We start from the raw sequence: 57,671 nt of genomic DNA, 5'->3' as shown, positions 1-57,671 counted from the left end.
CTGAACAATAACCAGCTCTGGACCTATTTTTTGAATCGTAGACCAACTTAAAGACAACTCAGGTGTATTTCGCCTGAAAATGGAATTACCTAGTGGTAATAAAATCTTTTGTATCTCGCCTGTTTGCTGGTCTATAACAAGATCTGATCGATGAAAAGTCCCAAGTTTCTCCCCTGTGTCCATATTGACACACTCTTTTTCCACAAACTGACTCCATCTCATTCCTCTCACCTCTTACTCCTAAGTTATGGGACAATATAGGAGTTCAGAAGTAAGCTCAATCAAAAAAGAACCAATCTTAATCGTTGGTTCTAGTGGATTTATTCCAATTGTTTCCTTCCATTTTTAATGAAAGAAAGTTATGGCTTTTCTTTAAAGTCAAAGGCACATGAATACAAAGCGACAGTAGATATCTTGACACGATTAATCAAGCATTTAAGCTAAGTACCTCTTCTTTAAAAGATAAAATGACTTACATTTGATGAACATAAATGTAAGTCATTTATTCGAATAGGACGATAAACAACTAGTTCAAAGGTAGTTTTTTGTCATGAAGAAACTGTTTCAAATATAATCTTTGAGCATTTGTCAACTTATTTGCCATCATCTCCGTCCAGCGATCTGCTCTCTTCCCACCTGTTCTTTGCAAATAATAATCGGAAATATCGCGGTTATACGAATGAAGTTGTTCACTCATTTTTTCATCTGTTTTATACTCTTCTTCATGATAGATCGCATCCATTGGTAAGCGTTGCTTTTTATCTGTACGATTGTCTACATAACCGACACATAATCCAAAAAGTGGGACTACATGATCAGGAGTTTTCAAAAGAGCTGAAACATCATATAGTGCATTACGCAATCCTCCAATATAACAAATACCTAAACCCATGGACTCAGCAGCGATAGAAGCATTTTGTGCTGCTAAAGCAGCATCGACCACACCAACGGTGTATAATTCCGTAGATGAAAGGCTTTCGAATATTTCACTTTCTTCTATTCCCTCTAACTGAGCAGCTAGTCGTAAACGGTTTAAATCTAAACAAAAAACAAAAAAGTGACCGTTTTTCGCTACATATGCTTGATTTCCTGCCAATCTCGCCAATTCTGTTTTCTTGGCAGGTTCTTTAATCCCAATGATCGAATAAGCTTGCACGAAACTGGATGTAGAAGCCGCTTGTGCACTTTCCACAATCAGTCTGATCTGCTCTTCACTTAATTCTTTTTCCAAAAATGAACGGATAGATCTATGATCTAAGATTGTTTTTATTGTTTCATTCATATTTTTAGCTCCATTTCAGAAATTCAAAATACCACCATTTGGTGGTATTTCTACTTATCTTTTCCAATTGTATCATAATTGAAATTCAATCTTCTTTCGCCTCTAACATATCATCAATTTGAACTTTCATCATTTCCATGCCAAATGTAAACACATACATTGTTAGGTGAAAGTGAAAATCTTCTACTTCTTCATCTTCCCCATATTGCAAAATAGCGGTAATTTCATTGAGATGTGCTTGCGTTAATAGTGTCTGTATTTTTTTTCCGTTTTGTAGACACCATTGAATAAGTTGGACAATTTGCTTTCGATCATTGGGAGGAAACGATGTTAATTTTTCATGGAGATTAATATCTTCACACGAATGGAGCAAATGCCAAGCTAAATATTTTATGGCTTCCAATGCTTTTCCTCTATCATATGAAAAATTATTTCATCTAGAGATGCAACATCGATCGCTCTCCCTACTACAAATACACTCCCATTTGCCATATCGAAGATTTCTGTATTTAGAAGATTTAATTTAATGGTTTCACCATTCATAAGATGCATTTCGACTTCTTTGTTTCTCAGGTTCTTTTTCGAAACCGATTGGAATTTCTCAAATTTACATCCCATAATTCTCACCCTTCTGAAGTTAATTTACAAAACCAACTTCAACTAGCAGAAATAATCTCACCCAAAAAAAGACTAATTTTTTTCAGGAAATCCGTAAAAATGTGAATAAATTGAGATGAATCCAGCTATTTTTTGCCCTTATCTTTAGTATAAGAGCTAGAAAACCCAAATTCAATATATTACAAAAACAAGATAATTCTTTTATTTATTATGGTAATTCGAGAAGAAATAAGTAGAAAAATTATATTCAAATGCAAAATTCCCATACTTTATGATAATTTCTAAATTGACAATTAGTCATAATTTAATGATTATAAAAAGAAAGACCTTGAATATGGGGTGGTTCATTTTGGATATTCCAAAAATTGGTTCTTATATCCGTAAAGTAAGGAAAGAAAGAGGAATGACATTAGATGATTTAGCAGATCAATACATCCCCCGTGCAACTTTATCCTCCATCGAAAGAGGCATTTCTCGAAATCCTACTAAAATAAACTACCTCCTACGAAAACTAGATATTCATCTTTCCGAACTGACACAACAAGAACAAGAAGAGAAAGAGGAAAAATATTTAGATCTCATAACACTAGAGAATAAAATCAATCGCGACCCGGCGGCCGCACTAAAAAAATTAAGTCAACTACCAGATAAATACCAAGGATCATTACTCGACTTTTTAAAGGGACGATGCTACTTTAAATTAAATCAAAATGAAAAATCAACGGCCTATTTTAAAGAATCACTGAAAAACTTAGACAGAGAAATTGACTCTACTAGTACTAATTTAAAACCATATTGCTTAAACCATCTGGCCCTCATTGCATTTCACAACCAAAACTACGCTCAAGCCTTACAATTTACCAATGATGGGTTGTCGGCTTTTGATCGTAATGGAGAACGTAAGTATTTATACACTACACTATTATCCAATCGGTCTATTTACTTATACAACTTAGGCAGAACAGAAGAAGCTTTAAAAACAATCGAACAAATAAAAGCAGATTCGTTTGATTTGGACATGGATACCATTATTGGCATATATGATTTTCAAGCAGAGTTAAACCTAAAAATCCAAATGATAGAAGAAGCATTTGCTTGCGCAAAGAAAGGATTAGAACTAGCACTCATCAATGATAACTATGAGAGACAACTAGAGTTATATATTACCTTGTCCAATATATATAAGGAAAATAACTACCTGAGGCACGCAGAAAAATGCTTGATAACTGCTATTGGTTTAGAAGATATCATCTCGAAACGCCATCAACTTATTTTAGAAGCTTACCTAAAACTTGGAGTGCTCTACCAAGATCAACAAAAATACCACCTTTCTCAAAAAATTTTGAAGAAGGCGATTAGGATTGCGAATAAACAGAATAACATGTTAGAATACACCAAAACAATGCTACATCTTGCAAAAACCTATCAACTAGATACTTCTTACGACCAAGCGATTCATTACTATAAGGAGGTACTGCAACATGCAGTGGATCAATCAACAAAACTTGAGACTCTCTCTGGGCTTGCACAAGTTTACCTCCTACTTGGCGACAATGAGAATTATCTAAAATACTCCAAAGAGTATTTTTTTAGTAGCAAGATATCCTGAAAGGAGGATTCTTGATGCGTTATGGGACTCATCCATCTGGTGATTGAAATCATTCCAACCGTTTCCCTTTCGTTATGAAAAGGAAACGGTTTTTAATTTTTTTATAAAAATAGTTCGATTCAAGAATGTTTTTGGTACAATAAAGCTACACTTGCCCCACAAGGGGCATCTGAGACCGAAGGAAAAAATCTAGGATGAACATCCATCTTCACTTTGTAGGCGGATTCGGAGCCTGCCCTGAAAAGGCAGGATTGGGCTCTCCCTGTGAGAGCCTCGGAGTCGGGTATTCAGCTTCCCGACTGCCCGGGCACCCTGTCAGCCTCGAACGCTCAGATGATGCGCAAGAGCGATTCAAGGCAAAGGTTTTGGCTCAGTGCACTGCAACTGACTGGGTAAACAGGGTTGCAGATGACTTCCGAAACTTGAACCAGCGGGAAGATGTCGACCGAATCATCCTCGCTGGACACTCGATGGGCGCACACCTCATTTCCGCTGCTCTGAAGCAAGTACAAACAGATACAGAGCTTCAGAAGCTGGCAGGAATCACGATGATTAGCACTCCCATCGAGGGTGAGCTCAACAAGGGGTATTCCTACTTCTTGAAGCTCGCTGCGACCTCCGAAATTCGCTTCATTGGAGGTATTCCATACCCCACACTAGGTGGACCGGGCTCCAATAAGTACGTCGTACCTAAGGGGGTAAAGCAGTTCCTTCTGGCTATGCGAATGGGGACGGCTTCTCTCCCTAACGTTTCTGTCCCGGTCCTCTTGTTTAATTTCAGGGAGGACCCGTCCGTACAGGCGGGAAGCGCGTACACCATCTTGGGATATCTCCCTGATGAAATTCGAGAGAAGTCCAAGAAGATCATCCTCGAAGGTCCTCGACGGCATACTCCGAACGAAGAGGATAAAAAAATCATCGTCGAAGAAACCCTACGGTTCCATGTAGCGTAGAACCTCGGTCTCGGATGGTGGCTGCTGGCGCAGCCACCATCCCTGCTTATTTAGAGGTAAATCTATAAACCTTTTCATCAGGCACTTGCAGGCGATGGATTTCTTTTTCATTTACAAATTCACGCTGTTCTGCGACAAAAGCCGATATATCTTCGATTTCCATGATCCAATCCTCCATATATCTTTGCAAGCTTTCCCCTCTTAACCCTAACTGGATCGCTTTTCTTTCCAGTTTTCGACCAAACGGATCATGATCTGGGTCCCATTGAAGCCGGACAGAGGAATTTTTTACTGCTCGTCTCCATTTTTCTTGTGTCCCATAAGAAGATTGATAGCTACTGTGCACTGCTGAGCTGACTATTTGATCAAAACCTTCCCGTTTTAAACGAATGGCTAATGTAACTTCTTGATTTGCTTTCGTCCCCCAGCCTGATCGATACATCATCCACAGGAAATTCGGCTTGATCCAAGTCATTCGGTTCATCGAAAATTCCCCGCCAAATGTTTGATGTTCTACTGCATAAGAGGCAATTTTTTGGTTATAAGCTTGATATACTGTAATCGATGTTTCATCATAGGTTGCAAGTATATGCTGGCCACTTTCTGGCCATATTTGTTTTAATGCGAGGTAATCAGTAGGGGTAATAAATCTCATGCTGTCACTCCTTAGCTGTTCATGAGTACCATTCTACCTCATTTCAAACCCAAATTTAAAAAACATCCTAACTTAACGAAATTAGGATGTTGAATTTGTTACTTTAGAAAAAGAAACAACCTTATTCTCAACCAATCTGCAATTCACCATCTTTAATCATCAGCACACGATCACATAAATCTAACACCCTCTCATCATGTGTGACAATAATGCCTGCTTTTTCTTTTCTCTTGATTTCACTAGCTAACATTTCTACGACTTCTCTTCCTCGCTTGGAATCCAAACTTGCAGTAGGTTCATCTGCTAAGATGATTTGCGGATCATTCATCCATGCTCTTGCAATTGCAACACGTTGCTTTTCTCCACCAGATAGTTGGGATGGAAAATGATGTTTACGATGCGATAAACCTAATTTTTCTAGTAGTCGATCTGCTTTCTGTTTTGTGTCTTTCCGGCTGCGAGATAGCTTGCCAATCAATAGCAATTGATCCATCACAGTGAGATAAGGAATCAGGTTAGAAGCCTGAAAGACGAAACCGATCTTTTGGAGTCTCAGATTCGCTCTATCTTTTTCTTTAAGGTTAGTAATAATTTCGTTTTCAATAAAGACATTACCACTAGTAGGGGACAGCAATAATCCCGCCATCGATAAAAATGTACTTTTTCCAGAACCGGAAGGGCCGATGATAGCGACAAATTCACCTGTATTTACAGAAAAGGAAACATCTTTAAGAGCTGCTGTCTGATTTGTTTTTTCCCCATAAACTTTGCTCACCCGCTCAAAAGTCACCATACTCTTCATCACTCCACCCTCCCAATTGCATCAATTGCTTCCACTTTGGTTATTTGATAGATCGATAACAAAGCACCTAATAGTGATACCATGATCATCAACACCGAAAACCCTGCAAAGGTACTCTTTTCTAGAATAAATGGAACGCTATCTGGCAAAATCAAGGATGTAGCATAAGTAAATCCTATACTTACAAGAACAGAAATACTGGCTATGACGATAATTTGACCTACTACACTTCGAACCAAATATTTCGTTGTCGCACCAATTGCTTTGAGAACACCAAACTGATGAGACTTTTGAAGGGTAATAACATAGAAAAACACGGCCTGTATAAAAGAAGCTATAATAAAGAGAAAAGCAATCATCATCTCTAAAGAGCCTTGTTCTTCCTTGTATCCAGGAGTACTCTGCAAAACTCTTTTTTTCGAAACGAGTTCCAATTCCTTATTTAACTTTATTTTTTGACTTTCCATCCCTCGTAGAACGACAGCATTGTAGCTATCTTGTTTGGTCCAATCTATCCAAGTAGCTTGATTCATATATATGACAGGAGAATGACTATAGGAATTATTTGTAGTATAGCCAACTACTTTCCACTTCTTCTCCGAATTAGAATCTACCATCCAATCCCCTATACGGATGCCTTCTTGCTCGAGTGATTGATCGATTACAATTTCTCCTTTGGCCAAAAATTTAATAGAACTTCCCACTATTACTTTTGGTGCAATGAATCCGTTGATATCAACTGCAAAAGCAGTGATATCCATCTTCTTTGTTGTACCCAATTTCAAAACACTCGTCATTTTCATACCAATAGGCGTTGCATTCTTGTCTTTTGTTTGCTGACTAACTCCTTTCCACTGAATTTTACTTATCTGTGAGCGATTTAATTTACCTTCTGCATCTTTTTGCATGACAAAATAATCTGCATTCATGCGATCAATAGCAGAAGCATTGTCGGCGGAAAGTCCATTTGCTAAGCCAGCTACCATAAATACCAGCCATGTAATCAACACCATAATCAATCCAATTAAAAAATATCGTAACTTGGAATACCATATTTCTCGAATAGCTAAAAACATGTTTTTGCACCTCTCTTTCTTGCTTGATTATAAGAAGTGCAAATGAACAGGAGATGAAGAGAAGATTACAAACGAGGTAGATTCATTTGAAAACGAGTTCCTTCCTTGAGTTTACTTGTTACTTGGATAGTACCTCTATGTAAGTGAACAATTTTTTGGACAATTGCTAACCCCAAACCGCTTCCTTCCTCTTTTTTATTTCTCGATTTATCTACTTTGTAAAAACGGTCAAATATCCGAGTTAGTTCCTCCTTTTTCATACCAATTCCTGTATCTTCCATCTCAACTTGAATGGACTCAGAAGTTGAAATGATTCCCAATCGAATCGTTCCGCCTGCTTCTGTAAATTTCACACTATTAGTAAGTAAGTTCACCCATACTTGAAATAGCAATTTAGCATCTGCTGTTATGCTCGTACTTGGTAATTTCAACTCTATTGTCAGTCCTTTAGACCGCCATTGCCACTCCAACAACTTCACCACTTGCTTCATCTGCTCTGCCAAATCAAATGAACTGTATTGTAACAGATTTTCTTCTTTTTCCAATGAAGCAAGCAATAACAATTGTTTGCTTAATAGCGATAATCTTTCACTTTCTTGCTCGATGATCAATAAATACTGTTTTCTCATTTCATCAGAGAGCTCATTTGATTGGAGGGTCTTGGCAAATCCTCGGATAGAAGTGAGTGGAGACTGAATTTCATGGGATACATTGGAAACAAATTGTTGCCTCATTTCTTCCAATTGCTCAATACTAGCTGTCATTTTAGAGAAATTTTTTGACAATACTCCTAATTCATCCGTGCGTTGTACAGGAAGGGTAACATGGTAATCTCCCTCTGCTATTTTTTGCGTAGCTTTCGTCAAAAGACGAATTGGTCGAACAATATAATACGTACCAATAAAAACAAATAAAATACTCAGTCCAATTGTCAATAAGAGTAAAACAGAAAAGAAAATACGCATCTCTCCAAACTGAGTACCTATATCCGGGCGAAGAAAAAGTGCAGCACGCCTTTGTCTATTTTCTAAAGGAACACCGATTGTATTTGCTAAAGCATCATCAAAAAATCCGGTGATAAATACTCCTTTTGGAAAAGTAACCACCCCATGATACGTTTTTCCAGACAGTACATTCTTTACAATAGAAGGAGAAAGAGCTGTATCATCAAAAGGTTTACCATAAAAAATAGGCTTTTTTCCTTCTTGAAAAAGTGCCAGTTGAAATCCTAAAGCAGCAACATGCCGCAAATAAATGGAAAGGTCTAATCTGGGGTGTTGCTGAAAAAAATTTTTTACGTTTTTTGTTATAGCAGCTATTTTTTGATCATTATAAGGTTTTAGTTTTACTTGGTAATACCAATTACTCAAAAAAAAAGCGATACACCCGCTTACTATCATGATACAAATAGTTGTTAAAGCAAAACGCATATACAAACTTTTCAATCTGCAAGTACCTCCAATTTATAACCTACTCCTCGAACCGTTTTTATTGCAAAATCATGCGTCTTGTTTGAAAAGCGCTCTCTCAGCCGCTTAATATGAACATCTATTGTTCGTTCATCTCCAAGAAATTCTTCTCCCCAGATCAATTGAATGAGTTCAGATCTCGTAAAAACACGATTTGGATGGCTAGCTAGTTGAGACAATACTTCAAATTCTTTGTAGGGCAATAATATCGTTTTCCCTTGGTACCTCACTTCATAACTTTTTCGATCAATGGTAATCTGTCCGATAACAATAGAATCTGCATTTAGTATCTGATATCGACGTAGCAGGGCTTTTACACGAAACAAAATTTCCTTTGGTTCAAATGGCTTGACGACATAATCATCCGTTCCCATTACAAATCCTCTCTCCTTATCTAGTAATTGATCTTTTGCCGTCAACATAATAATAGGAATGTCATAAGTTTTTCGTACTTCTTTGCAAAGCTCATAACCATCCACTTCTGGCATCATAATATCAATGATCGCTAGATTTATTTTTTCTCGTTTTAAAATTGCTAATGCTTCTCTACCATTGGCGGCTTCCCAAACAATATATCCTTCTGTATGTAAATGAAACTTCACCAACTCACGAATATGCGAATCGTCATCAACGATTAAGATTGGTTTCATATTATTATCACCTTGTGCAATCCTTATAAATTTATTTTACCCATATGGAAGAAAGACAAAAATAAAAACAGCACCTAAAGAGGTGCCATATAACGTGCTTTCAAATTTTGATACTGAACGATGAGTAAATCTAGTTCATGACTAATGGGTAAAACGGTAGGATCCAACAATCTACTTGGTTCTCCTCTAACAGATTGATGTAACTTTTTGCGTACTCGCTCCAACTCTTCTTCTAAACGCTTCAATGGACGTGCATCTTCCATGGAAAGATCCCCCTGCCCTAGCATAGAATGGTAAATTGGTAGCTATACACTTCTTCTCTAACCTTTGACCCATATTTATCTTCTCTATACTTATACGCCAGTATGTCCAAATCCACCTGCTCCACGAGCAGAACTAACCAATTCATCTACTTGTTCTAACTGAACTTTTGCTACCTCTTGAAAAACAAGTTGTGCAATACGGTCTCCCCGATTTACGCGAAAGGGGTGGTCACCAAAGTTAACCATGATTACTTTGATTTCTCCACGGTAATCTGCATCGATTGTTCCTGGTGAATTTAACATAGTAATACCATGTTTAAAAGCAAGGCCACTTCTTGGACGAACTTGTGCCTCTAAGTGTTCTGGCATTGCAATAGAAATGCCAGTAGGAACTAATTTCCACTCTCCAGGTTGCAAAACTAATTCTTCTGTCACAGCAGCACATAGATCAAATCCGCTAGCACCAGTAGACATTTTCGCGGGTAGTGCTAAATCCTCATTTCCTCGAACACGACATAACTGAACTGTTAACATATCAAAATTACTCCTTAAAAAAATTTATGAAATAATAGGCAATTTTCCATCAGGCGAAATGATAGCTAATGACTTCTCCGAATGAAAAATTTTATTGGCTAATTTATTTACACTATCTAGAGTCACTTGCTCCACTTGAGCAATGATTTCATCTAAAGTAAGATGCTTTTCCAACAACAACTCATTTCGTCCTAAACGACTCATTCGATTATTGGTACTCTCTAATCCAAGCATCATACTGCCTTTTAACTGTTCTTGTGCTTTTCTTAACTCTTCCTCCAAAACTCCCTGAACAGTTACCTGATGAAGTACATCTGCAATCACATTACAAACCTCTTGTTCCTGCCCATGCTTCGTACCTGCATAAATCGCGAACAATCCATTATGACGGTGAGAAGAGTGATACGAATAGACAGAATATGCAAGCCCTCTAGCTTCTCGTACTTCTTGAAAAAGACGAGAACTCATATTTCCACCAAGGATATTGTTTAATAGAATAAGAGGATATATTTGAGCATCTTTCACTGAAAGCCCTTGGAATCCAATACAAAGATGCGATTGTTCTGTCGTTTTTTGTTTCGCTATTACTTGGGGGGTAAAGGCGGGAAAGGAGCTATCCGATGCTACACTCTCTCCACGGTGATGGGAAAAATACTTCTCCACTTGCAAAATAAAATCATCGGGCAGATTCCCTGCAAGAGCGATGACCACATTATGTGGATTATAATACTGTTCTCGATAAGCAATCAGCTGATCTCGGGTAAAGGAAGATACATTTTCCTTCGTGCCAATAACAGGATTACCCAGAGGATGAGTAGAAAAAGAAATTTCCGATAGCAAGTCATGGATCAAATCATCTGGTGTATCTTCCACCATCGCTATTTCTTCCAGTACAACTTTCTTCTCTTTTTCCATTTCTTGTTCATCAAAGGTCGAATGAAAAAACATATCCGCTAAAAGGTCCAAAGACATTTCAAAATGTTGATCTAACACTTTTGCATAGTAGCATGTCACTTCTTTTGATGTAAACGCATTGACTTGACCGCCAAATTGATCAAAACCTTCTGCGATTTGTTTAGCTGTTCGAGTTGTGGTGCCTTTAAAGAGCATGTGTTCCATAAAGTGAGATATACCATTTATAGAACTTGACTCTCTTTCCGAACCTGCACCAATCCAGATTCCCAAAGCGATGGAACGAACATGAGGAATCTGCTCTGCTACAATGCGTATTCCATTTGTTAACGTTTTGGTAATGATGTAAAAAACCCCCTAGCATGCTACTGGCAATTCCAAATTCAAGCAGTATTTCCACTATATCAGATTCCAAGAAATCGCTCAACGGATATTCAATCGTTTTGTGGAAAGAACTTCTGAAACAGTTGCTAGAGCTAACTTTTTTTGTTTAATAGCACGAATCATTCCAGGCAATGCCTGTACGGTTCGATCTGTTGGATGCATCAAAATTAAATTACCAGGCTCAACTTTAGAACCTATCTTTTGCACCATAGAAGTGGCAGAAGTAGTTTTTCGCCAATCAATCGTATCTAATGTCCATAAAACCGTTCCCAGATGATAATCACTAGCTACTTGCACAACCTTGTTGTTAAAATCACCGCTCGGAGGTGCAAACCATTTACTAGGATGATGAAAAACTTGTTTGATCACTTCTTCCGTACGGCCAATTTCCCTATTCATTCTATCAATGGGTACTTGGCTCATCATTTGGTGAGTGTACCCATGATTGCCAATCTCATGTCCTGCTTTTTCCAGCGCTAAACCTTCTTTACGATGACTGTTTAACCATGTACCGTCCAAAAAAAATGTAACTTTTATCTTCTCTTGTTGAAAAATTTGGAGCATCTTTGGCAAATATTCAGTTCCCCAAGCCACATTGACCATTAATGCTACGGCTTGCTGCTGTTCATTGCCTTTAAAAATTGGTCCTGTCCCTAAGTCTTTCAAATCAACAGCTGGTTTCACAGCTTTGTAAACCCATTGAATATCTTTACTATGCAGTTGCTTTGTCTTTTCATATGTTTTTTCTTTGTCTACTATGAAACCATCCAAACCAGGAACTAATTTCCATACACGGTCATTTCGCGCATTAATGGGAGCTTTTTCGTGTTTGGAGGCTTCCTGATCGATCTTTGCTTCTAACCCCGTATCATCTGATAAAAATGTTGGAATTGCGGTTTGGTTACGGATTGCGGATATATATATAAATACAGGAGAATGATAGCAGATGATCGTAACGACCATCAACGTCAAAACTCCAATAATATAATAGTTCTTTTTCAAGGCTTGGCATCTCCTCTCTTGATTTACCATATGAGAAGAGATACAAATAAATGTTTATATCTAAAATAAAAAGAGACAGATTTACCATTTTGGCATATCTGACTCTATTCATTATTTCGATGCTTCTTTTTTTCTCGCTTCTTCTTCTCTTAGCAATACTTTACGGGAGAGATTCACACGACCTTGGTCATCTATCTCTGTAACTTTTACCATGATTTGGTCCCCTATCGAAACCACATCTTGCACTTTTGCAACACGTTCAAGGGCGAGTTGGGAAATATGTACCAAACCTTCCTTGCCTGGGAAAAGTTCCACAAATGCACCAAACTTCTCTACACGCTTCACCGTACCGAGATACGTTTGCCCTACTTCCACTTCCCGAACAAGATCTTCGATAATTTTCTTTGCTTTTTCGTTTTGTTCGCTATCTGAGGAAGCAATGTATATACGACCATCTTGCTCGATATCGATTTTTACAGCTGTTTCCTCGATGATTTTGTTGATCACACGGCCGCTTGGTCCAATCACATCTCGGATTTTATCTGGATGAATGCGCATAGTCACAATTTTAGGTGCAAATTCCGATAGCTGCTTACTAGGCTCTTTAATGGTAGCTTCCATATTATCTAAAAGGGTAAGCCTTGCTTTACTTGCCTGTTGAAGTGCTTTTTCTAATATTGGGCGATCAATTCCAGCAATCTTAATATCCATCTGAAGTGCAGTTACACCTCTGCGTGTCCCAGCCACTTTAAAATCCATATCGCCTAAATGATCTTCCATTCCTTGAATGTCCGTTAAGACACTGACTAAATCTCCTTCTTTCACTAGACCCATTGCAATACCCGCTACCGGTGCTTTAATAGGTACACCAGCGTGCATGAGTGCGAGAGTTGAAGCACAAATACTCGCCTGAGAAGTAGAACCATTAGACTCCAATACTTCCGAGACCAATCGAATCGTATAAGGGAATTCATCTTCACTTGGAATTACTTGTTCCAACGCACGTTCACCTAAGGCGCCATGTCCAATTTCCCTCCGGCCAGGAGAACGCATTGGTCTTGCTTCTCCAACACTAAAAGGCGGAAAGTTATAATGATGCATAAAACGTTTCGATTCTTCTAAATCCAATCCATCTAATATTTGTACATCACCTAATGCCCCTAATGTACAGACACTCAATACCTGTGTTTGTCCTCTACGAAATAGACCTGATCCATGAGTACGTGGCAAGATATTTATTTCACTAGATAGTGGACGAATTTCATCTGTAGTACGTCCATCTGGTCGTTTGCCTTCTTCTAATATCAAACGGCGTACTTCTTCTTTTACAATTAAATCAAGTGTCTTATGGATATCTTTTTCTTTTTCTGCATACTCTTCTTCTGAATATTGGTTTTGCAATGTCTCGATAACGGATTTCTTCACTTTATCAATTGCTTCTTGACGAGCTTGTTTTTCCACCACTTGAATCGCTGCAACCATTTCCGGCAAAGCTAGGTCTCGTACACGGTTTTGTACATCTTCATCGATAGTTGCGAGCTCAGGAACCATTTTTTCTTCTCCACATTTAGCAACTATCTCTTCTTGAATCGCTACTATCTTTTTAATTTCTTCGTGCCCCAATAAAATGGCTTCTAGGACAATAGATTCAGGAATTTCCTTTGAACCAGCTTCCACCATATTAATTCCATCTTTTGTGCCAGCAACGACTAAGTGCAAATCTGACTTTTCCATTTGGGAAACTGTTGGATTGATAATAAGTTTACCATCGACACGCCCTACAATTACACCAGCAATTGGACCAGCAAAAGGAATGGATGAAATAGAAAGGGCAAGAGACGCACCTATCATCGCAGCGATTTCCGTAGAACAGTCTTGATCCACAGACATAACCGTCGTCACCACTTGAACTTCATGGCGAAATCCGTCAGGAAATAGTGGTCGAATTGGTCTATCAATTAATCGGCTAGCTAAAATAGCTTTCTCGCTTGGACGACCTTCTCTTTTTATAAAACCGCCAGGTATTTTTCCTACTGCGTACAATCGCTCTTCATAATTGACAGTAAGTGGAAAAAAATCCAGTTCTTTAGGCTCTTTTGAAGCAACTACTGTTGCTAGAACTGCAGAATCTCCATATCTCACCATGATTGATGCATTTGCTAAAGCTGCATATTTGCCAATTTCAAATGAAAGTTTTCGTCCTCCAAGCTCTGTTTCAAACAGTTGAGACTCCACTTCATTGCCTCCTTTCAGACGTTTAACAATTTCCTATTCTCGTTTTTATTAGTATTTCCTGCTTTACCAAATTTCAAAAGGTATAAAAAAACGGGGTGTAATACCCCGCTTTATCTACGTAATCCAAGTTTTTGAATTAGCTCACGGTAACGAGTAACATCCTTATCTTTTAAATAAGTAAGCAAGTTACGGCGTTGTCCAACCATCTTGAGCAAACCACGACGTGAGTGGTGGTCTTTTTTGTGATCCCGCAAGTGAGAATTCAACTCGTTGATTCGATGAGTTAAAATCGCTACTTGAACTTCAGGAGATCCAGTATCACTCTCATGCGTTTTATACTCATTAATAATTTCACGTTTTTTCTCAAGAGAAATGGTCATCTTCTTTCACCTCCATAATTTCAGTAAACCCCAATAACCCAGTGTACCGTTGAGGCAAACGGAAAACCGAGTCACGGTTCCTTAGCCATTATAGCGTAAAGAAAGTTCATTGTAAATGTTTGCCGATAAGTCTTCTAGATCAAGATATTTCTCCTATCATCAAGGAAAATATCTTGATCTGATAACCATTGTGTTGCATTGGTGCGGTCTAACTCTATTTGTTCTACAAGAGATTTTACGGAGGAGAACTTCGCTTCTTTTCTTAAATAGTGCAGCAGTTCAACCTGTAATACTTCACCATAAAGATCCAAATGAGGAGATTGGCCGAAAAGATGTACTTCCAATTTGGTTTTTACAGCTGATTTGTCAAAAGTAGGTCGAACACCAACGTTCATAATCCCGTATCCTATCGATTCTTTGAAATATGCTCTCACGACATATACACCATGAACGGGAAGGTAATAGGGTTGATCCGGCTCTACATTTGCCGTAGGAAAACCAATTTGCCGACCCCGTTTATCTCCATGCACAACTTCACCTTGAATACGATATGGTCTACCTAAAAGATCATTAGCTAAAGAAATGTCTCCTGTAGACAAGGCATTTCTCGTTCTAGTACTGCTGACTGCCTCATTCCCCATGATAATAGGATCAACAATCTCTACTTCGAACAAACTTTTTCCTAATTTCATCAAATCATTAGCTGTACCTAATCCCCGATGACCAAAAGTAAAATTAAAACCTGTGGTCACAGCCGATACATTCAAAGGTACTAAAACATTGGAAATAAATTTTTCTTTTTCTAAGTTGGCAAATGCTTGATTAAAGGTGACTACATATACTTGTTCTATACCAAGTTGCTCCAATTGATACAGTTTTTCTTTTAATGGTGTAAGATAACCCATAAAAGTAGTTTTTCCAAGCACCTCTCTCGGATGAGGAGAAAAAGTCATGACCGCAGGAGTTATATTTAGTTTTTTTGCTTTGGAAATCGCCTTATTAATTACAGCCTGATGTCCCAAGTGTAGTCCATCAAAAAAACCAATAGCTAAGCTTGTTGATTCGGCAGGCATTGGTCTGGAATCAAATGGGTACGTAATTTCTATCTTTTTCATTATTCATGCACATCCCGAAATACTTTTACTGGTCTTAATTCTTGATGATGGATCTCGTAAATTGCATAAAATCTACCTGTTTCATCATATATGCGAACCATAGTAGAGCTGGAATTATCTAATGAAGCATCCCAATCAAATACATTTCCATCCAGTACACGTTTTCCATCTTCTTGGCTGACTACTACTGCTGGTAGATGACAGAGTGCTTCATCCATAGCAACTAGAGTATCAGAAAAACTGCCATGATCTTTAGCCGTGTCCAACTCATCAAATGTATAACAGTCAGCGATTTGAAAAGGACCACTCTGTACTCTTATCAACTTGTTCATATGTGCTGGATAACCCATGAATTTACCGATATCCACACACAGCGTGCGTACATAAGTCCCCTTAGAACATGTAACATCGAAAGAAAACATAGGATAGTCTTTTGAACCTATCTGTTTCATATCCAACCGATAGATGGTTACACGTCTGGATGGCCGTTCTATTACTTTTCCTTTTCGAGCAAGTTCATATAACCTCTCCCCTTTTATTTTCACTGCTGAATACATGGGAGGAACTTGCTCAATCTCGCCTTGGAAATGGTCTATAACTTTTTCCAATGGGAACAAATCAGTCGTAACTTCCACTTGTTCCACAATAGTCCCTGTTTGATCTTCTGTATCAGTAGAGACGCCAAGGACCATCGTACCTTTATAACGTTTTGGTAAATCTTGAATATACTCAACGAGTCTAGTAGCTTGTCCCAAACAAATTGGCAATACACCTTCTACTTCTGGATCAAGCGTTCCTGTATGTCCTACTCTTTTTTGTCCTGCCAATCTTCGAATACGCCCTACAACATCATGAGATGTAAGCCCTTTTGGTTTCCATACAGGTATAATACCATGCAATGTCATTCATTCACGCCCTCAAAAGCTTCCTTCATCTTCTCTAATACGTTATGAATTACTTCGTTCATTGTCCCTTTTACCGTGCAACCGGCTGCTCTAGCATGGCCACCGCCACCTAGCGAAAGAGCTACTTGAGATACATCGATAATATTCCGGGAACGCATACTTACTTTTATATGGTGTTCATCCATAGGTCGAAAAAGAATTCCTACATCCACTCCTTCGATATTTCGAGCTAAATTAACCAATCCATCGTTATCTTCTTCTTCTGAAGTGAGATAGGCTACTTTCCCATCAAATACGATCTGCATCGTCCCAAGAGCTTCTTTCAATTGTTCCAAATACCGTACACTAATGGACTCCAACAAACGATCCGCAAGTTCATAGGAAGCTGCACCAGACTCTAGTAAAGTAGCTGCAATTCTTAATACATTCGGTGATGTATTAGAATAACGAAATCCACCTGTATCGGTCAATAAACCAGCATAAAGAACAGTAGCTAATTGCTTGGATATAGGAATATCTAGATATTCAGCCCAATCATACAAAATTTCCACTGTCGCTGCGGCTTCTGCTTTCACAACATTAATTGTACCAAATCCATCATTTGTCGCATGATGATCAATGTTGATAATGATTGGATCATCGGCAAAAAGCTGCTGACATTCCCCAATACGGGAAATATCAGCAGCATCAACTGTCACAATAACAGAAAAACGTTTCTTAACTTGAGACGGTAACTGAATAAGCTCTGTCCCCGGCAAGAATTCGAGTTTTTCAGGAACAGGCGATTCATTTACAAGTGTTACCGAAATACCGAGTGATTTAGCTATTAACCCCATTGCTAAAGTAGAACCAATAGCATCTCCATCTGGATTCACATGTGAAACCACTAGGATTTGACTAGTATTTTTAAGTGTTTGAGTAGCACTTGTCCAATCTAACATATACCGTTCTCCTAATCTTCGTCTCGTACATCATGAAGCAATCGTGTAATTTGATCACTATGGTCAAGTGAATGATCAATAGAAAACTGGATATCAGGTACATGTCTGAGTTGTACCCGACGTCCTACTTCAGAGCGAATAAAACCTTTTGCTTTTTCTAATGCCGCAATCGATTCATCTTTCTCTGATTGGCTTCCTAAGATACTCACATAAACTTTTGCAAGTTGCAGATCACCACTCATTTCTACTGCTGTCACGGTAACAAAACCGATTCGAGGATCTTTTATTTCTTGTTGAATAATTTGGCTAAGCTCTTTTTTGATCTGTTCGCCAACGCGGCTCACACGGATGCGTGCCAAGGGCGACACCTCCTACACAAAAGTGATGTCAATATGAAAGATCATCATTTCATCTGTCGCTTCTAAGAGTTTTAAAGCGAGCTGAAGCTCCTTTTCCACCACATGCTTAGCTGTTGCTACCCCAACAATGGCAAGCTCAAACACTTGGCGATCATCTTGTCTTCCAACTTCTGAAACGGAAAGATTCCATTTGTTCTTGATACGAGTTAGTACAGATTGCAGCACTCTTCTCTTGTCCTTAAGTGAGAGGGAAGTGGGGATTTGCCCTTCACACGTCAGTAATCCAATAAACAATTAAGTACGCGCTACCTCTTCAATGACATAAACCTCGATCAAGTCCCCTTCTTTCATATCATTGTAACCTTCTAATGTAATACCACATTCATAACCTTGTGCAACTTCTTTTGCATCATCTTTAAAGCGTTTTAAGGTATCCAAATTACCTTCATGCACAACAATGCCATCACGAATCAGTCTTGCTTTTCCATCACGTACTACTTTGCCATCGATCACATAACATCCTGCAATCGTACCGACGCGTGAAACTTTAAAGATTTGTCTCACCTCAGCTGTACCAACTACTTTTTCCTCATACTCTGGGTCTAATAAGCCCTTCATTGCAGCTTCAATTTCTTCTATTGCTTTGTAAATAACTCGATGCAAGCGAATTTCAACTTTTTCTTGTTCTGCAGTTGCCCGAGCATTTGGTTCTGGACGTACATTAAAACCAATAATGATCGCATTAGAAGCAGAGGCGAGAATCACATCTGATTCGGTTATAGCTCCGACAGCAGTATGAATGATTTTCACTCGAGCTCCTTCGATATCAATCTTTTCTAAGGAACCTCTCATTGCTTCAGCAGATCCATGTACGTCTGCTTTAATAATAACATTTAATTCCTTCACTTCGCCCTCTTGAATTTGTTTAAACAAATCATCAAGGGTTACACGTGACCGTGCACCGCGCTCTTCTTCTCGTTGTTTTTGGTTTCGTTTATCAGCTATAGCCCGACCTTTTTTCTCATCATCAAACACCATGAATGGATCCCCTGCATTTGGAACATCTGGGAGACCTAAAATTTCAACTGGCATGGAAGGTGGGGCTACTTTGACTCGACGGCCATGATCATTGATCATTGCTCGGATTTTGCCAAAATAATTTCCAGCGACGATTCCGTCTCCCACCTTAAGTGTCCCATTTTGGATGAGTACAGTAGCAACAGCACCTCGTCCTTTGTCCAACTCAGCTTCGATGACTACCCCTCGAGCACGTTTTTCTGGATTTGCTCGTAATTCTTGTACTTCTGATACTAATAGTATCATCTCAAGAAGATCTTCCATACCTTCTCCGTTTATAGCAGAGACAGGGACAAATATGGTATCTCCACCCCAATCTTCTGGTACCAATCCATATTCGGTTAGTTGTTGTTTGATACGATCCGGATTTGCATCTAGTTTATCCATTTTGTTGACAGCTACTATAATGGGAACATTTGCAGCTTTAGCGTGATTAATCGCCTCAACTGTCTGTGGCATGACCCCATCATCCGCAGCAACAACAAGAATGGTGATATCTGTAACTTCCGCACCACGTGCACGCATCGTTGTAAATGCAGCATGTCCAGGAGTGTCTAGAAATGTAATTTTCTTACCATTAATCTCCACTTGGTAAGCACCAATATGCTGAGTAATTCCTCCTGCTTCCCCAGAAGTTACATTAGTACTTCTAATTTTATCCAATAAAGTTGTTTTTCCATGGTCTACATGTCCCATGATCGTAACAACAGGAGGACGCTCTAAAAGATCTTTTTCGGAATCTACTTCTTCAATCTCTTCAATATTAGATTCATCAATTTCCTCTTTGTAGATTACTTTAACTCCAAATTCCTCAGCTACTAGTGACATCGTATCTACATCGATTTCTTGGTTAATCGTTGCCATAATACCAATTGGAATTAATTTGCGGATTACTTCAGATCCTTCTTTTCTCAATAACTTGGCAAATTCTCCAACAGATAAAGGACCAGATACAGTGATTTCCTTTGGCAACACTGGTGCTTGTTTTTCCCTGTTTTGTGATCTTCTATCATTTTTTTTGCGATTTCCTTTTCCTCTGGGACCTTTCCCTCTGGAAAAAGAATTGTTACGAGTTTGTTTATTCTTCTTAATTGGTTCTTGGTTAGCTCGAGAAGAAGGTTGGCCCTTTTCTTGTATTTCTTCTTGAGAATAATTGTTTGTTTGTTCCATAGACTTCGCCGCCCCATGTTGTACAGTTTGTTTCTGACTTTTCGGTTTCTCCTGTTTTGCAGTTGTAGACCCCTGCTTTAACTTCGTTACAAACTCTTCCACTTTTTTTGTTGCAGTTTCGTCCATGATACTCATGTGGTTATTTACAGGAATGCCTACTTTTTCTAATATGTTTAAAACTTCTTTACTACTCATATCCTTCTCTTTGGCATACTCATATACACGGATTTTCGTCATCCGTTCACCCCCATTAGTTACGTAACGAGCCCCCTTAGCATCTGACAGAAACCTACATCTGTAACTGCCATAACGACTCGTTCTCCTTTTCCTACTGCAGCCCCAAGCTCATATCTTGTACCTGCTTGCAGCAAAGGCACTTGATAAGAACTACACTTATCTGTGAACTTTTTTGTTGTGTTTTTACCTGCATCAGTAGCTAAAATAACCAATTTAGCTTGACCATTTCGTACAGATTGAAGAACAAACTCTTCCCCCAGAGTTAACTTGCGGGCTCGCTGTGCTAGACCTAACACTTGAAAGAAATTATTCTTCATGTGAAACTCCCTCTGCATACTCCCTAAGCTGATCATACAAAACAGAATCAATTTTTGTTTGAAAGACGCGTTCTAACGCCTTTTTCTTTTGAGCCAAATCAATATATTCGACTTTTGCGCATAGATAAGCACCTCGCCCAGACTTCTTGCCTGTCGGGTCAATCAATACTTCATTTTCGGGTGTTCTCACTACACGGATAAGGCTTTTTTTAGGAAACATCTCTTGAGAGACAATACATTTTCGCATTGGAACTTTTTTCTTCTTCACTCGACCTCATCCTCTGAAACAACAGGTGTAAATTCTATTCCTGCTTCAGACTCACTTTTGATGTCTATTTTCCAATTGGTAAGTTTAGCAGCTAAACGAGCATTTTGTCCTTCTTTTCCAATAGCCAGGGATAACTGGTGATCAGGGACAACTACTCTTGCCATCTTTTCCTCTTCAAAAATTTCCACAGAAGTTACTTTAGATGGACTCAAACTAGCTGCTATCCACTCGGTCAAATCATCAGAAAAACGAATAATGTCTATCTTTTCTCCACGAAGCTCATTGACGATTGTTTGAACACGAACTCCTTTATGACCTACACATGCTCCAACAGCATCTACATTGGGATCCCTTGAAGTCACTGCAACTTTTGAACGCTGGCCTGCTTCACGTGCAATTGATTTGATTTCAATTACACCATCAAAAATTTCAGGAACCTCCAATTCAAACAGACGTTTCAATAAACCTGGGTGTGTACGAGATACAAAAATTTGTGGACCTTTGGTTGATTTTTCTACTTTCGTGATAAACGTCTTTACACGATCACCATGTTTAAATCGTTCGCCCGGCATAGTTTCTGAATGGGGTAATAAAGCTTCCACTCTACCCAAATCAATAAAATAGTTACGATTATCTGAGCGTTGCACTATTCCAGTTACAATATCTTCTTCTCTATCAATAAAATTAGAGTAGATGATATTTCTTTCTGCCTCTCGAATACGTTGTGTTACTACTTGTTTTGCTGTTTGTGCTGCAATACGTCCAAAATCAGCAGGAGTTACTTCGATTTCCACAACATCATCTAACGCATAGTTAGGATTGATTTCTTTTGCCGCTTCTAAGGAAATTTCTAGACGAGGGTCTAATGCTTCCTCTACGACATTTTTACGTGCGAACACACGAACTCTACCAGATTCTCTGTTTATATCCACTCTTACATTTTGAGCGGAATGAAAATTTCGTTTATACCCAGATATTAATGCTGCTTCAATCGCGTCGATCAAGATATCTTTGCTGATACCCTTTTCTTTCTCTAACTGACCGAGCGCTTCGATGAACTCCGCATTCACCGGCATAATCCTCCCTTCATCATGAAAAAACCACGCTTAGTCTAGCACTTGCTATTTTATTTCGAGGAATTACCTGTGATGCAACTACAACCTCATCAGGTGTAACATTTTCAAGTATCCCTTCGAACTTGCGCTGGCCATCAATAGGTTCATATGTACTAACGTGGACATTTTTTCCAATTGCTTTTTGATAATCGGATTCTTTTTTCAATGGTCTCTCTGCACCTGGTGAAGAAACTTCCAAATAGTAGTTTCCAGGGATTGGATCATTTTCATCTAATGCCAAACTAAGCTGTTCACTAGCTTTAGCACAATCGTCCAAATCGACTGGTTTGCTAATTCCATCGATAAAAACTCTCAAAAACCAATTTGACCCTTCTTTTTTATATTCCACTTCTACCAATTCCAGTTCTAAAGATTGGAGGAGTGGAACGGCAATCTTTTCTACTTGCTCTACAACTTGTCGACTCAAGAATACTACCTCCATAAGTAGCTTTTAAAATGCAAAGAGTGGGTGTTTACCCACTCTTTCATAGGAGCCTATCTAAAATCACCATTCCCTAGAAAAGCACTCCACCTGAAGTGTTTCTATAAGGTGAAGAATTTCACATCTGCAAAAACAAATGTAGTTACTGTGTGTAGTATTGCCAAAAAGATTATAACATAATCAGATTCTTAAAACTACCTAATTTTTAGTGTCTTTTTTTCGCTTTATTTTATTGGTATTCATGTTTGCAAAAAAATTTTATAACAACTATGTTTTATAAAGAAAAAAAAGAGGAGGATTCCTCCTGCCTCTTGGTTGATAAAAAAGGAAAGAACTATGTTGTTTTCACTAATTCCGATTGTATGATATACCGCTGTGGAGCGGGACCAATCCAGTTAAAAGGATAACAAGTAGTAAGGGTTAGGATTTGCTTTCCTTTATGAGAGACAATAACGGTTCGATCATTTTCATCTACTATCCACATTTTTACGATTTTATAAGTAAAGACACCTGCACTGGTTTTGGTCACCAATTGGTCACCAATCTTCAGCTTACCCACATTGCGAAATACCGTATCTCTATGACCACTTAAAACAGAATTATCCTTCTCTCCTGGCAGTACACTTTGCGCAAAGTGACCTACACCTTTTTCCAATTCATCTGGATCTGTACCTTCAATGATAGGCAAACTGGCACTTAGTTTAGGGATGATAAGATCTCCAACCTTTTCACCAGTTTTGGGCCTAATCGGATATAAAATTCGCTTATCCATATTTGGTTGATTTTTAGCTTCAGCCATTACTTTGTCTACATCCGACTTATTGACCGAACTGCCGATAAACATTTGAGGTACATATGTGAACAGGGAATAGCACATCAGGCACACTCCTACTGCCATCAGCAAGAGTGGTATTTTTTTCATGTTCTACATTTTCACTTTTTTACGAAGAACTAGGCCAAGAGAAGCAAGACCTGCACCAATCAATCCAGCGAGAGGTAAAGAAGTAGCTGTTTTTGGCAATTTTCCACCATTAACAGTTGTAGGTTCATCAGTTGTGGTAGTTGTTTCTTTAACTGGTGTATTATTTTGAGCAACCACTACAGGTGTTTCTGTATTGGTACTTGGTACATCTACACCACCATTATCTACAGTTCCACCATTGTTTTCAGGGCTGTCTACGCCACCATTGTCAGTGCTTCCACCATTGTTGGTGTCTCCACCGTTATTGGTCGTTCCACCGTTATTAGTTGTTCCACCGTTGTTGGTGTCTCCACCGTTATTGGTTGTTCCACCGTTATTAGTTGTTCCACCGTTATTGGTGTCTCCACCGTTATTGGTTGTTCCACCGTTATTGGTTGTTCCACCGTTATTGGTGTCTCCACCGTTATTGGTTGTTCCGCCATTGTTGGTGTCTCCACCGTTATTGGTGTCTCCACCGTTATTGGTTGTTCCACCATTGTTGGTGTCTCCACCGTTATTGGTGTCTCCACCATTGTTGGTGTCTCCGCCATTGTTGGTGTCTCCGCCATTGTTGGTGTCTCCGCCATTATTGTGGTCCCCACCATTATTGTGGTCCCCACCATTGTTGTGGTCCCCGCCATTGTTGGTATCTCCACCATTGTTGGTATCTCCACCATTGTTGGTATCTCCACCATTGTTGGTGTCTCCACCATTGTCTCCATTCTCATCACAATCAACGCCTGTGCATGGTGGCTTACCATCACCGTTACCAGGAACTTGAATTTTTACTTTTGCATCTAAATCTACCAAACTTTTATTTGCTGCTAATGCTGCTGGACTTAGAGCAAAAACGGATAGACCTAGAACAAAAAAGCCTGTTGCTACTTTTTTCTTCAAATATAATCAACCTTTCCTTTTGTTCTATTCCCTTTTTCAACCATAAATGTATGGAATACTTTTCTTTATCTGTCTATTCTCATCTTAGTGTTCAGAGAAATCAGTGTCAATTGAAATAATCAATGTTTAATAAATTTGTTATAAGTTACAACTTTTTCAGATAGAAAATGAAAAGGTTTCCTTCAAAATCTTAGGCCTTTTTTTAATTTGGCCAAATCATATCTCCAACAAAATACTGCAATTTTAATAAAGATAATAAAAACATTCCTTGAGTAAAACATATCATTGTATGCGATCTCTTTTCCAAAAGATTTTCTAAAATAACCATAAAAAAATACAATTTGTATAATTAAGTTTAAAAAATCATCTTATCAAAAAAAACAATATATAGTACAAAAAACAACGATCCTTTCTTAAAAAAGAATGGATCGTTGAATCAAAATCCTTGATACCTAAGTTCAAATATCACAAGCCCCTTCTCTAAAAAAGGGGTATAATCAATTATTTTTCATAACTTCTAAGAGCTCTTCCACTCTAAGTTCTTGACTTTCACCAGTACGACGAAACTTTAGTTCCACTATATCATCTTCAGCTTTTGATCCCACTACAATTCTTTTGGGAATACCAATTAAATCTGCATCTTTAAATTTAACCCCAGCTCTCTCTTGGCGATCATCAAATAAAACTTCAATACCTGCCTGCATCAATTGTAGATATAGATTTTCCGCTAGCTCACTCTGCTCTTTATCTTTCATATTTACTGCAATAAGATGTACTGCATATGGAGCAATAGATTCTGGCCAAATGATTCCATTATCATCATGATGTTGTTCTACAACAGCAGAGAGTGTTCGAGATATACCAATTCCATAGCAACCCATAATATACGTTTGTTCTCGACCATTTGCATCAAGAAAAGTACCTCTCATAGCATCACTGTACTTAGTGCCCAGTTTAAAGATATGTCCAACTTCAACACCTTTTTGAAAACGGATTGTTCCTTTGCACCGGGGACATTTGTCTCCTTCTTCTACAGTACGCAAATCTGCATACTTGCTAACTTCGAAATCTCTTCCCTCTACAGCATGTAAAAAATGATAATCTGTCTCATTAGCACCAATATGCCATTCATCAAACCCGCTTAAAGCAAAATCTGCAAGAATAGTTATTTTTTCATCTAAGTGGACTGGTCCTAGTGAACCCGGGGTTGCACCAGTAACTTTAAAAATAGTTGTTTCATCTGCTAAAGAACATGTTGTTGCTTCTAATACATTTTTCACTTTTACTTCATTGACTTCGTGGTCTCCACGAACCAAAACCATCACTGGCTTATCGTCTACGATAAATAATAGAGTTTTTACTAAAGAGCTCGGAGCAACTTGAAGATATGATGCGAGTTGATCGATTGTTTTAATGTCTGGCGTATAGATTTTCTCCATTGCTTGAACATCTTGCTTCTTTATACGAATAGTATCATCTATCATAATCTCAGCCATTTCAATATTCGCAGAGTAATCACAAGAGGTACAAATCGCGATCTTATCTTCACCAGCCTCAGAGAACACCATAAACTCGTGAGTTCCCTTTCCTCCTATAGATCCTGAATCCGCCTCAACTGCTCCAAACTCCAGCCCACATCGGGTAAAAATATTGCTATATGCTTGATACATGTCCTCATAAGTTTCATCTAGTGACTTGCGATCAGCATGAAAAGAATATGCGTCTTTCATAATAAATTCTCTACCCCGTAATAGACCTGAACGAGGACGCTTCTCATCGCGAAATTTAGTTTGAATCTGATAAAGTGTCATTGGTAACTTTTTGTATGAGTTTACTTCTTTACGGAGCAAATCGGTTATTGTTTCTTCATGTGTTGGACCAAGAATAAAATTGCGCTCATGACGATCTTGTAATTTCACTAATTCTGGACCATATGTATCATATCGTCCGGATTCCTGCCATAGTTCAGCTGGATTGAGAGCTGGCATTAGTAATTCTTGTGAACCAATCCGATCCATTTCTTCTCGAACAATCATAGAAATTTTTTGTAATACCCGTTGGGCTAATGGCAAATAATTATATACTCCTGCTGCCACTTGGCGAATGAAACCAGCCCGGAGCAATAGTTGATGGCTGATCATTTCTGCTTCCGCAACACTTCTGAGTGTAGGGATAAGTGCAGTCTTCTGTCTCAAAATCCTTCCTCTTCTCTAGGTAAAAAATATTTTTACTATATCGTTGTAGGTTACAAAAATCATTAGCATCATTAGCATTGCAAACCCTACAAAGTGAACTAAACTCTCTTTATTTGGATTGATAGGCCGTCCTCTTAATCCCTCTATAATAATAAAGAAAAGACGACTTCCATCTAAAGCAGGAATAGGAAGTAGGTTGAATATCCCAAGATTCAAACTGAGAAGAGCAGTCCATTTGATCAGGGCGATAAATCCAGCATCAGCTGCTTTACCAGTCAAATACCCCATCTGCGCTGGTCCACCTAAACTTTTGACTGATATCTGACCTGTTACTAAGCTACGAAAACCATCTAGTATAACTACTGACCAATTATAGGTCTGTTTAAATCCTTCTTGAATGGTTTCACCAATTGTTGCTTTTCGTTTCATTTGTCTTTCATCAAATGTTGTCCCAATTATATATACTTCACCTTGTTTCTTAGGGGCAATATTTAGATGCAATTCTTGATTTCCACGTTTAATTAGGAAAGGTACAGGTTTTCCTTTTGAATTAACCAATTGGACACGAAGCATATCTATTGTACTGACACGCTGACCATTAACAGATTCAATAAGATCTCCAGGCTTTAACCCTGCTTTTTGAGCAGGCGAGTCTTTTGTCACGGTATGAATGGGAAGTTTTGCCTCTATACCAGTAACGGATGTATAAATCCCAAAAAGAATAATCGTCAAAATAATATTAAATACGGGTCCAGCCAAAATGGTTAGTGCTTTTTGTCCAACTGTTTTAGAGCTAAATTGACGATCAAGTGGAGCAATTTGCATCTCATTTGATTTGGTCAGATGGATAAATGCTTCACGATGCAAGGGATAACGTACTTGCTCTCCTGTTTCCAATCGAACAGTAAGAAATAAATCTTTTTCTGTATCCATCTCCACTAAGGAACCAGAAACCATTTTTGCTGCTTGAACTGGTTCGAACAACCAGACATCTTTAACCAAATCATTTTTGAAAGCCAAATAAATTTTTGATTCAGGCTTGATATCAATGATCTCTGGATCTTCACCTGCCATCCGAACAAATCCACCTAAAGGTAATAGGCGTATGGCATATAATGTTTCTCCTTTTCTTCTTGAAAAAACAATGGGACCAAAGCCAATAGCAAACTCACGTACCAATATTCCAGCTCTTTTAGCAAGCAAAAAATGACCAAGTTCGTGCACAAACACCAACACACTCAAAACCAAAACAAATGAAACAACCGTTTGCAATACGTGCACCAACATCACCACCTATAAGGTTAATTGACGAGCAAATTCACGTGCCCACTGGTCTGCATGTTGAATGTCTTCTAGTTGTGGGTTATTGATAGATACATGTTTTTCTAGTGTTCTTTCTATCATAGCCTCTATTCCTAAAAAAGGAATAGATTTATTTAAAAATTTCTCGACAGCAATTTCATTTGCAGCATTTAAAACAGTAGGCATTGTTCCACCAGCCTTACCTGCTTCAAAAGCCATTGCCAAACAAGGAAAACGAGAATAATCGGGTTTTCCAAATGTAAGCTGCCCAATTTCACTCAAAGACAAAGCAGGCATTGCAAGTGGTAATCTTTTAGGATAAGACAGTGCATATTGAATAGGTACTTTCATATCTGGTGTACCTAATTGTGCTATCACGGCCCCATCTTGGAATTCGACCATAGAATGAATTATGCTTTGAGGGTGAACTAACACATCGATCTGTTCATAAGGAAAAGAAAAAAGCCAATGTGCTTCCATTACTTCTAAACCTTTGTTCATCAAAGTAGCCGTATCAATAGTAACCTTAGCTCCCATTGCCCAGTTTGGATGTTTTAAAGCCATCTCAGGAGTAGCATCCGTTAGCTGCTCCCTTGAAAAATCACGGAATGCTCCTCCTGAAGCAGTTAATATTAACTTTTTAACATCTTCTCTTCTCTCTCCATTTAAGCATTGAAATAGGGCAGAGTGTTCACTATCGATCGGTAGAATATCTACTTTATGTTTTTTCGCAAGATCCATCACGAGATGACCAGCTGTAACTAATGATTCTTTATTGGCAAGTCCAATTCTTTTTCCTGCTTCAATTGCAGCTAAGGTAGGTTCTAATCCTCTGCTGCCGACAAGAGAGGAAACAACGTAAGTTGATTCTGGATGCGTTGCGACTTCCAATAAACCTTTATCTCCCCATACGACTTTAATTGAATCAGGAATTTCTCTAGCCACTCTTTCAGCCAAATCTTTTGTAGACATTGATATTAATTTTGGCCGAAAAAGTTGTACCTGGTGGATCATTTTTTCAACGTTACTACCCGCAGCTAGAGCAATCACTTGAAATTGATCTGGATGTTGCTTAACAACATCTAGTGTGCTTGTTCCAATAGATCCAGTTGAACCTAAGATTGATAATTTTTCTAACATCTAAGTTCTCCTTTTACATTCCCATTAAATATCTTTTTCTAAAAAAAACCAGTGAAGATATGAAGAATAAGATAGGTAAAAATCAAACTATCAAACCGATCGAGAATACCTCCATGTCCTGGAAGAATCCGACCTGAATCTTTTGTGCCGGTAGTCCTCTTAATAGCGGATTCAACTAAATCTCCTAGCTGACCAACTATCGAAATAAGAAATCCTAATACTATCGCGTATTCAATTGGCCAAATCTGAGGGAATAAATACCCAAATATTCCACTAACTACTAAACCTACTAATACTCCGCCAACAGAACCTTCGACGGTTTTATTAGGACTAATCGAAGGCCATAGCTTGTGTTTACCTAAACTTTTTCCAGCAAAATACGCACCTGTATCGTTAGCCCAGATGATTAACAATATAAACAATGACCATAAAAAACCATCCGGATGCCAAATAATATTAATCATATATGAAAAACCAAAACCTATGTATATCGTACCAATAAATAAGTGCGCCATTTGATAAATATCAAACTGATTACGAGAAAATACCAGTAAAGCAAAAAATACAACCAAAATAAGAATTAACACATTTTCACTATGTAACAAGGCAATAGACTCTAACCTCAATTGCGTCCGTAATCCAGCGACAAGAATCAAGAAAACGAACACCAACCCAAGGATTACTTGGGGCTTGCGGTATGAATATCCGAACAGACGACAGTATTCCAAAAAACAGATGGATGCCAGTATCCAAATGAATACAGAATACCACCAAGAGCCTAGCCATAATACGAGCAAAAAGAAACCTGCTCCTAGTACTCCTGAAATGATGCGTTCTTTCATAATTGCCGACAGGATAACCACCTTATAACGTTGGTGTAGAGGAATGTCGGCATTTCTCAGCTTTTAACTGAGAGCAACGATCCTCTCCTGTCCTACCTCCCTTACAGGAATTGCAAAATACAAATCCATTAGATATGGCAGAATCATAATGTCACGATTCGCTATTTTCAAACCTAATATTTACCCTTTTTAAAGGGAACCGTATCTTCTTGATCTCCGTTGGTATTCTTTTATTGCTTGAAAAAACATCTCTTTCGAAAAATCAGGCCAAAGTGCTTCTGTAAACCAAAACTCACTATAAGCAATTTGCCAGAGCAAGAAGTTACTTATCCGAATCTCACCACTGGATCGAATCACCAAGTCTGGATCAGGCAATCCCTTAGTAAGCAAGCGTTCACTGACTATTTGCTCAGAAATATCACTCTTACTAATATTTCCCAATTCGACATCATCTATAATCTTTTGGATCATGGAAAGAATTTCATCTCGTGAACCATAGTTGATAGCGAAGTTTAAAATCATGCCTGTATTGTGTTTGGTTTTATCCTCAAATTCTGTTAAAGCTTCCTGAGTAAAATTGGGGGTTTGTCGTTTCTCTCCCAACATTTGTACCTTAACATTGCGATCTACTAATTCTTGTAAATCTGTTTTTAGGAATTCGACTGGAAGTTTCATAAGATAGTCTACTTCCTCTTTAGGTCTTTTCCAATTTTCAGTCGAAAAAGAATAGAAAGTGAGTACTTCAATTCCCAAATCATTTGCAGCTCTAATCGTTTCTCTTACTCTCCTCATACCTGCTGCATGACCAGCTGTCCGAGGCAATCCACGTTTTTTAGCCCACCGGCCATTGCCATCCGTAATAATGGCTATATGTTTTGGCAAAGTTTGTTTATCGATCTCCTCAACAAAACCATTACCTTGGTTGCGTTGGTTGAACAGCCCCTTTAATCCTAACCGCATAATTTATACCTCCACCACTGATAATTGCTTCTGTGGATAAAAAAAGGTGTAGTCGAAAACCCCTTCAAATGAAGGAGTTTTCTGTTACCCAATGTTAAATTTCCATTATCTCTTTTTCTTTATCAGCAACTACCTTGTCAATCAATTTGATAAATTGATCGGTTACTTTTTGAATTTCTTCTTGGCCGCGACGAGAAGAATCTTCATTTACTTCACCGCTTTTTTCTAACTTTTTCAATTCATCATTCGCTTCTCGGCGTACATTTCGAACAGCTACTTTTGCTTCTTCACCAGTTTTTCTCGCTACTTTTACCAAATCTGCTCGACGCTCTTCTGTCAGTGGCGGAATGGTGATTCGTATGGCAGAACCATCATTATTTGGTGTAAGACCAAGTTCGGATTTGAGGATAGATTTTTCGATTTGTGCTACAGCTGATTTATCCCATGGTTGGATAAACAAAGTACGAGGGTCTGGTGTGCTAATGTTTGCAAGTTGATTTACTGGTGTAGGGCTTCCATAATAATCTACGATCACTTTGTCCAATAATGCAGGATTGGCACGTCCCGCCCGAAGAGACATTAAATCACGTTTTAATACTTGTACCGCTTTTTCCATCTTATCTTGAGCAGTTGATTTTACTTCATTAATCAAGTGTGATTCCCCCTCACAACAGTTCCTATGTACTCACCCATTAATACACGGCGAATGTTACCTTCTGTCGTAATATTGAATACAACCAAAGGAATATTATTATCCATACACAAAGAAGAAGCTGTAGAATCCATTACGGCTAATCCTTTGTTCAATACTTCTAAGAAAGTAAGCGTATCATATTTTTCAGCATTTGGATCGAGGCGTGGATCTGTGTTATAAACACCATCAACATTATTTTTCGCCATGAGAATGACTTCTGCCTCTATTTCCGCAGCACGCAGAGCCGCTGTTGTATCTGTTGAAAAGTAAGGATTTCCGTTTCCGGCTGCAAAAATCACAACCCGTCCTTTTTCTAGATGGCGAATAGCTCTTCGTCTGATATAAGGCTCAGCAATCTGTCTCATTTCGATAGAGCTCTGTACCCTTGTAGCTACATCCATAGACTCCAAGGAATCTTGAAGCGCAAGTGAATTCATTACCGTGGCTAACATCCCCATGTAGTCAGCTGTGGCACGATCCATTCCACGTTTCGTTCCAGCAATACCCCTCCAAATATTTCCTCCGCCTACTACTATTGCAACCTCCACACCTAAATGAATAATCTCTTTGATTTGACGGGAAATAGAAGTAAGTACCGCTGAGTCAATCCCATACCCTTGCTCTCCAGCTAGTGCTTCACCGCTCAACTTTAAGACAACCCGTTTATATTTGGGAGTGCTCACACGATCCCCACCTTTCTGTCAGTATTTGAAAAAGGGGGATACACGAAATGTGCTCCCCATATCGCTTTAGCCTTTGTTTATCTGAGACATTACTTCTTCTACAAAGTTGTCTTGGCGTTTTTCAATACCTTCTCCGAGTTCGTAACGAACAAAACGGCGGATAGTAATGTTTTCTCCAATACGTGAAATTTGCTCTTTTACCAATTGATCAATCGTTTTGTCATTGTCTTTTACAAATACTTGATCAAGTAGACAGATTTCCTTGAAGTGTTTTACAAGACGACCTTCTACCATTTTATCCACAATGTTAGCTGGTTTACCTTCTTGAAGTGCTTGTTGCTTCAAAATTTCACGTTCTTTTTCTACTTCTTCTTCTGCAACCTCTTCACGACGAACATATTTTGGATTCATTGCCGCGATTTGCATAGCAATATCTTTTACAAATGCTCCAAATTCAGGAGTTTTTGCAACAAAGTCTGTTTCGCAGTTTACTTCTACTAGCACACCAATACGGCCACCAGCATGTATGTAAGACTCAACTATACCTTCTGCAGCGACACGATCTGCTTTTTTGGAAGCACCAGCGATACCTTTTTCACGAAGGTATTCGATTGCTTTCTCCATGTCCCCATTCGTTTCTGTAAGCGCTTTTTTGCAATCCATCATTCCAGCGCCTGTTTTTTGTCTCAAATCTTTTACCATTGATGCAGAAATAGCCATCTATTGCCACTACCTTTCACTACTAATCAATTAAATTACCCATAAGGTGAAATTTCCAAAATGAAACCACTTAACAATAAACTTCTAATAAAAAGGGGTGGCTCTACCACCCCTACGCAAAAAACTTACGAAGCTGAACTTTGTTGCTCGCCTTGTCTTCCTTCAATAATCGCATCAGCAATTTTAGCAGTAAACAGACGTACAGCGCGGATAGCATCATCGTTACCAGGAATTACATAATCTACTTCGTCTGGGTCACAGTTAGTATCTACAATAGAGATAATCGGAATGTTTAATTTGCGAGCTTCTGCAACAGCAATCCGTTCCTTACGAGGATCTATAATAAAGATTGCATCAGGAAGTTTTTTCATATTTTTAATGCCGCCTAGGAATTTCTCCAAGCGAGCTTGTTCTTTTTTCAAGAGAACAACTTCTTTTTTAGGAAGTACTTCAAAAGTACCGTCTTCCTCCATGCGCTCTAACTCATGTAGTCGTTGAATACGTTTTTGGATCGTACCAAAGTTGGTCAATGTACCACCTAACCAACGATGATTTACAAAAAACATGTCAGAACGAATTGCTTCATCCTTTACTGCTTCTTGTGCTTGTTTTTTTGTTCCAACGAATAATACGTTTCCACCTTCACGAGATAGATCGCGAACAAATTGGTATGCTTGTTCCATCATTTTTACTGTTTTTTGTAGATCAATGATGTAAATACCATTACGTTCAGTAAAAATAAAACGACTCATTTTTGGGTTCCAACGACGAGTCTGATGACCGAAGTGAACACCTGCTTCTAATAGTTGTTTCATGGATACAACTGCCATGAATTCAGCCCCCTTATGGTTTTTAATCCTCCGCCAAGGATCATCGAGAAACAGCAACCAACATTTTTGGCACCACTGCCCACTCCTTTGGCGTGTGTTTTACACCAATCACGAATATATCATACAAAGCAAATAGCTTGCAAGGCTTAAGTTCGCAAATCAGTGTAAATTACTGGGATTCTGCTGTTTTTGAGCAAATTCTTCTTTGTCCAGCAATAAATTCCCAAGATATGACATCGCATGAGTATGTCCTGCATTAGCAGCTTTTTCCAACCACATGATTCCTTCTGGTTCATTGTGTGGCAAGGTAAAACCTTCCACTAAACGCCATCCTAACTGGTACATGGATTCTGCACTACCTGCATCTGAAGCTTTTTTCAACCAATGCTCTCCTAATTCTTGATTATAAGCAAATCCACTAGCATCTAGATAACGCCATCCCAAGCTGTCCATCGCATCTAAATTTCCACCTTCTGCAGCACGAGTCAATAGTCTTTCTGCTTCAGCTAAATCATTATTTGGTAGAGTTCCCTTTAGAATAGCCCATGCTAGAGAGCACATAGCATATGTATTACCTTTATTCGTTGCTTCTCTAAGCAAGCGTTCACCTTCTGCAATGTTTTGTGTAATTCCCTTCCCATCTAAAAGTCTCCAACCCAGCGCACTTAGTGCAGGATCATAATTAAGTGAAATAGCTCTTTTTAGCCACATTTCACCTTCTTGCTCATTATGAGGAAGACCCGCACCATCTAGTAATCTCCATCCTAGATTATGCATTGCTTTTACATTACCCATTTCAGCTGATTTTCGTAGCCATTTTTCGCCATCAGACATAACGCGATCACTCATGTATATCCAGCTCCTTTGTTAACATTATTACAACAAATATTATTATCATAAAAATAGAGAAAATGGTAGACAGATACGAGGAAAAACATTCAATAGATACTTTCTTTTGCGATTCTAAAAAGATATTTCTGAACATTCCGTAATTCAATATTCCCACATGGCGTCATCAGAAATTTTCTATTAAAATAAATTGTGCAACAACGAAAATGATATCACTCTAAAACAAAAGGAGATTCAACTTTGAGGAAATTACATCTGTTTTTGTTTATTGTTATTTGTTGCTGCCTTCTCTCCTTCAGCCTTTTCTCTGCTCCATCTGCTAGTGCCATTTCCAAACAGAGTAGCCCTATTCCAAGTAACAAATGGAAAATAACTGGGACGGTGAAAGGAACAGGAGATGTAAGCAAAAAATTCACTATCCGCCCTAGTAATCTCCAATCATTAAAGATGGGAGAAGATTTGAAATTCGAAATACATTCCCAAGATAAGAGCCTTGTGTATACTTTGAACATACCAGTCAAAAAAGATGTAAAGGAAGCAGTATTATATCGGTATGAATCTTCTGGAGAAGAAGCTGGATATTTTCGCGTAGAAAACCAAAGCTATGATGCTAAAAAAAATAAAATTTTAGCAGAAGTAAATGGAGGAGGGAACTTTATTGTTGTCACCCAGCCAAAAACATTAAAAGATCCTGATACTTTAGCTCCAAAAACATCATTAATTTCTCCCAAGATCGCCAGTACTCCGCCAGCTATCTTTTTTATTCCTCACCAAGATGACGAAACCTTGTCAATGGGAGTTGCTATCACCCAACACTTAGATGCTGGAAGAGAAGTGATAGCGGTTTTATATACCGATGGTGCTGGATCAATTGCTCAAAAGATATTAAATGGGGAAGCTAGTTCCAGTTGGTGGGGCGGGACCCACAACCCTGTCACAGAAGGATACGGCCATATTGATAATCAAAGGTTTTCTGATGCCAGAACGCACGAGCTAAAATCTGCATTGATGCAGCTAGGTGTCAAACCTGAAAATATTCATATACGTAATCTCACATCTGATGGAACTTTGACTTTAGATGAAATGAAATCGTTAGTGATGGAATATGCACAAAAATATCCAGGTGCAAGTTTTAAAGCGATGTCACAACACGATAGCTCTTTATCTCACTCCATCAGTGGACAAGCTCTGGTAGACTTGTATAATCAAAAAGCAATAACAGATGTTCGTTTATATGTATCAAGAAATGATTGGAATAGAGTTACTGTTGGTTCAACTATTACTCCTAACACCAGCCAAGCCTTTCGAGTAAAAAAAGCCGCATTTGTATATCAAGCTTGGAATCCCATGGCAGATTCCTTCGCTATTGGCTACCATAGTGTTTCCCCACAGTTTAATTCCATGTTGGCAAACATTCAAAACAGACAGCATTTGCCAACTCAATAGACAAAAAGAAGCCGAACGGCTTCTTTTTACTTACAAAATATATTGGCTTAAATCTCGATCCGATACAATACTGCTCAATCTTTCCTTGACATACTCAGGAGTTACTGTTATTTCCTCCAAAGTAATATCAGGAGCCTCAAAAGAAAGTTCTTCTAACAATCGCTCTAGTATCGTATGCAACCTTCTTGCACCAATGTTTTCAGTCTGACTGTTCACATCTGCTGCTAACTTCGCAATCTCTCTGATGGCAGGTTCTGTGAAAGTAACTTTAATTCCTTCCGTTTCCAAGAGAGCTGCATATTGTTTCAAAAGTGCACTTTTCGGTTCTGTCAAAATACGGACAAAGTCGTCTGATGTTAGATCATTCAATTCTACTCGAATGGGAAAACGCCCTTGAAGTTCTGGGATAAGATCAGATGGTTTTGCAACATGAAATGCTCCTGCCGCAATAAACAAAATATGATCAGTTCGAATAGAACCATACTTGGTAACCACAGTTGATCCTTCTACTATTGGCAAAATATCACGTTGAACGCCTTCACGGGAAACATCTGGACCATGCTTATCTTTACCAGCGATTTTATCAATTTCATCTAAGAAAATAATCCCTGCTTGTTCTACACGTTCCAATGCCTCTTGAGTCACTTGATCCATATCAATCAATTTTTGCCCTTCTTCTTGGATCAAAATTTCCCTTGCTTCTTTTACAGGAAGACGGCGCTTTTTCTTTTTCTTAGGCATAATATTGCTAAACATTTCTTGCATATTCATGCCCATTTGGTCGCCACCCATACCAGCAAACATATCGAACATAGAGCCCATTTGTTCTTCGATCTCTAGTTCAACTAGTTGATCTTCAAGCTCACCTTGCTGAAGGCGCACGGCCATCTTATTTCGTTCTAGCCGCAAAGAGGCATTTTCTTCTTTAGAAGGCTCTTCTTTTGGCTGGCCCGTTTGAAAAAGCATTTCTATTGGATTTTTAAAAGAGGAAGTCTGCTTTTTATCCGGCACTAGCAATTCCACCAAACGTTCATCTGCCAATATTTTTGCTTGTTCCTTCACTTTTGATAGCTTTTCGCCTTTTACCATTCGAATTGCTGTTTCTGTAAGATCTCGGATCATGGATTCGACATCTCGGCCCACATAACCCACTTCGGTAAACTTGGTAGCTTCAAGCTTTACAAAAGGCGCTCCCACCAATTTTGCAAGCCTTCGAGCGATTTCTGTTTTCCCAACCCCAGTAGGTCCAACCATCAAAATATTTTTCGGAACAATCTCCTCTTTTAACTCAGAGGGCAGTAAACTGCGACGATAACGATTGCGTAGTGCTATAGCCACAGCCCGTTTGGCTTCATCTTGACCTACAATATGCTTGTTTAATTCTGTAACAATTTGCCTTGGAGTTAACATCTTTAAGCCTCCTCAACGATGATATGATCATTGGTAAACACACAAACTTCACTAGCAATAGTCAAAGAGGCTTTGGCTATCTCTTTTGCAGTTAAATCAGGGGCATATCTTTTTAATGCACGACCAGCAGACAATGCATAACTTCCTCCTGAACCGATAGCTAATACATCATCATCTGGCTCAATCACTTCCCCATTACCAGAAACCAATAACAATTGTTCTTTATTTAATACAATCAACATCGCTTCTAAAGATTTCAACATCTTATCTGTACGCCATTCTTTTGCTAACTCTACTGCTGCTCTGGTGAGAGAACCTTGGTATTCTTCAAGCTTTCCTTCGAATTTTTCAAACAATGTAATAGCATCTGCTACAGAACCTGCAAATCCTGCTACTACCTGCCCACGGTAAAGTCGGCGAATTTTCTTGGCACCATGTTTCATGATCATTTGATTTCCAAATGTAACCTGACCATCACCAGCTATTGCAGCTTCCCCATTATGACGAATGGCAAAGATAGTAGTTGCATGAAATTGCTCCATTGTATCCCTACTTTCTATCTATCATAAGACTGTACATTGATCTGAGTAGATATTTTACCCAACTCTAATATAGCACGCTCAGCATATTGTTCTGCTCGCTCCTTCTTTCCTCTCATTGGAGAATCCAGCGGAGCAAATAACCCAAAGTTTGCATTCATCGGTTGAAAATGTTTACTATCTGTTGTCGTTATGTAGTGAGCCAAACTCCCCATTGCTGTAGCAGGAGATAAAGTGACAAGTTCTTCTTTCTTAGCCAAACGCGCAGCATTTATCCCTGCTAATAAACCTGCTGCAGCAGACTCCACATACCCTTCTACACCTGTAATTTGGCCAGCAAAGAATAAATCATCCCGACCCCGAAACTGATAAGTAGGTTTGAGTAACTTAGGCGAATTTAAAAATGTATTGCGGTGCATAACACCATAGCGAACAATTTCTGCATCTTCCAAACCAGGAATTAATTGAAGTACTTCTTTTTGTGGTCCCCATTTAAGGTGTGTTTGAAATCCCACTAGGTTAAACAATGTTCCAGCGCTGTTATCTTGTCTGAGCTGAACGACAGCAAAAGGACGCTTTCCTGTTCGTGGATCTGTCAGTCCAACTGGTTTCATCGGTCCAAAGAGCAATGTTTTCTTGCCGCGACGAGCCATTACCTCTATTGGCATGCATCCCTCAAAATAGATTTCTTTTTCGAATTCTTTTAAAGGGGCAGATTCTGCTGAGATGAGTGCATCATAAAACCGATTAAATTCATCTTCATTCATTGGACAATTGAGATATGCTGCTTCCCCTTTATCATAACGTGATTGCAGGAAAACCTTTTCCATATTTATGCTGTCTTTCTCCACAATAGGTGCAGCAGCATCATAGAAATACAAATATTCTTCTCCAGTCAGCGTTTGAAGTTTGGCAGACAAATCTGGCGATGTCAGAGGACCTGTAGCAACTACCGTTATGCCATCAGGCAGCTCTTTTACTTCTTCTTTGACTACTTCTATGTTAGGATGCTCGGATAAAGTACGGGTAATGGTCTGAGAAAATGCTTCTCGATCCACAGCAAGCGCACCACCTGCAGGAACTGCGTGCTGGTCTGCGCTTTTGATGATTAAAGAATGAAGTCTCCGCATCTCTTCTTTTAAAATACCGACTGCATTAGTAAGGCCAGCAGCTCTGAGAGAATTGCTGCATACCAACTCTGCAAACTGATCTGACCTGTGAGCTGGTGTTTTTCGAACAGGTCGCATCTCGATCAATTTAACGGCAACCCCGCGAGAAGCAATTTGCCAAGCAGCCTCGCTACCTGCCAATCCTGCACCTATTACTGTAACGCTTTTCATGTTAATTTTTCTCCTCTTCGTAATCACACTTGGTGCAAACAATGAATGTTTCTTTCTTTTTCTTTTTTTCTACTAACAATCCCTTACATCGGGGGCATGGACGAGGAACTGGTTTATCCCAAGAAACAAAATCGCACTCGGGGTAGCGTGTACATCCATAAAACAACCGATTCTTTTTACTCTTTCGCTCTACTACTTCCCCTTCATGACAAACCGGACAAGTTACGCCCGTAGATTTGACGATTGCCTTTGTATTACGACAATCAGGAAATCCAGAACAAGCTAAAAATTTCCCAAAACGGCCATGCTTGTAAACCATTACCTTGCCACACTTCTCACAGACTTCATCCGATTCTTCGTCCGCAATCTCTACTTCTGCCATCTCTTCCTCAGCGACGGATAAACGACTTCGAAATGGCTTATAAAATTCAGCCAACAACTTCACCCAGTCGATTTGCCCTTCTTCAACTTGATCCAAATCTTCTTCCATATGAGCAGTAAAGGTGACATCTAAAATCTCTGGAAAAAATTCTTCCATCATAGCTAATACAATTTCCCCTAGTTCAGAAGGGACAAAACGTTTGTCCTCCATCAAAACATAGCCGCGTTTCTGAATGGTATCTAATGTAGGTGCATAGGTACTAGGTCTACCTATCCCTTTTTCTTCCAATGTTTTGACCAATCTCGCTTCTGTATATCGGGGAGGTGGTTGTGTAAAGTGTTGCTTTGGGTCTATTTTTTTCTTGGTCAAAGTTTGTTTTGGTTCCAAAGCTGGTAGAAATTTTTCTTCTTCCTGCTTCTTTTCATCTGTTCCCTCAATGTATACCTTCATAAACCCTTGAAATTTTATTTTTGATCCAGTTGCACGAAATGTTGCTATTCCTGCTTGTATATCAGCAGTAACAGCATCTAAAATAGCAGGTGCCATTTGACTTGCGACAAATCTTTCCCATATGAGCTTATATAAACGAAATTGATCTCGTTTTAAATAATCTTTTACCTCTGCTGGAGTACGAAGTACAGAAGATGGTCGAACTGCCTCGTGAGCATCTTGAGAATTTGCCTTCTTAGCAGCACCTTTGCTTCCTTTGGACACATAATTGTCTCCATACGTTTTCCGAATATAATTTTTTGCTTCCTCTTTTGCCGTATCACTTATTCTCGTCGAGTCCGTACGCATATAGGTAATAAGTCCTACGCTACCCGCTTTTCCAAGCTCTATTCCTTCATAGAGCTGCTGCGCTATTGCCATTGTTTTTTGCGGACGGAAATTAAGTTTACGGGCAGCTTCTTGTTGCAGTGTACTGGTAATAAAAGGAGGAGACGGATTACGCTTACGTTCTGTTAAGCGGACGTCAGATACAATAAATCTTTTTCCTTTTATCGCTGCTAATAACTTTTCAACATCGGCCTCTTTTTTTAATTCTGTCTTCTTATTTTCATATCCATAAAATTGTGCTTCAATCGTTTCTTTACCAGTCGATAAATGAGCAGTAACTGTCCAGTATTCCTCTGGCTTAAAATTTCGTATTTCTTTTTCGCGGTCAATCACAAGTTTTACTGCAATCGATTGTACTCGGCCAGCACTCAAGCCTCGTTTTACCTTTTTCCAAAGGAGTGGGCTTATACCATAACCAACCAAACGATCGAGAATTCGTCGTGCTTGTTGCGCGTTGACCAAATCCATATTAATAGGACGCGGTTGTTTAAACGCGTCTTTCACAGCTTGTTTGGTAATTTCTCGAAAAACAACACGGCAACTTTCATTTGGATCAATATTTAAACTGTTAGCCAAATGCCAAGCAATCGCTTCCCCCTCACGATCAGGGTCAGCCGCTAGATAAACCCGTTTTACACGCTTTTTGGCATCCTTTAATTGTTTCATCACATCGCCTTTACCACGAACCGTTATATATTTAGGCTGAAAATCTTGCTCCACATCTACACCTAATTGGCTCTTTGGTAAATCTCGAACATGGCCCATCGATGCCTTTACAATATAACCACGACCCAAATATTTACTAATAGTTTTTGCTTTTGCTGGGGACTCTACGATCACCAACGAGTCGGCCATCAGGGGCCCTCCTTCCTCGCCTTTCGTTCATACCAGATAACATACCAAACCAAACATCAGTGTGCAACAAAAGTTATATGTTGTATGTATGTTGACTATAAGAAATAATGATTTCACTTCATCTCTATCCATACAATCCAGTTACTAGAAATTTAAACAAATCAAGATTTCTTTATGTAATGCGAACCTGGCAACTGAGCGATACAACCTTTTATTTCTAAAGATAACAAAGAACTATGTAAATCGCTAATTGTCATTTTGTCCGTAATTCTTTCCATTAAAGATGTGATATGCTCAGGTTCATCAGAAAGATATTCCCAAACTTCTTGTTCTAAGGAAGTTAATTCGATCGCAACTGCAATCTCCTGCTTCGTTTCTGTAAAGGCTTCTGTACGCCAATCTGGAAGTTCTTCCAATATATCCGTCACCGATTGCACGCACTTTGCTCCTTGTTGAATCAAAGAGAGTGTTCCTTTGCTTCCTTGCGAATGAATCGGACCTGGCACAGCAAATACTTCTCTGCCTTGCTCCATGCTAAACTCAGCCGTTATTAAAGACCCGCTTCTCTCTGCAGCTTCTACAACTACTGTCCCAAAAGACAAACCACTGATAATTCGATTTCGCTGTGGAAAAAGCCCGGGATGGCCCGGTGTACCTGGTGGATATTCGGAGATCACCAAACCAGATCGAATCAATTGATGATACAATTTTTGATGATGTTTGGGAAATATTTCATCGATTCCTGTACCTAAAACAGCGATCGTCTTACCACCAGCTGCTAATACGCTCTGATGAGCTATACCATCAATTCCAGCTGCCATTCCACTGACAACCGTCCAGTTTACCTGGGATAATTCACGGCTCAATTGTTCCGTTACTTTCCGACCGTATATACTAGCTTTTCTTGTACCGACAATGGCAATACATTTGGTATTCAATAACGATCGATCTCCAAGTAAGTACAACACCCACGGTGCTTGGGGAAGCTCACGTAACAGAGGAGGATAATCATCATCAAATATTGTTATCGTATCAATTTGTTTTTCCTCCAGTTTACGAAGCACTTTATCCATATAACTAGATGACCAGTTTTTGCGGATCACTTGGGCAGATTTCACCTGCAATTTACTTAAAATACTCTCCTGTATTTTGCCACCTTCCCATCCAAATTGAAATAGGTGACGGATAGTTGACCAGCCAACACCATTTAGATGATGGACAGCAATTAATGATTTGCGCAGCAAGAGATGAGCCCCCTCTATTGGAAACAAAAAAGGAACCTATGATAGGTTCCTTTTCATACTATTAGCTCTTTACGACAAATTCATCTAATAATCCTTTTGCTTCCAATAAGTTTACCAAGGTTTCTCCAATAACAGCAGGAGTTGCTGCTACAGATACACCACAACGCTCTAAGGTAGCAATTTTCTCAGCTGCTGTTCCTTTTCCACCAGAGATAATCGCACCAGCGTGACCCATACGTTTTCCAGGAGGTGCAGTTTGACCACCGATGAAGCCCACAACAGGTTTTGTCATATTTGCTTTGATCCATTCTGCTGCTTCTTCCTCAGCAGTACCGCCAATTTCACCGATCATGATAACTGCTTTGGTCTCTGGATCATTTTCAAATGCTTCCAACACATCGATAAAGTTGGTTCCGTTTACTGGGTCTCCACCGATACCAACCGCAGTAGATTGTCCAATACCTCGAGTACTGAGCTGATGTACTGCTTCATATGTCAAGGTTCCAGAGCGGGAAACAATGCCTACATGACCTTTTTTATGAATATATCCAGGCATAATGCCGATTTTACATTCGTCAGGAGTGATGACTCCAGGGCAGTTAGGTCCGATCAGACGGGTTTTCTTGCCAACTAAATAACGTTTCACTTTTACCATATCTAGTACAGGAATACCTTCTGTAATACAAACAACGAGATCGAGTTCAGCGTCGATTGCTTCCATAATAGCATCTGCGGCAAATGGAGCTGCAACATAAATAACGGAAGCAGTAGCACCAGTTGCGGCAACTGCATCTACAACCGTATTAAAAACAGGAAGACCTTCTACAGTGGTACCACCTTTACCAGGAGTTACCCCACCTACTACTTGAGTTCCATACGCAAGCGCTTGTTGGGTATGGAAAAGACCAACTGCACCTGTGATTCCTTGAGTGATCACTTTGGTGTCTTTATTAACAAAAATACTCACCTTGCATGCTCCTCTCTATCAACCTTATTTCACTAGTTCGACGATCTTTTGTGCTCCATCAGCCATGGAATCTGCTGCTACAATTGCAAGACCGGACTCATTCAACATTTTCTTACCGAGTTCCACATTGGTTCCTTCGAGACGTACCACAAGTGGGCGATCTAGTTCAACTTGTTTTGCTGCTTGAATAACACCATCTGCGATAACATCACATTTCATGATTCCGCCAAAGATGTTGACAAAAATACCTTTTACTTTTTCATCAGACAAAATAATTTTAAAAGCTTCTGTTACTTTCTCAGCAGTTGCTCCGCCCCCAACATCCAGGAAGTTAGCTGGGTCTCCATTATAATGTTTGATGATGTCCATTGTTGCCATTGCAAGTCCAGCACCATTTACCATGCAGCCGATGTTTCCATCTAAGGCAATATAGCTCAAGTCATATTTGGATGCTTCGATCTCTTTTGGATCTTCTTCATCTAGATCGCGAAGAGCAACGATATCTTTTTGGCGATACAAAGCATTGGAGTCAAAGTTTAATTTTGCATCAAGTGCCATAACTCGGCCGTCTGTCGTCGTAACAAGCGGATTGATTTCTGCTAATGCACAATCTTTTTCTACGAAAGCTTTATAAAGAGCAAGCATAAATTTCACTGCTTCTCTTACTTTATCTTTTGGGATATTGATCCGATTTGCAAGGCGGTTCGCTTGGAAAGGCAGCAAACCTACTGCTGGATCTACCACTTCTTTGAAGATTTTTTCAGGTGTTTTTTCAGCTACTTCTTCGATCTCTGTTCCACCTTCTTCAGAACCCATCAATACAACAGAGTTAGAAGAACGGTCGATGACAACACCAATATAGTATTCTTTTTCAATTGGACAGCCTTCTTCGATAAGAAGACGTTTTACTTCTTTGCCCTCTGGACCAGTTTGATGTGTAACTAGTACTTTTCCGATTAATTCATTTGCAAATTCACGTACTTCATCTAGGCTTTTTGCTAGTTTTACTCCACCAGCTTTTCCACGTCCACCTGCATGGATTTGTGCTTTTACCACCCATAGGTTTCCACCTAAGGATTGTGCTGCTTGTACTGCTTCATCTGCATTAAAAGCGACATATCCATTTGGTACTTGGACGCCAAATTTCTTTAGCACTTCTTTTCCTTGGTACTCATGTACGTTCATGCTCCATCCTCCAGTCCATAGATAAAAAGCCAACTCAGGGTATATATGTAATGGCAAATAAAATGATTTGCTCAAGTTTTCTCCCTTGGCTCCCCTGCAAGTATAGTCCATTTTTTTTGACTTGCCAAGAGAAAAAGGACACCAAAACAAGGTGTCCTTACATCACTAACTTGATGATGGTTGCAACGATAAAAATCCCGAAGAGCACTCCGCCTGCTACCCCTGCAGATACCATAAAATCAATAAATTCATTTTCTTTGTTTTCATTGGAATCATCATGTGCTTGCACTTGTGAACTCACCAAGGACCCTCCCCTCTTATAACAGGCTTAGTATACCAAAAAAGCGGGAGTAAAAACATCTTATAAGAGGCAAAACTATTTTTAGAATTATTTAATTCATCACAAACGAAGCCGTCAATACCTAGTGAGGTTTTGACGGCTTTCTATGGGAAATTTGATTATTTGCATTTGGGTGCCGGTCACAGATTGCTCTGTGACCGGCGCTCCAGTTAGTTGTTCCAGGACGGAACTCAACTCATCGAGGAGCTCATCTCACAACGGTCGTTGGACTACCGCACCTCGTTCATCTTGATCAGCTTGGAGAGCGAGGCCCTCAGCCGCTGCTCCTTCGTCGGCTGGACGGGAACCCGCCTGCCACCGACGATGGCGTTCTTGGGGAGGGGACCCTTGGGGATCGCGGAACCACCGGTGAAAACGGAACGTGCCATGGAAGAAAACTCCTGGAGGTAATGATGCGAACATGATGTTCTCATCGGTTATTTATATTGTAGCAACACTACAAACCTTTTGACAAGACAAACAGATATATATGTAATTTTCATATAACTATTTTTAAAAATACTCTTCATCTCATGCATCTAATTTATAATTACAAAAAAATATAGTCATTATATAAAAATCACCCTATAATAATACATAAGATTATCGAACTTGCAGACTCCAATATAACAGGCAAAAGGTAGAGGTCCACCATGAGCCCTAACCCTTACATCCGCTCTTTCCTGTCGAAAGAATTCTCCAATCATCACGAAATTCCTCAGGATGGCGATTTGGAGCGTGCAGCTGATGTTGCACTCCGGGAACTGAAGAGGCATGGTGTTCAAGAGAGGGCAGATTGGCCGCTGCTTGACCTCCCATTGCACCTGAAAGTCCGGTTTATCGTTGAGGTGCTAAATACGGTACCAGACATGCAGTTTCTCATACTCATCCGGATAAATGGCCGTATTGACTGGGCTCTGGATGCGATCAACAAACGACTGCAAGTTCTGCGAGTCGCTTATCAAAACAACAATTCCCCCACATCGCTCTGGAGGAGAAGCTGCTTCTCTGACTACTAAATGCTCCATTAGTCATACAGGCAGAGGCGCCCGGGCATGTACTCACGTACAAGCTCGGGCGCCGCGTGTTTCAATCAACATTTGACCCTACCTATTGGAAAAAAACAAATATTTGGCATATACTTAAAGTGCAAGGCATAGCAATCGCTAGCACATTGAAAGGACGGCACATGCTGTCACACGCTGTCGACGCCCTTCAGGAGAACCTGAAGACGTTCCACCCAGAGGAGAAGCTGACCGATAACGAGACGTTCCAGAACGCTCTGGTTTACGTCAGCGCTACGGTCGGTCTCCCGAACCTGCCCGAGTCTGTCGAGCAGCTCAACACTCTGCTCCAGATGGTGCGCGGGATAGGGGATTCCCTCGGTACTCTCGAAGGAGCGATCGCCGCTATGCTGGACGTCATCCAGCATGAGCGGATGCAGAACGCGCCCAAGTCTCCTGTAAAGGAGGCAAAGGAAAACTGGATCAGCAGGATTCTTAACGGAGACCTCTGATTCAGCAAGCGCCCGAGCAACTCACACAGCCAGTGTGGAGATGCTCGGGTGCAGTACTTGAAAGGAGCATTTGCCTTGCATATAAAATTTGCCACGAGTCATCAATATCTCTTTTCTCATCACCAAGTCCAGCATGCCCTGATCATATGGGACAAAGAATCACGAAAAGACATTTACCTTGTAGACACAGAAACACCCGATACTCTCACCCTTCGCTATCCAGGTGAAACATATCGGGAACGTTTATTGGACGAACTGGAGCCTTATTTTTTTCAAGTTTTGCTGACAGAAGATGATAGCGAAATAGCCGTAATCTTAGGCGCTACTTTTGATTTTCAAGATCAACTGGTTGGCATGTATTATTCCAAAACAGAAAAACACACTCCCTATTTCTTCTATTTACAAAATGGACAACTTTTAGACATTCTAGAAATAGATTACACAGCAGTCATTGAGCAATTCCGCCTTCTCTATCCCCAAATGTTATAAACTTGGCGTACTCCCTTCCTCATCTTTCATAATATGAGCCATGACAATGGCTGTTTCTGTTGCTAAAATAAGCGATGGATTGTTTTTCTTTTTCCTCAGATCGAGCGCTTCTTCAAAGCGCAGGATCGCATTTTCATACTCTCCTAATTCCAGTAAACATTTCCCCATATGTTGTAGTGCATAGTCCCGATAGTTCTCTAAATCTTTGTAGCTGCTGATCGCTAAGGCTTGTTCAAAGCAAGCTAAGGCTGCTTCATGTCTCTCATCATATTTAAACGCTTCCCCAAGTCGTATCAGGGCTCGCAGCTCACCCTGTAAATCTTCCTCTTGTTTGGTCAACTCTAAAGCCTTTTCCAAATACTGTACTGCTTTAGAAGTTTGATATAATACCCGATAACCATTGCCGAGGTAACTATAGAGGAAAATCAACACTTGCGGATCGACTTTTGGTTCTTGTAACACTTGTCTGAGATATGTATTTGCTTCTTCTAAAACAGCTTTCAACTCCCCTTCATCCACTGGCTGTTCGCGGAGAAATTGAGCTGGATTGTATTGCATATAATGCGATAGATTTGGTAATTTCTCTTTTAATTTCGATAATCTCATTTTATTTTTCTGACCCCTTCCGATTCCATTATACCATGAAATTGGGTGTTCTTACCTTACCAAACAGCATTCCAATGGGAAAGAATCAGACCTTTCTTTAGCAAATCACAAGGAAATAACGGTTTGCTTTTTCGATCATTCGGGGAAACTAGAATATAAAAAGGAGCTCACCCATGTCATCCCTTTTCCTGTCTCACGGTTCTCCTCTTATTGCCATTCGAGAGGATAGTTATACCAAATTTCTACATAAGCTTGGACAAGAGCTTAAACGACCAAAAGCCATTGTCCTTTTTACTGCACATTGGGAAAGTGAAGTACTAACACTATCCTGCCATGATGAAACATATAAAATGATCTATGATTTTGGCGGTTTCCCAGATGAAATGTACCAGATCACTTATCCTGCAAAAGGCTCTACGGAAGTAGTAAAACTTACCCAGCAACTCCTTTCAAATAAAGGCATCACCACAAAATTGGATACTGATCGAGGTCTAGATCATGGGAGTTGGACATTGCTCAAACACCTTTACCCTGATGCTACTATCCCAGTAGTACAAGCATCTGTTAATCCATTCCTGCCAGCAGAAGAGCAGTATCAGATCGGCGAAGCGCTCCGTGGATTAGCCAAACATGATATCTTGCTGATTGGCAGTGGCTCTACGGTACACAATCTTCACATCTTAAACTGGGATCAAAAAGAGCCTGAACAATGGGCAATACAATTTGACCAATGGCTCATCGATCAAATCACAACCCAAAATAAAGAAGCATTGTTTCACTATGCTTCACAAGCTCCCCATGCAGAGCGAGCAGTCCCTAGACCTGAACATTTTGTTCCTTTTTTGATCACCGCAGGGGCATGTTCTTCTGAAGCATCTGTATTGTTTCAAGGCTATGAACTAGGCAGCCTCAGCTATCTTTGTGTTGGGTTTGATCTGAATCTATAAGCTGTATAAACAACGGGATCGTATGTGTAAGAAATGCGATCCCAAATGCAAACAACTCTTTAAACTGCACCTAAAACAAAAGAAAAAAATGTAAAAAAGAAATAGATTTGTTAATCTTTTCGCCACCTAAATAGTTCTAATTTTCTTTATAATGGAGATATTCCCATATAAACAGAAAGGGGTTATTCCATTGCAAAGAATATTTTCATTTCTGCTAACTCTTTCTTTATTCATCAGCCTATTCTCTCTTACCCCCGCGACCTATGCTCAAACTGTCAATCCAAAACAAGAATACACTGTCTCCAAATACGAACAAGAAGTAATAAACTTAGTAAATGAAGAGCGAAAAAAACGCAATTTAGATCCACTAAAATTGGACATAAAACTTAGCCAATTAGCTCGTCAAAAATCAGAAGATATGCGGGATAAAAATTATTTTGATCACACCTCCCCTACTTATGGAAAACCTTGTGACCATATGAAAAAAGAAGGGGTAGATTACAGATATTGTGGTGAAAACATCGGAGCTGGATACAAAACACCAGAAGAAGCGATGGATGGCTGGATGAAGAGCGAACCGCATCGAGAAAATATCTTAAGCCCCAACTACACTCATATTGGGGTAGGGTATGCAGAAGGCGGGGGAGAATACGGGACGTATTGGACCCAACAATTTAAAGGGTAAGCAGTGGAATAATCCACTGCTTTTCTCGTTTATGTTATATAAAAGATTTATCTGTATGTTTCAAATACAAAAAAACAGGTAAAAGCTCACTTTACATCGAATACAAAATGATATCTATCTTAATCTGAAATGAGACTAAAGTCTTAGATAAAGTTAAACCTCTAGGTCGTTTTGATTCACTTCCAACTATCATATGCTAATGCTAGCAACAACAGCAAAGGAGGGAACAAGATGAAAAAAGTTGCTGGGATTATCCTACTTGCCATTGGTTCCATGGTGCTGCTTGTCCACTTCGGACGCATTTTCCTCTTGGCACTAATGGCAAGTCTTGCATTTTATGGAGTAAAAAAATTAAAGCATGCCCATACAAGACAAGAGAAAAATGTTTCTTATCTTATTTTGGGAATAGCAGCGATATGTTGTTTGTTTATCGTACCTTTGCTATTCGCTTTACTCATCAGCGGGACCTTGCTCTATTTCGGATGGAAATTACTCGATCAGCCATCCTCAACTAGCATTTCGGGGGCAACTATTTCCAAGCATACTTTTGACAACAGCTTTGACGCTGATTGGAAAGCCTTTGTAGAGAAAAATAAACATAACTAGGTTCATCATAGGAGGGAGAGAACAAGAATGGGACGTTTTCGTCGTTTTTTTAAATCCACCTACCGGCAGGTAATCAGTGAAATAGAAGATCCAGAATCCATGTTAAAGCAGTATATTAAAGATATGGAAAAAGAAATCTTTGTCGTCAAAGATGTGATCAGCAAACAAATCGGCTATCTCCAAAACTTTCAAAAACAACAAGAAGAAGCAAAATTGCTGGTAATAAAGCGAGAAAAACAAGCTGAAATCGCAACAAAAGCCGGAGAAGAAGCTTTAGCCAAAAAAGCTTCCAATGAAAAGGTTCACTACCAAGCAAAAACAGAAGAATATGCCGCATATATTACAGAAACAGAAGCTGGAATCGAAGATTTAAAAGAAAAACTTTACACTTTAGAACGAGAATACCTCAATCTCGTAGATAAGAAAAACAGTTTGATCGCTAGAGCAAATCGAGCAAAAGCATATCATAGCATCAACCAAACACTTGAAGCCTTAAAATCAGAGGAATTACTTAACGATTTCCAACGAATCAACGATGAAATCAATCACTTGAATGGTCATCAAAAAGTGATTACGAAAACTAATGAGATTGAAGAATTAGATGAAATCGATTTGCGAATCGAAAAACTAAAAGAATCAAAAGTAGCACAGTAAAAAACAAACAGAGGATTTTTATCCTCTGTTTTTCTATTTCCACTCTCTGTCTAAAATAAGCCACAGACGATAGATGACATACAACCCTAAATAAGCACCAGTAATCAAGAAAAAGGGATTGAGAAACAACCCATGAATGCTGGTCATAAAAACCGTGTGATCACGAATAATCGTATAGACACCAATGGAAGCAATGCTACTAAAGATTAACAAAGATACAATAGCAGCACAATTCAGGTAAACTTCTAGTTTTGGCCATATTCGGTGAAACAAGCAGAGAAAAAGTGGTAAAAATATGATTCCTATCACCAGCAACACTTTCATTCTTATCACCCATTATCAGTGTTTGCGGTGAATCAAATTCCCATGCATGCTACTTTTTAATCATTGTCCAAATTCACACTCTGCAAAGGAATATACTTTGTCTTCTTTCTCCACTTATATACGCCATATAAAATAAGGAACAATGGAATACTAATGTAAGAAACAAGCACAGCTTGCCAATCAATACTAGGACCAGTAAATGCTTGTATATTTTGACCAATGATAATCACAAAGCAAAATACCCCAGCAAAAATGGGTCCAAATGGAAACCAACGTGCGCGGTATGGAAGTAAGGCTAGATCCTTCCCTTGAGCTACCCATGCCTTTCGAAAACGGTAGTGACTAATTGCAATTCCAAGCCATGCGATAAAACCAGACAGACCAGAGGCATTGAGTAACCATAGATAAACTTTTCCATCCCCATATAAAGATGACAAGAAGGTAAGTCCTCCCACTAATACGGTTATGACTAATGCAAACACAGGAACTCCTCGATGATTTAACTCCCCTAATTTTTTCGGTGCTTGTTTTTCTTTCGACAGATTCCAAAGCATACGAGTACATGCATAGATGGCTGAATTACCTGCGGAAAGTACTGCTGTCAATACAATAAAATTAATAAAAGAAGCTGCACCTGTCAGTCCTGCTTTTGAAAATACGATCGTAAAAGGACTCAGCGCAATTTGAGTTTCATCTCCACCCAGAAGTCTAGGATCATTGGAGGGGATTAAGAAACCGATTACAAGTAATGCTAAAACATAAAAGAGCAAAATACGCCAGAAAATTTGCTTCACTGCTTTTGGTAAAGACTTTCCGGGTTCTTTGCTTTCACCTGCTGTTACTCCTACCAGCTCTGTTCCTTGGAAAGAGAAACCCGCTACAATTAGCAACTGAAACAAAGTAAAATAACCGCCATGAAAAGCACCTGACCCAGCATGAAAGTTAGAAAAACCTACTGCTGACCCACCTATCACACCAAAAATCATTAAGATACCCACAATAATAAAAACAATAATAGCCAACACTTTAATTAAAGCAAACCAAAACTCAGCTTCTCCAAATCCACGAACAGAGATGAGATTAAAAATTACAAACACGATTAAAAATAATAAACTCCAGACATAAGAAGGTGTATTTGGAAACCAATACTTCATTAAAAGTGCCCCGGCTGACAATTCTACTGCGATGGTAATCGCCCAGTTATACCAGTAATTCCAGCCCATAGCAAAGCCAAGTGCAGGATCAACAAAGCGAGATGAATATGTACTGAATGATCCAGTTACAGGCATATAGCTAGACATTTCACCTAAGCTTGTCATCAGAAAAAATACCATCATTCCAATGACTGCATAAGCAAGTACTGCACCGCCTGCACCGGCTTGATGAATAGCAGAACCACTAGCGAGAAACAGCCCTGTACCAATTGATCCACCAATCGCCAGCATAGATATGTGACGAGAAGACAACTTACGATGCAAATTATTTTCTTCCAAACAAAACACCTCCATGTTCTTAAGAAAAAATACCGCTGTGAAGCGGTATTTTTTCTCCTATTTTGCCTTCTTTTAAAATGATTTTACCTTCTTCTAGAATAAAACTAATAAATAAAAATTTCAACTTTATTTTTAAATAATTACAGATAATTTTAAGGGAACAATATACTTCGAATCTGACTTAAATCTGTATCATCATCTACAATTGGTTTTCCGGAAGCAGGCACAGCTCTTTCCCTTCCCCACTTTCGGATGGCTTTGATTTGCTCGGGGCTTGTTTGGGAAAGTGGTACCACATTTTGAAAGCTACGACGAAAGAGATCGACTGTGATAGAAGTATCTCCATTGAGAAATGCTTGTTTAACGACATCACGTACAGCGGATTCGATATCAGCTCCTGCAAATCCATCTGATAGACGAACTAACTCATCTAATAATCTGTCATCTAAACTTCGTTTTAAACCACGATGTATATAAATATTTATAATATCTTTTCGTTCCTCTGGAGTTGGTAAATCCACAAAAAACAGCTCATCAAAACGACCACGCCGTAATAGTTCAGGGGGAAGTTTAGAAACATCATTTGCAGTAGCTACGACAAACACACGAGAACGTGCTTCCTGCAACCAAAATAAAAACTGACCTACAATACGATTGGTAACACCAGTAGAGTCTCCTTGTGTACCTGCTAAGCCTTTTTCAATCTCATCGATCCATAATACACAAGGAGATACATGATCCGCAGTACTCAATGCATCTTTTAACCTACTCTCTGATTGACCTACGTACTGTCCATAGATCGTTGCTAAGTCTAATCGATAAAGGGGTAAGTTCCAACTAGAGGCTATCGCTTTTGCAGATAAAGACTTTCCACACCCTGGCACTCCAACGAGCAACACTCCTCTAGGCGGACGGATTCCCCTCTCCCGCAAATCAGCAGTAAGCAATGGTCTTTCATGATCTAACCATTTTCTAAGCCCTTCTAATCCTCCTACTGTTAAATCTTGATCGCGTATATAGATTCGTTCAAGACCGGAAATATCAGAGAAAACGCTATCTTTTACTTGCGACAATTCGACGAGGTCTTCTTTTTCAATTTTCCCTTTGGCCAGTAGAGTTGCAATTACATTCTCTGCTTCAATTTGACTAATACCTGCTAAAATAGCAGCTGCTTCCTTCTCTTCTTTTTCTGTCCAAGCAATTGGCATTTGCCCTCGGTATGGATCGATTTGCTCTCGAATAATTTCTAGCATTTCATCTTCCGTAGGAACATCTAGTGTGACGGACATTCCCAGTCGAGCTAGCGGGTTCCAAACCGGATTGGAGGTGATGACTACCACAGAGCCACCAGTTTCCGCCGCTAACATAGCTACATCATAAAAATAACGCGCCGTTGATGTATCATCTTCTAAATCAGAAACTTCTGTTAAGATATACGTGAGATTTTGTCTTTGTGAAAATTGACTGCTAATAAAATCAATTGCCCCTAAAATCGATCTATCCTCACTTACCGTCCGATGTTGCACTAAATCTCTCATTCCTTGTGAGAGTGTATGAACATACGTAGGAATATTTATCTTTTGAGCTAAATGACGGACTACTTCTAATACACGTGACCGTTCAGAACTTCGAATAGAAATAAATGGAATACGCGCTTTTAAATATCTCTCTAATACATCTGTAAAACCTCTTAAGTCACTCATTCGAATATGATTCTCCTCTTCGTTTTTCCCATTGGAATAGGGGATGGATTATCTTGTGGTTGATTCACCCAAATTGGAGTTTGTTGAATAATCCGAAGCAGCCTCCCACTAGGTTCTTTCTTAGCCTCATCCAAAAGATAAGACTGAATCTCTTTTACGTTCTTTTTCAATTCCTCATTCATTTTGTTTCTGAGTTCTTCTGGAAATACAGTAACAGATACAAAGCGTATGAGATAATTAATTTGACGCCGAAAAGCGAGAATAGCTTGTACCATTGCATTTTCATTTCCATGTACACGACCTAATTCTTTTGTAAACTGATTTACTGCTTTTTGCAGACGGTCGGAAACTGCTTCTCCCATCTTTTGGGTAAAACGCTCTGCAACCCCTTTCGTCCAAGGAACTTTCCCAGTTGCTATCGTTTCTAACAATTCTTCATCATGGTGGGCATCACGGAAAATTTGGAAACTGGTGATCCAATCAGAATACGTAGTTGGGGTTTTGAATCCACTCATTGCCTTTTCCCTCTTTTTATCAATTTAGATGGAGGAAGTAAATCCCATTTTGGAAATTGGTTATACTCTCCACTTTCTTGATGATTATCTTGTTTTATAGCACTATTCTGTTGTGCTACTTCTTTAGCTGGAGTATCTTTAAATACACTCATGGGCTCTTCATCTTTAAACGGATTATCATCCATCTTCTTACTCCTCCTTATCTCATAATAACGCGTGTTTTATCATAGTTCCGTTGCAACGCTTCTTTTACATGTAATGTTTTTAATAGCTCGGGCAATCGTTCTGCTTTCTGATCTGCTTCTTCAAATGCAGATCGATAGTCTACCACATCTGCTAATGTTGCTTGCATCTGCGTTTGTACATATTGCTCTATCTCTTTTAATTGGTCACGAAATGGTTTTTCTTTTCGCCACTTATAGAAATAAGCTCCAGCTAAAAGCGGAAGCACACCAATAATAGGTGAATACAGGAAAGAAAGATAGGAAAATACTCCGAATGATAACACTGCTGCCAAAATGAGTTTTGCCTTTTTATGTTTTAAATAACTTTTGGAAAAGCGCGCTTTCCACATCTCTTTGATTTTCCTTTTATTGGACTTTTTTAACGCTTCTCGAATCGATTCTTCGCATAATTTTTCATTGTTGCCGTCTTGGGTAAAAAATGTCCAATCATCCATCAAGTGTAATTCTCTTATCTTTTTCGGACTAATCAGCTGAATATCTATAGGTACTTGATTTCGAATGGATAAGGCCAGATCATTATGCGTTTCTACTACTACATCTTTTAACACAGCTAAAGCATATCGCTGAGATGCAGCCGAAACATTAAGTGTCTCTGGGTACATAGCCATATTCCGTAATAACTCTAAGTAATTTTGCGTTGGAGCAAATAATTCTGATTCAGCTTTTATCTTTTGTTCAATCTCATCATCTTCTCCACCCGCTTCAATAATGATCTGCATAGATCTTTCTTCTCGCCGGAGCGGAAGCTCATCTTCCTCATATTGAAATACCAGTTTTTCTAGTAAATCATCCACTGCTTCTTCTACTCGTGAAGAAGGCGAGAGATCTCGATTCAGTGCTTGTTTCATATAATTACCAATCTCTTCATGATATTGAACGATCTGAGCTGAGTATTCAACCTCTTTCCAATTAGCGCTGTTTTCTACCAAATAAGGGTAGTTTTCTTCCATCGAAGGGTAGTTTACACGTTGGAATAGAGCATCACGCCATTTGTCTCTCTCTTCTGTCAATAAGTCTACTTTAGAGGTGAATTCTTCAATCCATTGCTCACTTTGATTCATAAAGGAATTACAGATCGATAAAGGCAGAACGCCATTGGTTATTCCATCAATCACCATCACCATATCCCGGTCCATTTTCATAGGGTTTACTTCCTGGAAATAATGTGCAAACCACTGTCGACATGCTTCTTGTCGATTGTATCGTCTACTGACTAATGCAAAAAATAAACTGGTCTTTTTAGGGTTGCGACGCATTGCTTCTTCTAAAGCCCTTTGAGCTAGCTCTCTTTGATCGCTAACCCATCCTGTTAACGCTACCAATGCAGGTGCTAGCCAGTATTTTGGGGTGACAACCATCATCTCTTCTGTCACACTTTTGATAATATTCGATCTGACTAAAGATAAATCAACTGCTTGTAAAATACCCGTAGCAGTGCGTCGAAGCTGATCATAGTGACCGTATTTTTGTTCTAGTTCTTGTTTCAATCGAACCAATCGAATCTCGGCTAATTGCAAATCGAAATCAGGCATAGTTTCACTCCTTCACTACAGATACCTCACCATTTATAGCAATTGCTCGTAAACAATCCGGATACACTTCGATGCAAGCGTAACTCGGATGAAGTGCCAGTCTTCGTGCTTTAGCAAATTCTTTTGGCAAGGAATCCGATTTTTTTATATGTTGAAGTATTGTTTTATCTCGATCGATCAAATGCACATCATAACAATCATCTAAATAACACTTTGCTAATATCCCAATCAATTGTTCTTTTTTAGGCACATCCATAAAATGTTTCTCAATGGAAATAATAACTGAATCTACATTCATTGATACTTCACTGTGCATATCTAAGTCAGCTAATAATTCCAAATATTCTTTTGTTCTCTTTCTCCTTAATCGTTCTGCCAATTCCAACTTTGAAGTAATCGGGCGAGTGACCAAATTGGTTTCCTGATCTCTTTCTTTTAAACCTGGAATAATAGGTCGACGCAAAATAATCCGCCCCTCTCCTAAAATAACTTTCCTTCATTATATTGCAAAAAAGGTATACAAAAAAGAAAAGGTTTTGGCATGTTGCCTACCTTTTCTTTCTCGAATACCTATTACATTTTTTACTAGTTTGAAACTTGATTCCGAAAGTCTTCTTGGATTGATGAAAGTAAGGATGGTTCTGTAATTAAACGAACTCCAGTTAGTGCTAATGCTTTACTCGAACAAATCAATGCTTCATCACCTTGCGGAGATTTAGCTGCTTCTCGAAATTCATCGGTATGACCAACTAAATCAGATGGTCCGATTTTGATATATGCATGTACAGTAGGAACAATTTGACTAACGTTTCCAGCATCAGTCGAACCTAAACCTTTTGTTTGTGTTACTATCTTTTCCCCTAAATTTTGCAGCTCATTTATTAATACTTCATCAAATGTAGGATTGAGAAGTAAATCATCAATTTCATTTTGCAGTGGTTTGATTTCTACCCGAGCACCAGTAGCTA

General features: G+C 39.1%; 65 protein-coding genes (2 of these 65 cut by a window edge). 10 read left to right on the top strand and 55 right to left on the bottom strand.

The genetic code is table 11. From position 1 onward, the window contains the following. From MK805_RS15255 to MK805_RS15240, 4 genes are all read right to left on the bottom strand, one after another. Positions 1 to 222 carry the 5' portion of a YlmC/YmxH family sporulation protein gene (locus tag MK805_RS15255; protein WP_240876758.1) on the bottom strand. Its footprint begins 27 nt before the window's first position, so the window shows 222 of its 249 coding nt (coding positions 1–222); it begins with the start codon at positions 220 to 222; its stop codon lies beyond the left edge, outside the window. A 304-nt stretch (positions 223 to 526) separates the two neighbouring features. After that, positions 527 to 1,282: an oxygen-insensitive NADPH nitroreductase gene (gene nfsA, locus MK805_RS15250; protein WP_240876757.1), complete on the bottom strand. Its 756-nt coding sequence runs from the start codon at positions 1,280 to 1,282 to the stop codon at positions 527 to 529. 85 nt (positions 1,283 to 1,367) lie between these two features. Then, positions 1,368 to 1,685, bottom strand: coding sequence for a hypothetical protein (locus MK805_RS15245; protein WP_240876756.1), 318 nt, complete (start codon positions 1,683 to 1,685; stop codon positions 1,368 to 1,370). Then, on the bottom strand, positions 1,673 to 1,825 hold the full coding sequence (locus MK805_RS15240) for a hypothetical protein (protein WP_240876754.1): 153 nt from the start codon (positions 1,823 to 1,825) through the stop codon (positions 1,673 to 1,675). Before MK805_RS15240 ends, MK805_RS15245 begins: the two co-directional genes overlap by 13 nt. Before the next feature lie 424 nt (positions 1,826 to 2,249). Here MK805_RS15240 and MK805_RS15235 point away from each other — a divergent pair, with 424 nt between their 5' ends. Both MK805_RS15235 and MK805_RS15230 read left to right on the top strand, forming a co-directional pair. Beyond that, positions 2,250 to 3,509, top strand: coding sequence for a helix-turn-helix domain-containing protein (locus MK805_RS15235; protein ID WP_240876753.1), 1,260 nt, complete (start codon positions 2,250 to 2,252; stop codon positions 3,507 to 3,509). Between the two features lie 194 nt (positions 3,510 to 3,703). Next, complete coding sequence (locus MK805_RS15230) at positions 3,704 to 4,462, top strand: alpha/beta hydrolase (protein WP_240876752.1); 759 nt, start codon at positions 3,704 to 3,706, stop codon at positions 4,460 to 4,462. Between the two features lie 46 nt (positions 4,463 to 4,508). Here MK805_RS15230 and MK805_RS15225 read toward each other — a convergent pair whose 3' ends face one another. The 33 genes from MK805_RS15225 to MK805_RS15065 form a co-directional block, all read right to left on the bottom strand. After that, on the bottom strand, positions 4,509 to 5,117 hold the full coding sequence (locus tag MK805_RS15225; RefSeq protein ID WP_240876751.1) for a DUF4291 domain-containing protein: 609 nt from the start codon (positions 5,115 to 5,117) through the stop codon (positions 4,509 to 4,511). A gap of 127 nt (positions 5,118 to 5,244) precedes the next feature. Continuing rightward, positions 5,245 to 5,919, bottom strand: coding sequence for an ABC transporter ATP-binding protein (locus tag MK805_RS15220; RefSeq protein ID WP_240876750.1), 675 nt, complete (start codon positions 5,917 to 5,919; stop codon positions 5,245 to 5,247). Further along, on the bottom strand, positions 5,919 to 6,995 hold the full coding sequence (locus MK805_RS15215) for an ABC transporter permease (protein WP_240876749.1): 1,077 nt from the start codon (positions 6,993 to 6,995) through the stop codon (positions 5,919 to 5,921). Before MK805_RS15215 ends, MK805_RS15220 begins: the two co-directional genes overlap by 1 nt. A 65-nt stretch (positions 6,996 to 7,060) precedes the next feature. Then, positions 7,061 to 8,440, bottom strand: coding sequence for a sensor histidine kinase (locus MK805_RS15210; RefSeq protein WP_240876748.1), 1,380 nt, complete (start codon positions 8,438 to 8,440; stop codon positions 7,061 to 7,063). Then, entirely contained in the window at positions 8,437 to 9,114 is a 678-nt protein-coding gene (locus tag MK805_RS15205) for a response regulator transcription factor (RefSeq protein ID WP_240876747.1), read from the bottom strand. Before MK805_RS15205 ends, MK805_RS15210 begins: the two co-directional genes overlap by 4 nt. 74 nt (positions 9,115 to 9,188) lie before the next feature. Further along, positions 9,189 to 9,377 (bottom strand): aspartyl-phosphate phosphatase Spo0E family protein, encoded by a 189-nt coding sequence (locus MK805_RS15200; RefSeq protein ID WP_240876746.1) that lies wholly within the window; start codon positions 9,375 to 9,377, stop codon positions 9,189 to 9,191. Between the two features lie 90 nt (positions 9,378 to 9,467). Beyond that, positions 9,468 to 9,911, bottom strand: a complete 444-nt coding sequence (gene dut / locus MK805_RS15195) for a dUTP diphosphatase (protein ID WP_240876745.1) — start codon at positions 9,909 to 9,911, stop codon at positions 9,468 to 9,470. 24 nt (positions 9,912 to 9,935) lie between these two features. Beyond that, positions 9,936 to 11,168: a M16 family metallopeptidase gene (locus MK805_RS15190; RefSeq protein WP_240876799.1), complete on the bottom strand. Its 1,233-nt coding sequence runs from the start codon at positions 11,166 to 11,168 to the stop codon at positions 9,936 to 9,938. Between the two features lie 78 nt (positions 11,169 to 11,246). Then, positions 11,247 to 12,209, bottom strand: a complete 963-nt coding sequence (locus tag MK805_RS15185; RefSeq protein ID WP_240876744.1) for a polysaccharide deacetylase family protein — start codon at positions 12,207 to 12,209, stop codon at positions 11,247 to 11,249. Between the two features lie 111 nt (positions 12,210 to 12,320). Beyond that, positions 12,321 to 14,444, bottom strand: a complete 2,124-nt coding sequence (pnp, locus tag MK805_RS15180) for a polyribonucleotide nucleotidyltransferase (protein WP_240876742.1) — start codon at positions 14,442 to 14,444, stop codon at positions 12,321 to 12,323. Positions 14,445 to 14,554: 110 nt separating this feature from the next. Further along, positions 14,555 to 14,824: a 30S ribosomal protein S15 gene (gene rpsO / locus MK805_RS15175; protein ID WP_160802267.1), complete on the bottom strand. Its 270-nt coding sequence runs from the start codon at positions 14,822 to 14,824 to the stop codon at positions 14,555 to 14,557. Between the two features lie 134 nt (positions 14,825 to 14,958). Then, on the bottom strand, positions 14,959 to 15,939 hold the full coding sequence (locus tag MK805_RS15170; RefSeq protein ID WP_240876741.1) for a bifunctional riboflavin kinase/FAD synthetase: 981 nt from the start codon (positions 15,937 to 15,939) through the stop codon (positions 14,959 to 14,961). Continuing rightward, the gene (truB, locus tag MK805_RS15165) at positions 15,939 to 16,844 is read right to left on the bottom strand and encodes a tRNA pseudouridine(55) synthase TruB (protein ID WP_240876740.1); all 906 of its coding nucleotides are present in this window, start codon (positions 16,842 to 16,844) and stop codon (positions 15,939 to 15,941) included. Before truB ends, MK805_RS15170 begins: the two co-directional genes overlap by 1 nt. Then, on the bottom strand, positions 16,841 to 17,785 hold the full coding sequence (locus MK805_RS15160; RefSeq protein WP_240876739.1) for a DHH family phosphoesterase: 945 nt from the start codon (positions 17,783 to 17,785) through the stop codon (positions 16,841 to 16,843). Before MK805_RS15160 ends, truB begins: the two co-directional genes overlap by 4 nt. 11 nt (positions 17,786 to 17,796) lie before the next feature. Then, positions 17,797 to 18,144 (bottom strand): 30S ribosome-binding factor RbfA, encoded by a 348-nt coding sequence (rbfA, locus tag MK805_RS15155; RefSeq protein ID WP_240876738.1) that lies wholly within the window; start codon positions 18,142 to 18,144, stop codon positions 17,797 to 17,799. A 12-nt stretch (positions 18,145 to 18,156) separates the two neighbouring features. After that, positions 18,157 to 18,438: a DUF503 domain-containing protein gene (locus tag MK805_RS15150; protein ID WP_240876737.1), complete on the bottom strand. Its 282-nt coding sequence runs from the start codon at positions 18,436 to 18,438 to the stop codon at positions 18,157 to 18,159. After that, positions 18,439 to 20,628 carry a translation initiation factor IF-2 gene (gene infB / locus MK805_RS15145; protein WP_240876736.1) on the bottom strand — a complete coding sequence of 730 codons (2,190 nt, stop codon included), beginning with the start codon at positions 20,626 to 20,628 and terminating at the stop codon, positions 18,439 to 18,441. Positions 20,629 to 20,645: 17 nt separating this feature from the next. Further along, a complete protein-coding gene (locus MK805_RS15140; RefSeq protein ID WP_240876735.1) occupies positions 20,646 to 20,945 on the bottom strand; it encodes a YlxQ family RNA-binding protein in 300 nt (99 codons plus the stop codon). Then, the gene (gene rnpM / locus MK805_RS15135) at positions 20,935 to 21,213 is read right to left on the bottom strand and encodes an RNase P modulator RnpM (protein ID WP_338057522.1); all 279 of its coding nucleotides are present in this window, start codon (positions 21,211 to 21,213) and stop codon (positions 20,935 to 20,937) included. Before rnpM ends, MK805_RS15140 begins: the two co-directional genes overlap by 11 nt. Further along, positions 21,210 to 22,283, bottom strand: a complete 1,074-nt coding sequence (gene nusA / locus MK805_RS15130; protein WP_240876734.1) for a transcription termination factor NusA — start codon at positions 22,281 to 22,283, stop codon at positions 21,210 to 21,212. Before nusA ends, rnpM begins: the two co-directional genes overlap by 4 nt. Before the next feature lie 19 nt (positions 22,284 to 22,302). Further along, complete coding sequence (rimP, locus tag MK805_RS15125; RefSeq protein WP_420833088.1) at positions 22,303 to 22,770, bottom strand: ribosome maturation factor RimP; 468 nt, start codon at positions 22,768 to 22,770, stop codon at positions 22,303 to 22,305. 334 nt (positions 22,771 to 23,104) lie between these two features. Continuing rightward, positions 23,105 to 23,692 carry a class D sortase gene (locus MK805_RS15120; RefSeq protein ID WP_240876732.1) on the bottom strand — a complete coding sequence of 196 codons (588 nt, stop codon included), beginning with the start codon at positions 23,690 to 23,692 and terminating at the stop codon, positions 23,105 to 23,107. A gap of 3 nt (positions 23,693 to 23,695) precedes the next feature. Further along, a complete protein-coding gene (locus tag MK805_RS15115) occupies positions 23,696 to 24,628 on the bottom strand; it encodes a hypothetical protein (RefSeq protein WP_240876731.1) in 933 nt (310 codons plus the stop codon). A gap of 497 nt (positions 24,629 to 25,125) precedes the next feature. After that, positions 25,126 to 26,823 carry a proline--tRNA ligase gene (locus tag MK805_RS15110; RefSeq protein ID WP_255724688.1) on the bottom strand — a complete coding sequence of 566 codons (1,698 nt, stop codon included), beginning with the start codon at positions 26,821 to 26,823 and terminating at the stop codon, positions 25,126 to 25,128. A 15-nt stretch (positions 26,824 to 26,838) separates the two neighbouring features. After that, positions 26,839 to 28,104, bottom strand: coding sequence for an RIP metalloprotease RseP (rseP, locus tag MK805_RS15105; RefSeq protein WP_420833087.1), 1,266 nt, complete (start codon positions 28,102 to 28,104; stop codon positions 26,839 to 26,841). A gap of 12 nt (positions 28,105 to 28,116) precedes the next feature. Further along, positions 28,117 to 29,265, bottom strand: a complete 1,149-nt coding sequence (locus MK805_RS15100; protein WP_240876729.1) for a 1-deoxy-D-xylulose-5-phosphate reductoisomerase — start codon at positions 29,263 to 29,265, stop codon at positions 28,117 to 28,119. Positions 29,266 to 29,303: 38 nt separating this feature from the next. Beyond that, positions 29,304 to 30,128 (bottom strand): phosphatidate cytidylyltransferase, encoded by an 825-nt coding sequence (locus MK805_RS15095; RefSeq protein ID WP_240876728.1) that lies wholly within the window; start codon positions 30,126 to 30,128, stop codon positions 29,304 to 29,306. A 168-nt stretch (positions 30,129 to 30,296) separates the two neighbouring features. Then, positions 30,297 to 31,067: an isoprenyl transferase gene (locus tag MK805_RS15090; RefSeq protein ID WP_240876727.1), complete on the bottom strand. Its 771-nt coding sequence runs from the start codon at positions 31,065 to 31,067 to the stop codon at positions 30,297 to 30,299. A gap of 94 nt (positions 31,068 to 31,161) precedes the next feature. After that, positions 31,162 to 31,683 carry a ribosome recycling factor gene (gene frr / locus MK805_RS15085; protein WP_420833095.1) on the bottom strand — a complete coding sequence of 174 codons (522 nt, stop codon included), beginning with the start codon at positions 31,681 to 31,683 and terminating at the stop codon, positions 31,162 to 31,164. Positions 31,684 to 31,715: 32 nt separating this feature from the next. Continuing rightward, positions 31,716 to 32,444, bottom strand: a complete 729-nt coding sequence (gene pyrH / locus MK805_RS15080; protein WP_240876725.1) for a UMP kinase — start codon at positions 32,442 to 32,444, stop codon at positions 31,716 to 31,718. A 66-nt stretch (positions 32,445 to 32,510) separates the two neighbouring features. Beyond that, positions 32,511 to 33,164 carry a translation elongation factor Ts gene (tsf, locus tag MK805_RS15075; RefSeq protein ID WP_240876724.1) on the bottom strand — a complete coding sequence of 218 codons (654 nt, stop codon included), beginning with the start codon at positions 33,162 to 33,164 and terminating at the stop codon, positions 32,511 to 32,513. Between the two features lie 125 nt (positions 33,165 to 33,289). Then, positions 33,290 to 33,994, bottom strand: a complete 705-nt coding sequence (rpsB, locus tag MK805_RS15070; protein WP_240876723.1) for a 30S ribosomal protein S2 — start codon at positions 33,992 to 33,994, stop codon at positions 33,290 to 33,292. Positions 33,995 to 34,153: 159 nt separating this feature from the next. Further along, the gene (locus MK805_RS15065) at positions 34,154 to 34,843 is read right to left on the bottom strand and encodes a tetratricopeptide repeat protein (protein ID WP_240876722.1); all 690 of its coding nucleotides are present in this window, start codon (positions 34,841 to 34,843) and stop codon (positions 34,154 to 34,156) included. A 240-nt stretch (positions 34,844 to 35,083) separates the two neighbouring features. Here MK805_RS15065 and MK805_RS15060 point away from each other — a divergent pair, with 240 nt between their 5' ends. Then, the gene (locus MK805_RS15060) at positions 35,084 to 36,289 is read left to right on the top strand and encodes a PIG-L family deacetylase (protein WP_240876721.1); all 1,206 of its coding nucleotides are present in this window, start codon (positions 35,084 to 35,086) and stop codon (positions 36,287 to 36,289) included. A 30-nt stretch (positions 36,290 to 36,319) separates the two neighbouring features. Here the strand turns inward: MK805_RS15060 and hslU are convergent, their stop codons facing one another. The 9 genes from hslU to MK805_RS15015 form a co-directional block, all read right to left on the bottom strand. Next, complete coding sequence (gene hslU / locus MK805_RS15055) at positions 36,320 to 37,699, bottom strand: ATP-dependent protease ATPase subunit HslU (protein WP_240876720.1); 1,380 nt, start codon at positions 37,697 to 37,699, stop codon at positions 36,320 to 36,322. Positions 37,700 to 37,701: 2 nt separating this feature from the next. Next, positions 37,702 to 38,241: an ATP-dependent protease subunit HslV gene (hslV, locus tag MK805_RS15050; RefSeq protein ID WP_240876719.1), complete on the bottom strand. Its 540-nt coding sequence runs from the start codon at positions 38,239 to 38,241 to the stop codon at positions 37,702 to 37,704. A 14-nt stretch (positions 38,242 to 38,255) separates the two neighbouring features. Further along, positions 38,256 to 39,578, bottom strand: a complete 1,323-nt coding sequence (gene trmFO / locus MK805_RS15045; RefSeq protein WP_240876718.1) for an FADH(2)-oxidizing methylenetetrahydrofolate--tRNA-(uracil(54)-C(5))-methyltransferase TrmFO — start codon at positions 39,576 to 39,578, stop codon at positions 38,256 to 38,258. Position 39,579: 1 nt separating this feature from the next. After that, positions 39,580 to 41,652, bottom strand: coding sequence for a type I DNA topoisomerase (gene topA, locus MK805_RS15040; RefSeq protein ID WP_240876717.1), 2,073 nt, complete (start codon positions 41,650 to 41,652; stop codon positions 39,580 to 39,582). A gap of 161 nt (positions 41,653 to 41,813) precedes the next feature. After that, a complete protein-coding gene (gene dprA / locus MK805_RS15035; RefSeq protein ID WP_240876716.1) occupies positions 41,814 to 42,896 on the bottom strand; it encodes a DNA-processing protein DprA in 1,083 nt (360 codons plus the stop codon). 61 nt (positions 42,897 to 42,957) lie between these two features. Further along, positions 42,958 to 43,863: a succinate--CoA ligase subunit alpha gene (gene sucD / locus MK805_RS15030; protein ID WP_240876715.1), complete on the bottom strand. Its 906-nt coding sequence runs from the start codon at positions 43,861 to 43,863 to the stop codon at positions 42,958 to 42,960. Between the two features lie 24 nt (positions 43,864 to 43,887). Then, positions 43,888 to 45,048, bottom strand: coding sequence for an ADP-forming succinate--CoA ligase subunit beta (sucC, locus tag MK805_RS15025; RefSeq protein WP_240876714.1), 1,161 nt, complete (start codon positions 45,046 to 45,048; stop codon positions 43,888 to 43,890). Between the two features lie 157 nt (positions 45,049 to 45,205). Then, a complete protein-coding gene (locus tag MK805_RS15020; protein WP_240876713.1) occupies positions 45,206 to 45,349 on the bottom strand; it encodes a hypothetical protein in 144 nt (47 codons plus the stop codon). A 269-nt stretch (positions 45,350 to 45,618) separates the two neighbouring features. Further along, positions 45,619 to 45,777 (bottom strand): hypothetical protein, encoded by a 159-nt coding sequence (locus tag MK805_RS15015; protein ID WP_240876712.1) that lies wholly within the window; start codon positions 45,775 to 45,777, stop codon positions 45,619 to 45,621. A gap of 264 nt (positions 45,778 to 46,041) precedes the next feature. Between MK805_RS15015 and MK805_RS15010 the strand changes: the two genes are divergently transcribed. The 3 genes from MK805_RS15010 (at position 46,042) to MK805_RS15000 (ending at position 47,393) form a co-directional block, all read left to right on the top strand. Next, entirely contained in the window at positions 46,042 to 46,407 is a 366-nt protein-coding gene (locus tag MK805_RS15010; RefSeq protein WP_240876711.1) for a hypothetical protein, read from the top strand. Positions 46,408 to 46,535: 128 nt separating this feature from the next. Continuing rightward, positions 46,536 to 46,904, top strand: a complete 369-nt coding sequence (locus MK805_RS15005) for a basic helix-loop-helix domain-containing protein (protein ID WP_240876710.1) — start codon at positions 46,536 to 46,538, stop codon at positions 46,902 to 46,904. A gap of 48 nt (positions 46,905 to 46,952) precedes the next feature. Continuing rightward, positions 46,953 to 47,393 carry a hypothetical protein gene (locus MK805_RS15000; RefSeq protein WP_240876709.1) on the top strand — a complete coding sequence of 147 codons (441 nt, stop codon included), beginning with the start codon at positions 46,953 to 46,955 and terminating at the stop codon, positions 47,391 to 47,393. Here MK805_RS15000 and MK805_RS14995 read toward each other — a convergent pair. Continuing rightward, complete coding sequence (locus tag MK805_RS14995) at positions 47,388 to 47,999, bottom strand: tetratricopeptide repeat protein (RefSeq protein ID WP_240876708.1); 612 nt, start codon at positions 47,997 to 47,999, stop codon at positions 47,388 to 47,390. The two genes, MK805_RS15000 and MK805_RS14995, sit on opposite strands and share 6 nt — an antisense overlap. A gap of 173 nt (positions 48,000 to 48,172) precedes the next feature. On the opposite strand from MK805_RS14995, the gene MK805_RS14990 reads away from it, so the two are divergent. The 4 genes from MK805_RS14990 to MK805_RS14975 all read left to right on the top strand — a co-directional run bounded on the left by MK805_RS14990 (position 48,173) and on the right by MK805_RS14975 (position 50,891). Further along, complete coding sequence (locus MK805_RS14990; RefSeq protein ID WP_240876707.1) at positions 48,173 to 48,946, top strand: DODA-type extradiol aromatic ring-opening family dioxygenase; 774 nt, start codon at positions 48,173 to 48,175, stop codon at positions 48,944 to 48,946. A gap of 190 nt (positions 48,947 to 49,136) precedes the next feature. Further along, positions 49,137 to 49,631 carry a CAP domain-containing protein gene (locus MK805_RS14985; RefSeq protein ID WP_420833086.1) on the top strand — a complete coding sequence of 165 codons (495 nt, stop codon included), beginning with the start codon at positions 49,137 to 49,139 and terminating at the stop codon, positions 49,629 to 49,631. A gap of 231 nt (positions 49,632 to 49,862) precedes the next feature. Next, the gene (locus tag MK805_RS14980) at positions 49,863 to 50,237 is read left to right on the top strand and encodes a hypothetical protein (RefSeq protein WP_240876706.1); all 375 of its coding nucleotides are present in this window, start codon (positions 49,863 to 49,865) and stop codon (positions 50,235 to 50,237) included. Between the two features lie 27 nt (positions 50,238 to 50,264). Beyond that, positions 50,265 to 50,891, top strand: coding sequence for a PspA/IM30 family protein (locus MK805_RS14975; protein ID WP_240876705.1), 627 nt, complete (start codon positions 50,265 to 50,267; stop codon positions 50,889 to 50,891). A gap of 33 nt (positions 50,892 to 50,924) precedes the next feature. On the opposite strand, the gene MK805_RS14970 is transcribed toward MK805_RS14975, so the two are convergent. From MK805_RS14970 to MK805_RS14935, 8 genes are all read right to left on the bottom strand, one after another. Further along, complete coding sequence (locus MK805_RS14970; protein ID WP_240876704.1) at positions 50,925 to 51,215, bottom strand: transposase; 291 nt, start codon at positions 51,213 to 51,215, stop codon at positions 50,925 to 50,927. 56 nt (positions 51,216 to 51,271) lie between these two features. Next, on the bottom strand, positions 51,272 to 52,723 hold the full coding sequence (locus tag MK805_RS14965) for an amino acid permease (protein ID WP_420833085.1): 1,452 nt from the start codon (positions 52,721 to 52,723) through the stop codon (positions 51,272 to 51,274). A gap of 137 nt (positions 52,724 to 52,860) precedes the next feature. Beyond that, the gene (locus MK805_RS14960) at positions 52,861 to 54,411 is read right to left on the bottom strand and encodes an AAA family ATPase (protein WP_240876703.1); all 1,551 of its coding nucleotides are present in this window, start codon (positions 54,409 to 54,411) and stop codon (positions 52,861 to 52,863) included. Continuing rightward, positions 54,408 to 54,926 (bottom strand): hypothetical protein, encoded by a 519-nt coding sequence (locus MK805_RS14955; RefSeq protein ID WP_240876702.1) that lies wholly within the window; start codon positions 54,924 to 54,926, stop codon positions 54,408 to 54,410. The genes MK805_RS14960 and MK805_RS14955 overlap by 4 nt, the downstream gene beginning before the upstream one ends. Beyond that, positions 54,923 to 55,111 carry a hypothetical protein gene (locus tag MK805_RS14950; protein WP_240876701.1) on the bottom strand — a complete coding sequence of 63 codons (189 nt, stop codon included), beginning with the start codon at positions 55,109 to 55,111 and terminating at the stop codon, positions 54,923 to 54,925. Before MK805_RS14950 ends, MK805_RS14955 begins: the two co-directional genes overlap by 4 nt. Before the next feature lie 14 nt (positions 55,112 to 55,125). Beyond that, a complete protein-coding gene (locus MK805_RS14945; RefSeq protein WP_240876700.1) occupies positions 55,126 to 56,703 on the bottom strand; it encodes a hypothetical protein in 1,578 nt (525 codons plus the stop codon). Between the two features lie 4 nt (positions 56,704 to 56,707). After that, positions 56,708 to 57,166, bottom strand: coding sequence for a hypothetical protein (locus tag MK805_RS14940; RefSeq protein WP_240876699.1), 459 nt, complete (start codon positions 57,164 to 57,166; stop codon positions 56,708 to 56,710). Between the two features lie 122 nt (positions 57,167 to 57,288). Continuing rightward, positions 57,289 to 57,671, bottom strand: the final stretch of a protein-coding gene (locus tag MK805_RS14935; RefSeq protein WP_420833094.1) for a M20 family metallopeptidase. Its footprint extends 814 nt past the window's final position; 383 of the gene's 1,197 nt are visible here — the last part of the coding sequence; its start codon lies beyond the right edge, outside the window — the gene reads right to left on this strand; the stop codon is at positions 57,289 to 57,291.

Origin of the sequence: Shimazuella soli, assembly GCF_022511585.1 — a bacterium.
GTDB classification, from domain to species: Bacteria; Bacillota; Bacilli; order Thermoactinomycetales; family Thermoactinomycetaceae; genus Shimazuella; species Shimazuella soli.
Note: the sequence above shows the minus strand (reverse complement) of the source record. Positions and strands in the feature narration are given on the sequence as shown.

What these genes read in the sequence shown, in the direction of transcription:
- hslU (WP_240876720.1), bottom strand. Translation starts at nt 37,699, where the DNA reads ATGTTAACTCCAAGGCAAATTGTTACAGAATTAAACAAGCATATTGTA.
- MK805_RS15240 (WP_240876754.1), bottom strand. Translation starts at nt 1,825, where the DNA reads ATGAATGGTGAAACCATTAAATTAAATCTTCTAAATACAGAAATCTTC.
- MK805_RS15205 (WP_240876747.1), bottom strand. Translation starts at nt 9,114, where the DNA reads ATGAAACCAATCTTAATCGTTGATGACGATTCGCATATTCGTGAGTTG.
- MK805_RS15160 (WP_240876739.1), bottom strand. Translation starts at nt 17,785, where the DNA reads ATGTTAGATTGGACAAGTGCTACTCAAACACTTAAAAATACTAGTCAA.
- nfsA (WP_240876757.1), bottom strand. Translation starts at nt 1,282, where the DNA reads ATGAATGAAACAATAAAAACAATCTTAGATCATAGATCTATCCGTTCA.
- MK805_RS15120 (WP_240876732.1), bottom strand. Translation starts at nt 23,692, where the DNA reads ATGAAAAAAATACCACTCTTGCTGATGGCAGTAGGAGTGTGCCTGATG.
- dut (WP_240876745.1), bottom strand. Translation starts at nt 9,911, where the DNA reads ATGTTAACAGTTCAGTTATGTCGTGTTCGAGGAAATGAGGATTTAGCA.
- rimP (WP_420833088.1), bottom strand. Translation starts at nt 22,770, where the DNA reads ATGGAGGTAGTATTCTTGAGTCGACAAGTTGTAGAGCAAGTAGAAAAG.
- sucC (WP_240876714.1), bottom strand. Translation starts at nt 45,048, where the DNA reads ATGAACGTACATGAGTACCAAGGAAAAGAAGTGCTAAAGAAATTTGGC.
- MK805_RS15220 (WP_240876750.1), bottom strand. Translation starts at nt 5,919, where the DNA reads ATGAAGAGTATGGTGACTTTTGAGCGGGTGAGCAAAGTTTATGGGGAA.
- MK805_RS14995 (WP_240876708.1), bottom strand. Translation starts at nt 47,999, where the DNA reads ATGAGATTATCGAAATTAAAAGAGAAATTACCAAATCTATCGCATTAT.
- MK805_RS15225 (WP_240876751.1), bottom strand. Translation starts at nt 5,117, where the DNA reads ATGAGATTTATTACCCCTACTGATTACCTCGCATTAAAACAAATATGG.
- rpsO (WP_160802267.1), bottom strand. Translation starts at nt 14,824, where the DNA reads ATGACCATTTCTCTTGAGAAAAAACGTGAAATTATTAATGAGTATAAA.
- hslV (WP_240876719.1), bottom strand. Translation starts at nt 38,241, where the DNA reads ATGGAGCAATTTCATGCAACTACTATCTTTGCCATTCGTCATAATGGG.
- topA (WP_240876717.1), bottom strand. Translation starts at nt 41,652, where the DNA reads ATGGCCGACTCGTTGGTGATCGTAGAGTCCCCAGCAAAAGCAAAAACT.
- MK805_RS15140 (WP_240876735.1), bottom strand. Translation starts at nt 20,945, where the DNA reads ATGAAGAATAATTTCTTTCAAGTGTTAGGTCTAGCACAGCGAGCCCGC.
- rpsB (WP_240876723.1), bottom strand. Translation starts at nt 33,994, where the DNA reads ATGGCAGTTGTATCCATGAAACAACTATTAGAAGCAGGTGTTCACTTC.
- MK805_RS14955 (WP_240876702.1), bottom strand. Translation starts at nt 54,926, where the DNA reads ATGAGTGGATTCAAAACCCCAACTACGTATTCTGATTGGATCACCAGT.
- MK805_RS15100 (WP_240876729.1), bottom strand. Translation starts at nt 29,265, where the DNA reads ATGTTAGAAAAATTATCAATCTTAGGTTCAACTGGATCTATTGGAACA.
- MK805_RS15215 (WP_240876749.1), bottom strand. Translation starts at nt 6,995, where the DNA reads ATGTTTTTAGCTATTCGAGAAATATGGTATTCCAAGTTACGATATTTT.
- MK805_RS15090 (WP_240876727.1), bottom strand. Translation starts at nt 31,067, where the DNA reads ATGCGGTTAGGATTAAAGGGGCTGTTCAACCAACGCAACCAAGGTAAT.
- trmFO (WP_240876718.1), bottom strand. Translation starts at nt 39,578, where the DNA reads ATGAAAAGCGTTACAGTAATAGGTGCAGGATTGGCAGGTAGCGAGGCT.
- MK805_RS14965 (WP_420833085.1), bottom strand. Translation starts at nt 52,723, where the DNA reads ATGGAGGTGTTTTGTTTGGAAGAAAATAATTTGCATCGTAAGTTGTCT.
- frr (WP_420833095.1), bottom strand. Translation starts at nt 31,683, where the DNA reads ATGGAAAAAGCGGTACAAGTATTAAAACGTGATTTAATGTCTCTTCGG.
- MK805_RS14990 (WP_240876707.1), top strand. Translation starts at nt 48,173, where the DNA reads ATGTCATCCCTTTTCCTGTCTCACGGTTCTCCTCTTATTGCCATTCGA.
- MK805_RS15200 (WP_240876746.1), bottom strand. Translation starts at nt 9,377, where the DNA reads ATGGAAGATGCACGTCCATTGAAGCGTTTAGAAGAAGAGTTGGAGCGA.
- MK805_RS14960 (WP_240876703.1), bottom strand. Translation starts at nt 54,411, where the DNA reads ATGAGTGACTTAAGAGGTTTTACAGATGTATTAGAGAGATATTTAAAA.
- MK805_RS14945 (WP_240876700.1), bottom strand. Translation starts at nt 56,703, where the DNA reads ATGCCTGATTTCGATTTGCAATTAGCCGAGATTCGATTGGTTCGATTG.
- MK805_RS14975 (WP_240876705.1), top strand. Translation starts at nt 50,265, where the DNA reads ATGGGACGTTTTCGTCGTTTTTTTAAATCCACCTACCGGCAGGTAATC.
- MK805_RS14950 (WP_240876701.1), bottom strand. Translation starts at nt 55,111, where the DNA reads ATGGATGATAATCCGTTTAAAGATGAAGAGCCCATGAGTGTATTTAAA.
- MK805_RS15230 (WP_240876752.1), top strand. Translation starts at nt 3,704, where the DNA reads ATGAACATCCATCTTCACTTTGTAGGCGGATTCGGAGCCTGCCCTGAA.
- MK805_RS15170 (WP_240876741.1), bottom strand. Translation starts at nt 15,939, where the DNA reads ATGAAAAAGATAGAAATTACGTACCCATTTGATTCCAGACCAATGCCT.
- tsf (WP_240876724.1), bottom strand. Translation starts at nt 33,164, where the DNA reads ATGGCTATTTCTGCATCAATGGTAAAAGATTTGAGACAAAAAACAGGC.
- MK805_RS14980 (WP_240876706.1), top strand. Translation starts at nt 49,863, where the DNA reads ATGAAAAAAGTTGCTGGGATTATCCTACTTGCCATTGGTTCCATGGTG.
- truB (WP_240876740.1), bottom strand. Translation starts at nt 16,844, where the DNA reads ATGACATTGCATGGTATTATACCTGTATGGAAACCAAAAGGGCTTACA.
- MK805_RS14970 (WP_240876704.1), bottom strand. Translation starts at nt 51,215, where the DNA reads ATGAAAGTGTTGCTGGTGATAGGAATCATATTTTTACCACTTTTTCTC.
- MK805_RS15015 (WP_240876712.1), bottom strand. Translation starts at nt 45,777, where the DNA reads ATGGCACGTTCCGTTTTCACCGGTGGTTCCGCGATCCCCAAGGGTCCC.
- infB (WP_240876736.1), bottom strand. Translation starts at nt 20,628, where the DNA reads ATGACGAAAATCCGTGTATATGAGTATGCCAAAGAGAAGGATATGAGT.
- MK805_RS15065 (WP_240876722.1), bottom strand. Translation starts at nt 34,843, where the DNA reads ATGAGTGATCGCGTTATGTCTGATGGCGAAAAATGGCTACGAAAATCA.
- MK805_RS15010 (WP_240876711.1), top strand. Translation starts at nt 46,042, where the DNA reads ATGAGCCCTAACCCTTACATCCGCTCTTTCCTGTCGAAAGAATTCTCC.